At 70.1% G+C, this 53,683-nt stretch carries 58 protein-coding genes (2 of these 58 cut by a window edge); 11 read left to right on the top strand and 47 right to left on the bottom strand.

Translation table 11 applies throughout. The annotated features are described in order from the left end of the window. The 6 genes from D2K64_RS10365 to hisI all read right to left on the bottom strand — a co-directional run. Positions 1 to 637 carry the 5' portion of a carbon-nitrogen hydrolase family protein gene (locus D2K64_RS10365; RefSeq protein WP_120008276.1) on the bottom strand. 251 nt of this gene lie to the left of the window's left edge, so only the first 637 of its 888 coding nucleotides appear in the window; the start codon lies at positions 635 to 637; its stop codon lies beyond the left edge, outside the window. Further along, positions 634 to 1,248 (bottom strand): GNAT family N-acetyltransferase, encoded by a 615-nt coding sequence (locus D2K64_RS10360; RefSeq protein WP_120008275.1) that lies wholly within the window; start codon positions 1,246 to 1,248, stop codon positions 634 to 636. The genes D2K64_RS10365 and D2K64_RS10360 overlap by 4 nt, the downstream gene beginning before the upstream one ends. A gap of 132 nt (positions 1,249 to 1,380) precedes the next feature. After that, positions 1,381 to 2,082 (bottom strand): SDR family oxidoreductase, encoded by a 702-nt coding sequence (locus tag D2K64_RS10355; protein ID WP_120008274.1) that lies wholly within the window; start codon positions 2,080 to 2,082, stop codon positions 1,381 to 1,383. A 37-nt stretch (positions 2,083 to 2,119) separates the two neighbouring features. Next, on the bottom strand, positions 2,120 to 2,770 hold the full coding sequence (locus D2K64_RS10350; RefSeq protein ID WP_120008273.1) for a GOLPH3/VPS74 family protein: 651 nt from the start codon (positions 2,768 to 2,770) through the stop codon (positions 2,120 to 2,122). A gap of 52 nt (positions 2,771 to 2,822) precedes the next feature. Next, complete coding sequence (locus tag D2K64_RS10345; RefSeq protein ID WP_120008272.1) at positions 2,823 to 3,944, bottom strand: CobW family GTP-binding protein; 1,122 nt, start codon at positions 3,942 to 3,944, stop codon at positions 2,823 to 2,825. Continuing rightward, on the bottom strand, positions 3,934 to 4,341 hold the full coding sequence (gene hisI / locus D2K64_RS10340) for a phosphoribosyl-AMP cyclohydrolase (RefSeq protein ID WP_120008271.1): 408 nt from the start codon (positions 4,339 to 4,341) through the stop codon (positions 3,934 to 3,936). Before hisI ends, D2K64_RS10345 begins: the two co-directional genes overlap by 11 nt. Positions 4,342 to 4,407: 66 nt before the next feature. On the opposite strand from hisI, the gene D2K64_RS10335 reads away from it, so the two are divergent. Next, the gene (locus D2K64_RS10335) at positions 4,408 to 4,884 is read left to right on the top strand and encodes a transcriptional repressor (protein ID WP_120008270.1); all 477 of its coding nucleotides are present in this window, start codon (positions 4,408 to 4,410) and stop codon (positions 4,882 to 4,884) included. Between the two features lie 131 nt (positions 4,885 to 5,015). Here D2K64_RS10335 and glgX read toward each other — a convergent pair whose 3' ends face one another. The 8 genes from glgX to parA all read right to left on the bottom strand — a co-directional run bounded on the left by glgX (position 5,016) and on the right by parA (position 12,317). Next, on the bottom strand, positions 5,016 to 7,169 hold the full coding sequence (gene glgX, locus D2K64_RS10330; RefSeq protein ID WP_120008269.1) for a glycogen debranching protein GlgX: 2,154 nt from the start codon (positions 7,167 to 7,169) through the stop codon (positions 5,016 to 5,018). Positions 7,170 to 7,278: 109 nt separating this feature from the next. Further along, positions 7,279 to 8,505 carry a cystathionine beta-lyase gene (gene metC / locus D2K64_RS10325; RefSeq protein WP_238384117.1) on the bottom strand — a complete coding sequence of 409 codons (1,227 nt, stop codon included), beginning with the start codon at positions 8,503 to 8,505 and terminating at the stop codon, positions 7,279 to 7,281. Next, positions 8,505 to 9,353, bottom strand: coding sequence for a sulfurtransferase (locus D2K64_RS10320; RefSeq protein ID WP_120008267.1), 849 nt, complete (start codon positions 9,351 to 9,353; stop codon positions 8,505 to 8,507). The genes metC and D2K64_RS10320 overlap by 1 nt, the downstream gene beginning before the upstream one ends. A 5-nt stretch (positions 9,354 to 9,358) precedes the next feature. Beyond that, positions 9,359 to 10,075 (bottom strand): alanyl-tRNA editing protein, encoded by a 717-nt coding sequence (locus D2K64_RS10315; protein ID WP_120008266.1) that lies wholly within the window; start codon positions 10,073 to 10,075, stop codon positions 9,359 to 9,361. Next, positions 10,072 to 10,713, bottom strand: a complete 642-nt coding sequence (locus D2K64_RS10310; protein ID WP_120008265.1) for an NUDIX domain-containing protein — start codon at positions 10,711 to 10,713, stop codon at positions 10,072 to 10,074. The genes D2K64_RS10315 and D2K64_RS10310 overlap by 4 nt, the downstream gene beginning before the upstream one ends. A gap of 85 nt (positions 10,714 to 10,798) precedes the next feature. Then, entirely contained in the window at positions 10,799 to 11,221 is a 423-nt protein-coding gene (locus D2K64_RS10305; protein ID WP_120008264.1) for a GNAT family N-acetyltransferase, read from the bottom strand. Further along, positions 11,218 to 11,673, bottom strand: a complete 456-nt coding sequence (locus tag D2K64_RS10300; protein WP_120008263.1) for a CopD family protein — start codon at positions 11,671 to 11,673, stop codon at positions 11,218 to 11,220. The genes D2K64_RS10305 and D2K64_RS10300 overlap by 4 nt, the downstream gene beginning before the upstream one ends. Further along, positions 11,670 to 12,317, bottom strand: a complete 648-nt coding sequence (gene parA / locus D2K64_RS10295; RefSeq protein ID WP_120008262.1) for a ParA family partition ATPase — start codon at positions 12,315 to 12,317, stop codon at positions 11,670 to 11,672. The genes D2K64_RS10300 and parA overlap by 4 nt, the downstream gene beginning before the upstream one ends. Positions 12,318 to 12,461: 144 nt before the next feature. On the opposite strand from parA, the gene D2K64_RS10290 reads away from it, so the two are divergent. After that, the gene (locus tag D2K64_RS10290) at positions 12,462 to 12,875 is read left to right on the top strand and encodes a rhodanese-like domain-containing protein (protein WP_120008261.1); all 414 of its coding nucleotides are present in this window, start codon (positions 12,462 to 12,464) and stop codon (positions 12,873 to 12,875) included. A 21-nt stretch (positions 12,876 to 12,896) separates the two neighbouring features. On the opposite strand, the gene D2K64_RS10285 is transcribed toward D2K64_RS10290, so the two are convergent. The 5 genes from D2K64_RS10285 to D2K64_RS10265 all read right to left on the bottom strand — a co-directional run bounded on the left by D2K64_RS10285 (position 12,897) and on the right by D2K64_RS10265 (position 16,337). Continuing rightward, entirely contained in the window at positions 12,897 to 13,202 is a 306-nt protein-coding gene (locus D2K64_RS10285) for a plasmid stabilization protein (protein WP_120008260.1), read from the bottom strand. 58 nt (positions 13,203 to 13,260) lie between these two features. Continuing rightward, a complete protein-coding gene (locus tag D2K64_RS10280; protein WP_120008259.1) occupies positions 13,261 to 14,100 on the bottom strand; it encodes a transporter substrate-binding domain-containing protein in 840 nt (279 codons plus the stop codon). Between the two features lie 104 nt (positions 14,101 to 14,204). Continuing rightward, positions 14,205 to 15,317: an S-methyl-5-thioribose-1-phosphate isomerase gene (mtnA, locus tag D2K64_RS10275; protein ID WP_120008258.1), complete on the bottom strand. Its 1,113-nt coding sequence runs from the start codon at positions 15,315 to 15,317 to the stop codon at positions 14,205 to 14,207. 134 nt (positions 15,318 to 15,451) lie between these two features. Then, on the bottom strand, positions 15,452 to 15,922 hold the full coding sequence (locus tag D2K64_RS10270) for a UPF0262 family protein (RefSeq protein ID WP_120008336.1): 471 nt from the start codon (positions 15,920 to 15,922) through the stop codon (positions 15,452 to 15,454). After that, complete coding sequence (locus D2K64_RS10265) at positions 15,915 to 16,337, bottom strand: DUF983 domain-containing protein (protein ID WP_238384116.1); 423 nt, start codon at positions 16,335 to 16,337, stop codon at positions 15,915 to 15,917. Before D2K64_RS10265 ends, D2K64_RS10270 begins: the two co-directional genes overlap by 8 nt. A 220-nt stretch (positions 16,338 to 16,557) precedes the next feature. On the opposite strand from D2K64_RS10265, the gene D2K64_RS10260 reads away from it, so the two are divergent. Beyond that, positions 16,558 to 17,262, top strand: a complete 705-nt coding sequence (locus tag D2K64_RS10260; protein WP_238384115.1) for an aspartate/glutamate racemase family protein — start codon at positions 16,558 to 16,560, stop codon at positions 17,260 to 17,262. A gap of 42 nt (positions 17,263 to 17,304) precedes the next feature. Here the strand turns inward: D2K64_RS10260 and D2K64_RS10255 are convergent, their stop codons facing one another. The 7 genes from D2K64_RS10255 to D2K64_RS10225 form a co-directional block, all read right to left on the bottom strand. Beyond that, positions 17,305 to 17,619, bottom strand: a complete 315-nt coding sequence (locus tag D2K64_RS10255; RefSeq protein WP_120008256.1) for a hypothetical protein — start codon at positions 17,617 to 17,619, stop codon at positions 17,305 to 17,307. 114 nt (positions 17,620 to 17,733) lie between these two features. After that, complete coding sequence (locus D2K64_RS10250) at positions 17,734 to 18,744, bottom strand: N-carbamoyl-D-amino-acid hydrolase (protein WP_120008255.1); 1,011 nt, start codon at positions 18,742 to 18,744, stop codon at positions 17,734 to 17,736. 28 nt (positions 18,745 to 18,772) lie between these two features. Next, a complete protein-coding gene (locus tag D2K64_RS10245; protein ID WP_120008254.1) occupies positions 18,773 to 18,985 on the bottom strand; it encodes a hypothetical protein in 213 nt (70 codons plus the stop codon). 14 nt (positions 18,986 to 18,999) lie between these two features. Continuing rightward, positions 19,000 to 19,191, bottom strand: coding sequence for a hypothetical protein (locus D2K64_RS10240; RefSeq protein ID WP_120008253.1), 192 nt, complete (start codon positions 19,189 to 19,191; stop codon positions 19,000 to 19,002). Beyond that, on the bottom strand, positions 19,188 to 20,564 hold the full coding sequence (locus D2K64_RS10235) for a dihydroorotase (protein WP_120008252.1): 1,377 nt from the start codon (positions 20,562 to 20,564) through the stop codon (positions 19,188 to 19,190). Before D2K64_RS10235 ends, D2K64_RS10240 begins: the two co-directional genes overlap by 4 nt. A gap of 87 nt (positions 20,565 to 20,651) precedes the next feature. Beyond that, positions 20,652 to 21,914, bottom strand: coding sequence for a D-alanyl-D-alanine carboxypeptidase family protein (locus tag D2K64_RS10230; RefSeq protein ID WP_120008251.1), 1,263 nt, complete (start codon positions 21,912 to 21,914; stop codon positions 20,652 to 20,654). 1,346 nt (positions 21,915 to 23,260) lie between these two features. Then, positions 23,261 to 24,070: a hypothetical protein gene (locus tag D2K64_RS10225; RefSeq protein WP_157985798.1), complete on the bottom strand. Its 810-nt coding sequence runs from the start codon at positions 24,068 to 24,070 to the stop codon at positions 23,261 to 23,263. On the opposite strand from D2K64_RS10225, the gene D2K64_RS24350 reads away from it, so the two are divergent. From D2K64_RS24350 to D2K64_RS10215, 3 genes are all read left to right on the top strand, one after another. Then, positions 24,069 to 24,416: a hypothetical protein gene (locus D2K64_RS24350; protein WP_157985797.1), complete on the top strand. Its 348-nt coding sequence runs from the start codon at positions 24,069 to 24,071 to the stop codon at positions 24,414 to 24,416. The genes D2K64_RS10225 and D2K64_RS24350 overlap by 2 nt on opposite strands. A 134-nt stretch (positions 24,417 to 24,550) precedes the next feature. Continuing rightward, the gene (locus D2K64_RS10220) at positions 24,551 to 25,540 is read left to right on the top strand and encodes a 2-hydroxyacid dehydrogenase (protein ID WP_120008249.1); all 990 of its coding nucleotides are present in this window, start codon (positions 24,551 to 24,553) and stop codon (positions 25,538 to 25,540) included. 73 nt (positions 25,541 to 25,613) lie between these two features. Then, positions 25,614 to 26,516, top strand: coding sequence for a diacylglycerol/lipid kinase family protein (locus D2K64_RS10215; protein WP_120008248.1), 903 nt, complete (start codon positions 25,614 to 25,616; stop codon positions 26,514 to 26,516). A gap of 10 nt (positions 26,517 to 26,526) precedes the next feature. On the opposite strand, the gene otnK is transcribed toward D2K64_RS10215, so the two are convergent. The 13 genes from otnK to queA all read right to left on the bottom strand — a co-directional run bounded on the left by otnK (position 26,527) and on the right by queA (position 37,556). Further along, on the bottom strand, positions 26,527 to 27,774 hold the full coding sequence (gene otnK / locus D2K64_RS10210) for a 3-oxo-tetronate kinase (RefSeq protein ID WP_120008247.1): 1,248 nt from the start codon (positions 27,772 to 27,774) through the stop codon (positions 26,527 to 26,529). 80 nt (positions 27,775 to 27,854) lie between these two features. Further along, the gene (locus D2K64_RS10205; protein WP_120008246.1) at positions 27,855 to 28,718 is read right to left on the bottom strand and encodes a class I SAM-dependent methyltransferase; all 864 of its coding nucleotides are present in this window, start codon (positions 28,716 to 28,718) and stop codon (positions 27,855 to 27,857) included. Beyond that, positions 28,715 to 29,758 (bottom strand): glycosyltransferase family 4 protein, encoded by a 1,044-nt coding sequence (locus D2K64_RS10200; protein WP_120008245.1) that lies wholly within the window; start codon positions 29,756 to 29,758, stop codon positions 28,715 to 28,717. The genes D2K64_RS10205 and D2K64_RS10200 overlap by 4 nt, the downstream gene beginning before the upstream one ends. Further along, on the bottom strand, positions 29,755 to 30,156 hold the full coding sequence (locus D2K64_RS10195) for a 6-pyruvoyl trahydropterin synthase family protein (protein ID WP_120008244.1): 402 nt from the start codon (positions 30,154 to 30,156) through the stop codon (positions 29,755 to 29,757). The genes D2K64_RS10200 and D2K64_RS10195 overlap by 4 nt, the downstream gene beginning before the upstream one ends. A 3-nt stretch (positions 30,157 to 30,159) precedes the next feature. Then, positions 30,160 to 31,146, bottom strand: coding sequence for a zinc-dependent alcohol dehydrogenase (locus D2K64_RS10190; protein WP_120008243.1), 987 nt, complete (start codon positions 31,144 to 31,146; stop codon positions 30,160 to 30,162). Next, positions 31,143 to 31,943: a RibD family protein gene (locus D2K64_RS10185; RefSeq protein ID WP_120008242.1), complete on the bottom strand. Its 801-nt coding sequence runs from the start codon at positions 31,941 to 31,943 to the stop codon at positions 31,143 to 31,145. The genes D2K64_RS10190 and D2K64_RS10185 overlap by 4 nt, the downstream gene beginning before the upstream one ends. A gap of 84 nt (positions 31,944 to 32,027) precedes the next feature. Continuing rightward, positions 32,028 to 32,582, bottom strand: a complete 555-nt coding sequence (locus tag D2K64_RS10180) for a VUT family protein (protein WP_202910618.1) — start codon at positions 32,580 to 32,582, stop codon at positions 32,028 to 32,030. A 49-nt stretch (positions 32,583 to 32,631) separates the two neighbouring features. Next, entirely contained in the window at positions 32,632 to 33,321 is a 690-nt protein-coding gene (queC, locus tag D2K64_RS10175; protein WP_202910617.1) for a 7-cyano-7-deazaguanine synthase QueC, read from the bottom strand. Positions 33,322 to 33,388: 67 nt separating this feature from the next. Beyond that, positions 33,389 to 33,703 carry a hypothetical protein gene (locus D2K64_RS10170; RefSeq protein WP_120008239.1) on the bottom strand — a complete coding sequence of 105 codons (315 nt, stop codon included), beginning with the start codon at positions 33,701 to 33,703 and terminating at the stop codon, positions 33,389 to 33,391. A gap of 89 nt (positions 33,704 to 33,792) precedes the next feature. After that, the gene (gene queG / locus D2K64_RS10165) at positions 33,793 to 34,869 is read right to left on the bottom strand and encodes a tRNA epoxyqueuosine(34) reductase QueG (protein ID WP_370764682.1); all 1,077 of its coding nucleotides are present in this window, start codon (positions 34,867 to 34,869) and stop codon (positions 33,793 to 33,795) included. Next, a complete protein-coding gene (gene queF, locus D2K64_RS10160; RefSeq protein ID WP_120008237.1) occupies positions 34,856 to 35,335 on the bottom strand; it encodes a preQ(1) synthase in 480 nt (159 codons plus the stop codon). Before queF ends, queG begins: the two co-directional genes overlap by 14 nt. Further along, a complete protein-coding gene (tgt, locus tag D2K64_RS10155) occupies positions 35,332 to 36,483 on the bottom strand; it encodes a tRNA guanosine(34) transglycosylase Tgt (RefSeq protein WP_120008236.1) in 1,152 nt (383 codons plus the stop codon). Before tgt ends, queF begins: the two co-directional genes overlap by 4 nt. Continuing rightward, a complete protein-coding gene (gene queA / locus D2K64_RS10150; protein ID WP_120008235.1) occupies positions 36,480 to 37,556 on the bottom strand; it encodes a tRNA preQ1(34) S-adenosylmethionine ribosyltransferase-isomerase QueA in 1,077 nt (358 codons plus the stop codon). Before queA ends, tgt begins: the two co-directional genes overlap by 4 nt. 125 nt (positions 37,557 to 37,681) lie before the next feature. Here queA and D2K64_RS10145 point away from each other — a divergent pair, with 125 nt between their 5' ends. Further along, positions 37,682 to 38,452, top strand: coding sequence for an SDR family NAD(P)-dependent oxidoreductase (locus D2K64_RS10145; protein WP_120008234.1), 771 nt, complete (start codon positions 37,682 to 37,684; stop codon positions 38,450 to 38,452). Positions 38,453 to 38,513: 61 nt separating this feature from the next. Next, positions 38,514 to 39,722, top strand: a complete 1,209-nt coding sequence (locus tag D2K64_RS10140) for a Zn-dependent hydrolase (protein WP_202910616.1) — start codon at positions 38,514 to 38,516, stop codon at positions 39,720 to 39,722. A 10-nt stretch (positions 39,723 to 39,732) separates the two neighbouring features. Here D2K64_RS10140 and D2K64_RS10135 read toward each other — a convergent pair whose 3' ends face one another. From D2K64_RS10135 to D2K64_RS10110, 6 genes are all read right to left on the bottom strand, one after another. Next, on the bottom strand, positions 39,733 to 40,527 hold the full coding sequence (locus tag D2K64_RS10135) for an SGNH/GDSL hydrolase family protein (RefSeq protein ID WP_120008233.1): 795 nt from the start codon (positions 40,525 to 40,527) through the stop codon (positions 39,733 to 39,735). Next, the gene (locus tag D2K64_RS10130) at positions 40,527 to 41,684 is read right to left on the bottom strand and encodes an OpgC family protein (RefSeq protein WP_120008232.1); all 1,158 of its coding nucleotides are present in this window, start codon (positions 41,682 to 41,684) and stop codon (positions 40,527 to 40,529) included. Before D2K64_RS10130 ends, D2K64_RS10135 begins: the two co-directional genes overlap by 1 nt. 75 nt (positions 41,685 to 41,759) lie before the next feature. Beyond that, the gene (locus D2K64_RS10125) at positions 41,760 to 42,647 is read right to left on the bottom strand and encodes a transglutaminase family protein (protein WP_120008231.1); all 888 of its coding nucleotides are present in this window, start codon (positions 42,645 to 42,647) and stop codon (positions 41,760 to 41,762) included. Between the two features lie 10 nt (positions 42,648 to 42,657). After that, positions 42,658 to 45,180, bottom strand: coding sequence for a circularly permuted type 2 ATP-grasp protein (locus D2K64_RS10120; RefSeq protein ID WP_157985796.1), 2,523 nt, complete (start codon positions 45,178 to 45,180; stop codon positions 42,658 to 42,660). Between the two features lie 13 nt (positions 45,181 to 45,193). Beyond that, positions 45,194 to 48,610: a transglutaminase family protein gene (locus tag D2K64_RS10115; protein WP_120008229.1), complete on the bottom strand. Its 3,417-nt coding sequence runs from the start codon at positions 48,608 to 48,610 to the stop codon at positions 45,194 to 45,196. Between the two features lie 71 nt (positions 48,611 to 48,681). Next, positions 48,682 to 49,248 (bottom strand): hypothetical protein, encoded by a 567-nt coding sequence (locus tag D2K64_RS10110; protein ID WP_120008228.1) that lies wholly within the window; start codon positions 49,246 to 49,248, stop codon positions 48,682 to 48,684. A gap of 155 nt (positions 49,249 to 49,403) precedes the next feature. Between D2K64_RS10110 and D2K64_RS10105 the strand changes: the two genes are divergently transcribed. Both D2K64_RS10105 and D2K64_RS10100 read left to right on the top strand, forming a co-directional pair. Continuing rightward, positions 49,404 to 50,549 (top strand): ATP phosphoribosyltransferase regulatory subunit, encoded by a 1,146-nt coding sequence (locus tag D2K64_RS10105; RefSeq protein ID WP_120008227.1) that lies wholly within the window; start codon positions 49,404 to 49,406, stop codon positions 50,547 to 50,549. A gap of 1 nt (position 50,550) precedes the next feature. Continuing rightward, on the top strand, positions 50,551 to 51,840 hold the full coding sequence (locus tag D2K64_RS10100; protein WP_120008226.1) for an adenylosuccinate synthase: 1,290 nt from the start codon (positions 50,551 to 50,553) through the stop codon (positions 51,838 to 51,840). A 159-nt stretch (positions 51,841 to 51,999) separates the two neighbouring features. Here the strand turns inward: D2K64_RS10100 and D2K64_RS24930 are convergent, their stop codons facing one another. Next, a complete protein-coding gene (locus D2K64_RS24930) occupies positions 52,000 to 52,194 on the bottom strand; it encodes a hypothetical protein (RefSeq protein WP_162306174.1) in 195 nt (64 codons plus the stop codon). Between D2K64_RS24930 and D2K64_RS10095 the strand changes: the two genes are divergently transcribed. Beyond that, the gene (locus D2K64_RS10095) at positions 52,156 to 52,800 is read left to right on the top strand and encodes a calcium-binding protein (RefSeq protein ID WP_274379298.1); all 645 of its coding nucleotides are present in this window, start codon (positions 52,156 to 52,158) and stop codon (positions 52,798 to 52,800) included. The genes D2K64_RS24930 and D2K64_RS10095 overlap by 39 nt on opposite strands. Before the next feature lie 66 nt (positions 52,801 to 52,866). Here D2K64_RS10095 and rpoH read toward each other — a convergent pair whose 3' ends face one another. Beyond that, positions 52,867 to 53,683, bottom strand: partial view of an RNA polymerase sigma factor RpoH gene (gene rpoH / locus D2K64_RS10090; protein ID WP_202910615.1) — the 3' portion only. It continues 74 nt past the right edge of the window; only the last 817 of its 891 coding nucleotides appear in the window; its start codon lies off the right edge, out of view — the gene reads right to left on this strand; it ends in the stop codon at positions 52,867 to 52,869.

Below are 53,683 nucleotides of genomic sequence, written 5' to 3'. Positions count from 1 at the left end.
TCGGCACCACGGCGACGAAGCACTGGTTCTCCAGCGCGCGGGCGGCGGACGAGAGCCGCACGCGATTGAAGCCATGCAGCGTATCGGTGCAGGACGGCACCAGCACCAGCCAGGCACCGGCTTCCACCTGGGCACGCACATGGGCGGGAAACTCGCTGTCGTAGCAGACCGAGATGCCGATGCGCCCCCAGGGCGTCTCGAACACCGAGGGTGGTGCGCCGGACGAGACGCCCCAGCGTTCCGCCTCGAAGCGGGTCATGAAGTGCTTGTCCTGGAAGGCGCAGCGCCCGGACGGATCGATCAGCGGCGCGCGGTTCCGGATCAGCCCGTCCGGATCGCGCATCGGCAGGGTGCCCGGCAGCAACCAGAGGCCGGAGCGCCGCGCGGCGGCCCGCATGGCATCCAGGATCTGCGGCGCCGCTCCCACCATGGCCGTCAGCTCCTCCGCCTCGGTGGCGGGGGACTGGCCGACCAGGGCCGAACCCAGCTCGACGCAGGCATATTCCGGCAGCACGGCCAGCTGCGCGCCGTGCTGCCGGGCGACGGTGAGTTCCCGGTCCAGCCGCGCCGCCCAGGCGGCGACACTGGCGGGCCGCTCCACGCGATAGGGCAGAAGGCCAAGGCGCAGCGTCGTCATGGTGCCTCTCCGCCGGTCAGAGCCTTCCGCCAAAAGCCGAGCCGGTGCGGGATGTCCGCGGTGCCGCCGGGCTCGCGCCAGGACAGGGTGCAAGCCAGGCCGGGGCAGCTTTCATAGCCGCGGCGCCGCCAGAAGCCGTCCAGCGGCGTGTAGCCGGCCGGGCGGCGCGGGTCGTCGGCGGCGCGCTGCACGGCACAGAACGTGGCGAACCGCGCCCCGAGCAATCGGGCATGCGCTTCCCGCAGTTCAAAGAAGCGCACTCCGGCACCCTGACCACGGTAACCGGGCAGTAGAACGCTTTCACCGAAATAACAGTATTGCGCGGGATCGAGGCCGGCCGCGGTGAAGCTGCCGCGCACCTCCGCATGGGTCTCCGCCATCGGCTCGCAGGTGGCCGCGCCAACCGGCGTGTCGCCGTCGCGGCACAGGATCACCGCGGCACCTGGTGCCTCGGCATAGGCGCGCAGATATTCCGCCTCATGGGCCTCGTCGCCCTGGTAGAGGTAGGGCCATTCGCGGAACACCGCGATGCGCAGACGGGCCAGGGCCGGCAGCACCGGATGTACCGCCGGACCGCGCAGGGTTTCGAAATGGAGTGGGTCCTTCGCCATGCAGCCGGGATAGAACAGATGCCCGGGCGAGACGAGGGGTCTGTGCAGGCCCGCACCCCGCAGCGGCGCCGCTCGCCGCGCAACAGCGGCGGCGGGGAGGGGCCGACCGGTGATCCGCACAACCGGGTGCCGCTATTCCGCGTACATCATCTTCCGCGTCATGCCGCCATCGGAGACGAATTCGGCGCCAGTGATGAAGCCGGCCTCGCGGCCGACCAGCCAGGCGACCAGAGCGGCGATGTCTCCGGCCTGGCCAACGCGGCCGGCCGGGTGCTGCGCATGGTCCTCAGGGCGCAGCGGCTCGCCGGCCACGTCGATCCAGCCCGGGCTGACGCAATTGGCGCGGATCTCCGGCCCCAGGCTGACCGCCAGCGCGTGGGTCAATGCCAGGATGCCGCCCTTGCTGGCCGAGTAGGATTCGGTGTCCGGTTCCGACATGTGCGCGCGGGTGGAGGCGATGGTGACGATGCTGCCATGGGCCGCCCGCAGCAGCGGCGCCGCCGCTCGGGCCAGCAGGAAGGCGCTGGTGAGATTGGTGCCGAGCACCTTGTTCCATTCGCCAAGCGTCAGCTCGGTGACCGGCTTGCGCACCATGATGCCGGCATTGCAGACCAGGGCGTCCAAGCGGGCTTCCTGCGCGGCCACGCCGTCCACCAGGGCCGCCACGGCAGCCTCGTCTGCGACGTCGGCGATGGCATGCCGGGTGCCGGCCTCGCCTGGATTGAGGTCGGCGGTCACGACGCGCCAGCCATCCTGCCGGAGCCGGCGGGCGATGCCGGCGCCGATGCCATGCGCGCCACCGGAAACCAGCGCAACGGGGGATTGATCCTGCATGATCCCCCAACGTCCGGCGAGGTTCCGGGTTGAGGCGCTACATCACCGGGCCGGTGCGGGCGACATCGGTGAAGATGTCTCGAACTGCATCAGTCAGGCCACGATTCAGCGGCTCGCTGTCGGCCACGGCGTCGATGCGCGACTGCGCCCGCTCCAGCTCGCCCGTGGCGAGCAGCAGCGGCAGCAATCCGGCGGCCCGGGTCAGCCCGATCAGCAGCACGTCGTGCGGAACGGGGGGCGTGTCCTCGAAGATCACCGCCATGATGCGGGCCTTCACCTCCCGCTCCTCCTTGTCGGAGATCACCGGATAACGGCGCTCGGCGAAGAACCACAGGAAGCGGCCTTCCTCGAGCTTCAGGATGCCGCGCTCCACCAGCCTGTCGAAGTAATGGTCGCGCAGGCGGTCGGCCTCGCCGCCCAACGACTCGATCCACCAGCGCGTGCCCTGCGGCTCGGTTCCGGCACCGAGCCGGGCGAGCACGTTGTCCATGGCGGCGTCGCCGGTGGGGGACGAGTCCAGCACCGCGACGGTGTCACTGCCAGCCTGGATGCGGCCCTGCAGCTGCAGCTCCGCCAGGATGGCAGCCACCAGGGCGTAGTCGCCGGACGGCGCGGCGCGGTCGATCAGCCGCCCCGTCTCGTCGTCGAGCGTCAGGAGCAGCAGCTCCTCCGGCAGGGTCAGCGGCATCGGGCGGGTCCTTGTTCGATTCCGCCGAGGGAACGCGCGGTGGTGCGCCGCGTCAATCTCCGCCGGATGCTGCTCGCTCCGGCGTGAACACCGTGGGGACGGCGGCGGCGCAAAAGGCGGCGATGCCGTCCTCGATCACGGCGCGCGGCAGGTCGCGCAGGATGAACACCAGCACGGATTGCCGCGGCACCTCCGCGGGCCAGGCCGGCAACAGGGTAGGGGCGTGCCAGACGCTTTGCACGCCGTGGATCGCCACCGGCCGTTCCTGGCCTTGCAGGTCGAGGATACCCTTCACCCGCAGCACCGCGTCGCTCCGGGTCGCCGCCAGCATCTCGAGCCAGGTGGCGAGGCCATCCCAGGGCAACGGCGTGTCGAAGCGCAGCGCGAAGGCGTGGATGCGCGAATCATGCCGGTTGGGATCATGGCCGTGCCGGTGGCCCTGATCTCCGTGCGCGTGGCCATGGTGGTGATCGCCCTGATCATGTCCGACCGCCGCCTCCGCCAGCCAGTCGCGCAGCACCGCCGCCCGCTGCGGCACTGCCGCCGGGCCGAGACCGGTGATCGACACCGGCGCCGCATCCAGGATGCGCGGCACCACCGTCGGATTGATCCCGCGCAGCCGGGCTCGCAGAGCTTGCAGCGCCGCCGGATCGGCGAGGTCGGCCTTGCTGACCAGCAGCCGGTCGGCAACGGCCACCTGCCGCACCGCCTCGGGCTGCCGGTCCAGCGTCGCCTGGCCATTCACCGCGTCGATCACCGTCACCACCCCGTCGAGGATGAAGTGGCGGGCCGTGGCGGGATCAGCCATCAGCGTCTGCAGGATCGGCAGCGGATCGGCGAGGCCGGTGGTTTCGATCACGACGCGCCGCAGCGCCTGCCCGTCGCGCACGCGCCGGGCGATGCCTTCCAGCGCGCGCGCCAGGTCACCGCGGATGGTGCAGCACAGGCACCCGGCCTGCAGCAGCACCGCTTCCTCGTCGAGCGATTCCACCAGCAGGTGGTCGAGGCCGATCTCGCCGAATTCGTTGACCAGCACGGCGGTGCCTTCCATCCCCAGCTGCCGCAGCAGGCGGTTCAGCAGGGTGGTCTTGCCGGCACCGAGGAAGCCGGTCAGCAGGGTGACCGGCAGCGGCGCCTTTGGCCCGGCCCCGCTGTTGAGGCTGTCACCGGCCATAGAGCACCTCCAGATCGACCTCGGGGGCGATGATGGCGGTCACGGTGCCATCGCGCAGCGCCTGGAAGAAGCAGGAGCGGCGGCCCGTGTGGCAGGCCACCCCCTGCTGCTCCACCAGCGCCAGCAGGGTGTCCCCGTCGCAGTCGAGCCGCAGATCCGTCCAGTGCTGCACCTGGCCGGAGGTTTCGCCCTTGCGCCACAGGGCATTGCGCGACCGCGAGAAATACACCACCCGCCCGGTGGCGAGGGTTTCCTCCAGCGCCTCGGCGTTCATCCAGGCCATCATCAGCACCTCGCCGCCCGTGGCGGCCTGGGCAATGACGGGGAGCAGCCCGTGCTCGTTGAAACGCGCCGCGGCCAGGAAGCGGGCGCGGGCGGCGGAATCGGTGACCGGCATGGGGCGGCTCCTCAAGTCAGGGTTCTGTTACTATATAACCCGAACAGGATGGCAAGGAGAGCGGGCATGGCATCAGGGCAGGGCAGCGCGGCGGTGATGGAGCGGCGGCTCGCCGCCGCCGAAGGCCAATGCATCCGCGCCGGGGTGCAGCTGACGGAGCTGCGCCGTCAGGTGCTGGCACTGGTGCTGCAAGCCGAGCAGCCGCTCGGCGCCTATGCGTTGCTGGACCGGTTGAAGGAACAGCGGCCCGGCGCCGCGCCGCCCACGGTGTACCGGGCGCTGGATTTCCTGCTGGAACAGGGGCTGATCCACAAGGTCGAGCGGCTGAACGCCTTTGTCGGCTGCGTCGGTGCCGGCCATGACCACCATGCGGGGCACCAGCACGCGCACCAGTTCCTGATCTGCGGCCAATGCGGCCAGACCACCGAGATCAGCGATCCCGCCGTGACCCGTGCCCTGGCCGAGGCGGCGGCCCGTTCCGGCTTCCAGGCGGGCCATGCGGTGGTGGAGGTGGAAGGGCGCTGCGCCGCCTGTGCCGCCTGAGCTGCCGTCCCACCGCTTGACCTCGCTCGTTCCCGGAGCCGGGTCGGTGATCGTCTCCTGCCCCACCACTCAATCGTGGTCGTCGCAGCGGGGCCAGGGGAAGGACTCCGCTGCGGCGAGACGGTTGTGGTTCAGCCCCGCTTGCCGCGCTGCCGCTTGAGGGTGAACAGCAGCAGCGAGCGGCCCGTGACGGTGTAGCTGTCACCGATCCGGAATTCCGGCTCGTCCTCGTCCTCCTGCTCGGCGAGGTTGGTGTCGAGCAACCGGACCCAGCCACGCCCGTCCGGGCATTCCGGCAGGGTGAACTCCACCGCCTCGTGATAGGCGTTGAGGATCAGCAGCAGCGTGGCGTCATGGCCGGGGCGGCGGATACCGCTTTCCTGGGCCCGGCCATCCAGCATCCTGGCGAAGCAACGGGTGTTGGGGTCCTCCCAATCGGCGGCCTCCATCTCCTCACCGGACGGCTTGTACCAGGACAGGCCCTTGACCTCGCTCGCCTCATGGAACTCGCCGGACAGGAAACGGCCGCGGCGCAGTACGGGGAAGCGGTTGCGAAGGTCGGCCAGGCGCCGGGTGAAGGCGACCAGCCGGTCCCCCTTGTCCTGCCAGTCCCAGTTCAGCCAGGAGATCTCGTTGTCCTGGCAATAGGCGTTGTTGTTGCCGTCCTGGGAGCGCCCGAACTCGTCGCCCGCGAGCAGCATCGGCGTGCCCTGGCTCAGATACAGCGTGCCGAGCATGTTGCGGATCTGCCGCTCGCGCACTGCGTTGATCTCGGGATCGTCGGTCGGGCCCTCAACCCCGTAGTTGAAGGAAAGGTTGTGCGAATGCCCGTCCCGGTTCTCCTCGCCATTCGCCTCGTTGTGTTTCTCGTTGTACGAAACCAGGTCGTTCAGCGTGAAGCCGTCATGGGCGGCCAGGAAGTTCACGCTGGCCCAGGGCCTGCGGCCGTGATGGTTGAACAGGTCGGCCGAGCCGGACAGGCGATTGCCGAGATCGGCGGCCTTGCCTTCCTCGCCCACCCAGAAGCCGCGAACGGTGTCGCGGAACTTGTCGTTCCATTCCGCCCAGCCCGGCGCGAAATTGCCGACCTGGTAGCCCCCGGGGCCGATATCCCAGGGCTCGGCGATCAGCTTGACGTCGGCCAGGACGGGATCCTGGTTGCAGGCCTTCAGAAAGGCGGATTGCTCGTCGAAGCCATGCGGCTCGCGCGCCAGGATGGTGCCCAGGTCGAACCGGAAGCCATCCACATGCATCTCGTTGACCCAGTAGCGCAGGCTGTCGGTGACCATCTGCAGCACGCGCGGATGGGACAGGTTCACCGTGTTCCCGGTGCCAGTGTCGTTGATGTAGTACCGCTTCTGGTCCGGCAGCAGGCGGTAGTAGCTGGCATTGTCGATGCCCTTGAAGGACAGCGTGGCGCCCCGCTCATTGCCCTCGGCGGTGTGGTTGTACACCACGTCCATGATGACCTCGAGCCCGGCATCGTGCAGGCGGGCCACCATCTCCTTGAACTCGGCGAAGGCGAAATCCTGGTTGCGGGCGTAGCGCCGGGCCGGGCCGAAGAAGCCGATGGAATTGTAGCCCCAGTAGTTCACCAGGCCCTTGTCCAGCAGGTAGTCGTCATTGACGAAGAAGTGGATCGGCAGCAGCTCCACCGCGGTCACGCCAAGCGACTTGATGTGCTTGATCACCTCGTGGTTGGCGAGGCCGGCATAGGTGCCGCGGGCATCCTCGGGCACCAGCGGATGGCGCTTGGTGACGCCCTTCACATGCGTCTCGTAGACGATGGTGCGCTCCCAGGGGATGCGCGGGCGGCGGTCATTGCCCCAGGTGAAGGCCGGATCGACCACGCGGCATTTCGGCATGAAGGCGGCGCTGTCGCGCTCGTCAAAGGACAGATCCTCGTCCTTGTGGCCGATGGTGTAGCCGAACAGAGCGTGGTCCCACTTGAACTCGCCCACATGGCTCAGCGCGTAGGGGTCGAGCACCAGCTTGTTGGGATTGAAGCGGTGCCCCTGCTCCGGCTCGTAAGGGCCGTGGACGCGATAGGCATACACCGTGCCGGGGCGGGCATCCGGCAGGAAGCCGTGGAACACCTCATTGGTGTATTCCGGCAGCTCGATCCGCTCCAGCTCGGTTTCCCCGCTGTTATCGAATAGGCACAGCTCGACCTTGGTGGCATTGGCCGAGAACAGGGCGAAGTTGACCCCGAGGCCGGTCCAGGTGGCGCCGAGAGGGTTGGCACGACCTTCGGTGATGCGGGACTGGTTGATCGCTGGGGGCACGGGAGAGTCCTTGCAGGAGGGCGGCGTCGGCTAAGACGCGGCAGGGGGGGGACGAGTTGCCGTCCCCCGTGAGCTATTCCCATGCCGCCGCGTTTCCGCGGCCCTGTGCTCAGCGCGGCAGCGCGTCCAGTGCCGCTTCCAGGTCGGCGATCAGGTCGGCCGGATCTTCCAGGCCGACATGGAACCGCACCGTCGGGCCTTCCAGCACGTCGGCCCGCGTCGCGGTGCGGGTGATGTAGTTGGTGGTGGGCAGCGCCAGGCTCTCGAACCCACCCCAGGAGGCGCCGATGCCGAACAGCTTCAGCCCATCCACCATCGCGTCGATCTGCTTCACCGTGTAGCGCGGCTCGAACACCACGCCGAACAGCGAGCAGGCGCCGGTGTAGTCGCGCTTCCACAGCGCGTGCTGCGGGTGGCTGGCCATGGCGGGGTGCATCACCCGGCGGACCTCGGGCCGCCCCTCGAACCAGCGGGCGACGGCGAGCCCGGCTGCCTCCTGCGCCGTCAGCCGCACCGCAAGCGTCCGCAGGCCGCGCAGCGCCAGCCAGCAATCATCGGGAGAGGCGTAGTGGCCGATCTCCCGCGCCGCGCCGGCAATGATGGCCCAGTCTTCCGGCGTGTTCACCGTGACCGAGCCGAGCAGCACGTCGGAATGGCCGCCCACATACTTGGTCAGCGCCTGCACCGAAACATCGACGCCCTTGGTGAAGGGCTGGAAGTGGTGGATGCCCCAGGTGTTGTCCATGATCAGCTTGGCGCCATGCGCGTGCGCCACCTCCGCCAGGGCCGGGATGTCCTGCATCTCGAAGGTGTGGCTGCCCGGGCTCTCGGCGAACACCACGCGGGTGTTGGGGCGCATCAGCGCGTCCAGCCCGGCGCCGTCGATCATGGGATCGTAGTAGCTGGTCTCGATGCCGAAGCGCTTCAGCAGCCCGTCGGCGATCCGCCGGGAGGGGCCATAGACGCTATCCGGCATCAGGCAGTGCTCGCCCGATTTCAGATATGCCATCAAGGGCAGGGTGCAGGCGGCCAAGCCGGTGCCGACGATCAGCGCGCGCGAGCCGCCCTCGATCTCGGCGATCATGTTCTCCAGCGCGAAATGGGTGGGACCGCCGGCGGTGCCGTAGGTCATCACCTGCTCCAGGGAGCGCGCATTGATGGTGCCGCGCTCCTCGCAGGAGGGGTACAGCACCGTGGAACCGCGATGCACCGCAGGGTTGACGAAGCCATGCACGCGGCTGCCGGCGCGGCCGCCATGCGACATGCGGGTGGCGAAATGGGCGCCGGTGTTGGAATGCCCCGCCTTGGAAGGCTGGGGCGGCAGGTCGTCTGGCATCAGGCGTCGCTCTGCTTGGCGGTTTCGGGTCGGGCGGCCCATTCGGTCCAGGAGCCGTCATACACGGCGGGTTCCGGCAACCCGGCCTGCACCAGCCCCAGCGCCACGATGCAGGCGGTGACGCCGGTGCCGCAGGAGGCGATCAGGGGCGTGGCATTCTCCGCCGTCACGCCGGCGGCGGCGAAGCGCTCGCGCAGCTCCTGCGGCGACAGCATGGTGCCGTCGGGGCGGAGCAGGTCGGTGGCCGGCACGCTGGCCGCGCCCGGCATGTGGCCGGAGGGCAGTCCCGGCCGCGGCTCCGGCGCCGTGCCGTCGAAGCGGGCCTTGGGCCGGGCGTCGAGGATCAGGGCCGAGCGATCCTGCACCGCCCGCTTCACGTCGCCGATGCCGGCCAGGCGGCGGGCGATGAAATCGGCCCAGAAGGTTTCCGGCCCCGGCACGGCCAGTGGACCATGTTCGATGGACCGGTTCTCGGCGCGCCATTTCGGCAGGCCGCCATCCAGCACGGCGGCGTTCTCGTGGCCGAACAGCCGCATCAGCCACCAGCCCCGCGCCGCCGAGAACAATCCCTTCTGGTCATAGAACACCACACGGTGCCGGTTGGAGATGCCGAGTTGCCCCAGCAGCCGCATGGCGCGGCCAGGGGTGGGCGCCATGTGCGGCAGGTCGGTTTCCGGATCGGCCACCGCGTCGATATCGAAGAAGCCGGCGCCGGGGATATGCGCCTCGGCAAACTCGGCCTGGGCGTCGCGTGGCTCGTTCGGTAGGTATTTGGTGGTGTCGAACACCTTGAGGTCCGGGGCGCCGAGCTCGGCGGCCAGCCATTCGGTGGAAACCAGGTTCTGCATCGCTGTCAATCCTCCAGCACCAGGTAGACGCGCCGGTTCTGGCGGCCCTTGTTCTCGAGCTTGGTCACGGTGATCCGGCCGATCTCCCCTGTCCGGCGTACATGCGTTCCGCCACAGGGCTGCAGGTCGACCGGCGCGTCCTCCGCGCCGATGCGGACCAAGCGCACCTGGCCGGCGCCGCGCGGCGGCTGCACCGACAGGGTACGAACCAGCGTCGGCTCGGCATCCAGCTCCGCCTCGCTGATCCAGCGCTCGCCCACCGGGTGGTCGGCGGCCGCCAGGGCGGTGAGCTGCCCGCTCAGCCAGTCCCTGGCGGGTGGCTCGGCCAGGTCGAAATCCAGCCGCGAGCGCTCGGCGCCGATCTGCCCGCCGGTGACGCCGGCGCCCGGGATCAGCGAACACAGCAGGTGCAGGCTGGTGTGCATGCGCATCAGCCGGTGCCGGCGGTCCCAGTCGAGCACGGCAGACACCTCGGCGCCGACCGGGGGCAGGGAAGCGCCTTCGCCCGGCTGGTGCAGCACGCCGCCATCCGCGCCCTTCACCGTGTTGGCCACCGGCATCTCGGCATCGTTCCAACGCAGCAGGCCGGTGTCGCCCGGCTGGCCGCCGGCCTGGGCGTAGAACACCGTGCGGTCCAGCACCACGCCCTCCGGCCCGGCGGAGACCACGGTGGCGGTGCATTCGCGCGCATAGGCGTCCGCCCGGAACAGCAATTCGGTCATTCGCTCAACCATTCATCGTGAAGGCGGTCCGCATTCAGTTGCAGCCACATCAGCAGCAGGGCGGTGGGCGCGTTGCGGATCTCATTGCGGGCGAGCTGCGCGAAAGCCTCCTGGGCCGGCAGCAGGATCAGGCGGGTTTCCTCGTTCTCGTCCGGCAGGCCGCCGGTGGCGCCCGCGCTGTCCGGCAGCCGTACCCGGCCGCAGAAGAAGTGCAGCACCTCGTCCGATCCGCCCTGCATGGTCATGAACCGGCCGATTGTCTCCACGCGGTCGGCGGTGAGGCCGGCTTCTTCCTGCAATTCGCGGCGCACCGTGGTCTCGGCCTCTTCCGCGGCCTCCAGCAGGCCGGCCGGGCATTCGCGCATCAGTGGCGCTTCTCCCGCGGCCAGGGCGGGCAGGCGGAACTGCTCGATCAGCGCGATGCGGCGGCTCCAGGGATCGTAGGGCAGGATCACCGCCCCGGCGCCGCGGCGCCACATCTCCCAGGTCAACGCGCCGGAGGGCGAGCCATCGGTGCGGCGATAGCGGAAGCGGACGCGCTGCAACGGAAAGCGGCCATTCCAGACCACCTCGTCGGCCTCCGGCAGGTAGAGCGGGTGCGGCGGGATGGCGGGGGCCTTGGGTGGTCTGGCCTTCATGCAGGAAACAGCCTGAACCTTGGACGGGGTAACACGGCCCGCATCATGGGGTTCCCTGCCCGGATCGTCCATGCCCCGCCGCCGATCAGAAGCGCTTGGCCATCCAGAAGCGGTCATGCCCGGGCGGGCGGCCCTCCAGCCGGCCGATCTCGGCGAAGCCGTGCCGGCGGTAGAAGGCCGGGGCCTGGAAGCTGCTGGTGTTCAGGTGCACGCCCACGGAGCCCAGCCGCCGGGCCTCCGCCTCGGCCGCCGCCAGCAGGGCGCCGCCGATCCCCTGGCCCCGCAGCGTTTCGTCCACCCAGAACTTGTCCACCTGCAGCCATTGCAAGACCACCTCGCCGACGAGGCCGCCGCGCACGGTGCCGCCGGCGTCCCGGTGCACGAGGCAGAGCGGATGCACCGAATGCTCGTGGTCCGGCAGCATGGCGTGGCGGTGCGCCAGCAATCCGGCCCGCACCGCCCGAGCCTCGGGGCCGGCGGTATCGCGCAGCAACTCGATCCCGCTCATCCGCCAAACCGCCCCCAGCCGGCCACTGCCACCGTCACCAATCCGAGCACGAGGTTGGCGGTGATCATCCATCGCAGCCGCTCCGCCGCGGCGCCGGCCGAAGCGGTGTCGCCGGCCGCGAGGGCCCCGCGCATCCGCCGCCATGGACCCAGGAACAGCAGCACAAAGATCGCCGCCATGATCAGCCCGGTAAGGTGCATCACATGCACGTGCCAGCCGGCCCCGGCGAAGCCGCCGAACCACCAGAACACCAGGATATAGCCAGTGATCAGCATGGCCGGCATGGCGTGCCAGACCACCAGGAAGAAGCGGCGATAGGCGGCTTCCAGCACCGCCAGCCGCTGCGGTCCGGCCAGCCCGGCGAGGGCGGGCCGCAGCGCCAGCAGACCGAACGCCATGCCGCCCACCCAGAGCACGGCGCCCAGCAGGTGGATCACGTAAGCCAGTGTCATCGGGTCATTCCATGTTGTCGCAGAAGGGTCTCCACCGCCTCGGCCAAGGCCCGCGCCTCCGCAGCGGCGGCGCCGCGCGGTGCCGCCTCGGCCACGCCCAGCCCCTCGGCGAAGGCGGCCGCGAAGGCGGTGCGGTTGCCGAGCGCCGGCAACAACAGGGGCAACTCCCGGCGCGCGATCTCGGCCACGACCCGGTCGCGCAGCTTGCCACTGGCGGAGGCGCGGTTCAGCAGCAACATGACGCGCCGCCGCTCGGCCCTGGCCTGTTCCAGCGTTGCTTCCAGTGCCCAAAGATCGGCCAGGGATGGCTGCAGCGGCACCAGCACCAGATCGGCGGCGCGGATTGCGATGCGCGAGTCGGTATCGGCATGCGGCGGGGTGTCGAGCAGCAACAGGTCATGCGATGGCTTCAGCCGGTCCAGCGTGGCCGGGATGCGCCAGCCGGCAGGGGACTCGAAGGTCAGCGGCGTGGCCTTGGCCTGGCCTTCACGCAGGGTGTTCCACCGCCCCAGGCTTTGCTGCGGATCGGTGTCCAGCAGGGCGACGCGCCGTCCGGCGGCGGCCAGGGTCGTCGCCAGCGTGGCCGCCACGGTGGACTTGCCGGCCCCGCCTTTTCGCTGGGCCACCGCCACCACAAACGCCATCACCTATCTCCTGCTATCCCCGGCAGCCCATTGCCGCCCCTGCCATCCTGCCCGCGCGGCGGGCCGAGAACCAGGGGGGTGGCATGGACGCGGCGGCCCGGCGACCCCACACTCAGCCTGAGCAGGATTTCCGGAGCCACCGTCATGAGCGTCGAAGACATCACTCCCCGCACCACCTGGGACACGCTGCGCAAGGAAGCGGACGCCGTTCTGGTCGATGTCCGCACCGATGCCGAGTGGAATTTCGTCGGTCTGCCCGACCTGTCGGATGCCGGCAAGCAGCCGGTGCTGATCCCATGGCAGGTTTATCCGTCGATGCAGGTTAACGGCGCCTTCGCCGATCACCTGCGCAAGGCCGGGCTGACGCCGCTCAACAAGCTGTATTTCCTGTGCCGCTCCGGCGCGCGAAGCCTGGCCGCCGCCCAAGCGGCGCAGGCGGCCGGCTTTCCGCACGCCTTCAACGTAGCGGACGGCTTCGAAGGGCCGCCCGATGCCGAGGGGCATCGCGGCCAGATCGCCGGCTGGAAGGCGGAAGGGCTGCCCTGGCGCCAGCGCTAGGAAGCGCGCCGCTCCAGGCCATCAGTGCTGCGCGTGCGCCTGGCGGGTGCGCGCCGGCTTGCTGGCCGAGGCGGCTCGGGCGGCCGCCGGCCGGTGCGCCGAGGCCTCACCACCTTTCGTCGCCCCCTTGCGGGACGCTGCGTTGCCATCCGGATGGCCGCGCCCGGAGCCGCTTTTGTTGCCGCCGCCGGAATCCTTGTTCACGGTGGCCCAGGCCCGGCGTTCCGCTTCCCCTTCCGGAACGCCGCGCGCCTCGTAGCTTTCCTCGATATGCTCGGCCTTGCGCTTCTGCTTGTCGGAATAGGCCGATTTGTCGCCGCGCGGCATGGATGTCTCCTGTGCTGGCTTGCACGGGAGAAACGCCGCGGGCGAGTCGTGGTTTACGTCAGCCGCAGCGCGGCTCGTGCGGCGCCGGATCGTAGCCCGGCATGTCCGGCACGCCATAACCGGGGAACACCGTGTTCTCGGCATCATCGGCGGCCGGCTTCACGCCGAACCACTTCTCTGACAGGGCGGCCAGGGCGCCGTCCTTCTTCATGCATTCCAGCACCGCCTCGACGGCATCGCGGCCAGCCTTGTCGTCCTTGCGGAACGGCGCGGCCCAGTGGGCGCGGGTGTCCGCCATTACATAATCCGGCACGAAGAGGGGGACCCGGGTGGCGGCGTAGCGCACCGCGGTGTTGCCTCCCAGATTGGCGAAAACCCGTCCGGAGACCACCGCCTGCACCGCATCCGGCTGGCTGTCGAAGGTCTGTACGGTGAAGCCGTATTTCGCCGCATTGTTCTGGGCCCAGGCATCATAGGCCGAGCCCTTGTTCACCGAGATCGCCTTGCCCTTGAGGTCGTCCATCGAGCGGATCGGCGCACCGCCCTTGCGGATGCCGAACTGGAAGGCGGTATAGAGATAGCCCTCGGTGAACAGCAGGTTCTCGGCCCGCTCGCGCGTCACCGTGACCGGGGCCGCAAGGAAATCGTACCGGCCGGCGTTCAGCGCCGGCACCAGACCGGAGAAGGAGGCGCTGTCGATGGTGATGGGGCGGCCCATGCGCTTGGCCACCTCGGTGAACAGGTCGACGTTGAAGCCCTGCACCCCGCCATCCAGCTTGGGAAAGGCATGCGGCGCGAAGGTGCCGTCCACCGCGGTGCGGATCGGCTGTTGCGCCTGGGCGGCGCCGCCAAAGGCCAGCGGCGCGGCGAGCAGAAGGGCAAGGGCAAGAGAACGCATAGGCTGTTTGAACTCCCTGCGGCCGGGGCTCGGCCGGAATGACCGCCCCGGTTCAGCAAGAAGCGTGCAACACCCGGCCGGATCGCGCCAGCCGGGCTCATAGGTCATTCCGCGGCGGCAGGTACCCCGAACTCGGGATAAAGGCCGAGCAGCCCGGCCTCGGACGCGTCGCAGCGGCCGCGCTCGGTGATGAGCCCGGTGACCAGCCGCGCCGGCGTGACGTCGAAGGCGGGGTTGAGCCCGGCGCTGCCGGGCGCAGCCAGCCGCACCGTCTCGATCCGCCCATCCCAGGTCTGGCCCACGGCCTCCAGCACTTCGCGCGGGTCGCGCTCCTCGATCGGGATCTCCTTGACCCCGTCGCGCACGCTCATGTCGAGCGTGGAATGCGGCAGCGCCACCCAGAACGGCACGCCATTGTCGTGGGCGGCCAAGGCCTTCAGGTAGGTGCCGATCTTGTTGGCGACGTCGCCCTGGCGGGTCACGCGGTCGGTGCCCACCAGCACGATGTCGACCTCGCCATGCTGCATCAGGTGGCCGCCGGCATTGTCGGCGATCACCGTGTGCGGCACGCCGTGCCGGCCCAACTCCCACGCCGTCAGCGCGGCGCCCTGGTTGCGCGGGCGGGTCTCGTCGACCCAGACATGCACCGGCAGGCCGGCATCATGCGCCTGGTACACCACCGACAGCGCGGTGCCGAAATCCACCGTGGCGATCCAGCCGGTGTTGCAATGGGTCAGCACGTTGATCGGCTTGCCCGGCCTGCGGGCAGCGATCGCCTGCAACAGCGGCAGGCCGTGTTGGCCGATGCGGCGGCAGGTGTCCACATCGTCCTCGGCGATGGCGGCGGCCGCGGCATAGGCGGCGTCGGCCCGCCCGGCGGGCGCCACCGGACGCAGCGCCTCCAGCATGCGGGCCAGCGCCCAGCGCAGGTTGATCGCGGTGGGCCGCGTCCTGCCCAGCATGGCGGTCACGCCCTCCAGCGCCGCATCCGAGGCGTCCTTGCGCAGCGCCAGCGCCAGGCCGTAGGCGGCCACGGCACCGATCAGCGGCGCGCCGCGCACCTGCATGGACTTGATGGCATGGGCCACCTGCTTCTCATCCGTCAGGCGCAGGATGTCGACCGTCCAGGGCAGGCGCGTCTGGTCGAAGATGCGGACGGACCAGCCATCCTCGGGGTCGACCCAGACGCTGCGATAAGGAACGCCGTCGATCTTCATGGGGGCAAGCTCCGTCCGTGGAAGCCGCGCGCGGGCGGGATGAATGGGGCTGGCGGCATATAGGATCCCCCTGGCCGCAAGTCATGTGAAGCCTGCATGCGTCCAGCGCATGGTCGGCCCGTGGTCTGCTACCCTCAGATCCGCTGGTGCAGGGCGCAAACCAGAGTGAACAGGCGCCGCGCGGTCTCGAAATCCACCGAGATGCGGCCCGACAGCCGCTCCACCAGCAACTCGGCACCCTCGTTGTGCAGACCCCGCCGGCCCATGTCGATGGCCTGGATGCGGGCCTCGGAGCCACCCTCGGTCACCGCCTGCTCATGGCTCGCCACCACCATGTGGTAGTCCTTGATCAACCTGCGGAACGGCCCCAGCGCCAAGGCGATGATGCGCAGCGGGGCCTCGGCGGCGTCGCGGATGTCGAGCACCAGCCGGCCATCCCGCACTTCCAGGTGCAGGGCATAGGGTCCGTGCGGCAGGCCGGCCGGGTCGAAGGTGTTGTCGGCCAGCAGGTCGGCCACTGCCTGGGCGCGGTCTGCCTCGGCATAGGGATTGGGCAGTGGAGCCTCGTCCGGCAGCAGGATCCGCTCCAACCGCTGCTCAGCCATCACGGCGAGCGGGCAGCGGAGACTTCGCCGCCGGCGTCTGCTCCGGCTCAAGCGGATTCTCGACCTCGTCCGACAGGATGCCGACGCGCAGCATCCAGCCCACCACCGCGCCCTTCACCGGCCGCAGCAGCAGAATGCAGATCGCGGTGAACAAGGGCAGCCAGACCGCCATGTGCAGCCACATAGGAGGCTGATAGGCCTTCTCGATCCAGAAGATCGGCGGCACCAGCAGGTGGCCCACGATGAAGATGGTGAAATAAGGCGGCGCATCATCGGCCCGCAGCCGGCCCAGCGGGGCATGGCAATGCGTGCATTCCCGGGCCACGCGCAGGTAGCCGGCGAACACCTTGCCCTCGCCGCAAACCGGGCAGCGATTGCGGGCGCCACGCCACAGCATGGTCGTGAAAGGCGGCATCGGAGCCGCTTCCGCGGCATCCCGCGCGGGCTCCCAGCGTGTCGAGGGGCGATCCATCGGAATGATGATCCTGGCTGCTGCTTCCGTTTCCGGCGGCCTTGTGCCGTCCGGATGATGCTGGCCCTTCTTGACGAGGCCGCGCCGCCGGTTCCTGGAGCCGATGGCGTCTGTTGCACCGCCATATCGGCATGATGCCCCCGCCGGATCAAGGGGAAGCCGGATGGATGGCTGCCAGGCGGGACTTGCCGCCGCGAGCGTGGCCGCCCATCCTGGCCCGATGTCCCGCCGCATCCTGGTGATCAATCCCAACAGCTCGGCCAGCTGCACGCGCGGCATCGCCGACAGCCTCCGTCCCTTCGCCACGCCCGCCGCACCGCCCTTCGAGGTGGTGTCGATGCCGGGCGGGCCACCCGCCATCGCCTCCTGGCGCGACTGGTATGGCGTTGCCGAACCGCTCTGCCGTCTGGTCGAGGCCGAGCCGGCCGCGGCCTACATCATCGCCTGCGTGTCCGATCCGGGGTTGGAAGCGGTTCGCACCGCCACGACGCGGCCGGTGATCGGGCCGTTCCGCAGCGCCGTGGCCGCGGCCCTGACCCGGGCCGAACGGTTCGGCGTGATCGCCTTCGTGGATGCCTCTAAGGCCCGGCAGCGACGCGTTTTGCAAAGCATGGGAGTGGAGGCACGGCTGGCGGCCACGGTGGCGCTGAACCTGCCGATGGAAACGCTGACCGATCCGCTGGCGGCCCGCGATGCCCTGTGCGACGCGGCCCGCCAGCTGGTGGCGCAAGGCTCGGACGCCGTGATCCTGGGCTGCGCCGGCATGGCCGCGCACCGCGCGGCAGTCGAGGACGCGGCCGGCGTGCCGGTGATCGAACCCTGCCAAGCTGCGGCGGTGCAGGCGATCCTGGCCACGGCTGCCGGCTGAGGCGACAGCCGGGAGGCCGAAGCGCCTCCGGGCCCCGGCGCCTCAGTCATCGTCCCGCCGCTGGTGCCGGCGGCGCCGATCATCATCATCGTCATCGTGATCATTGTCGCGGCGGTGGCGCACCCGGATGCGGCGCCGTTCCATCTCATGCGCTTCGCGCCAGGATTCGTAGCGGGCGTCATAGCGCGGATCGTACCAGGGACCACGGCCATAGCCGGGCGGATTGCGGCCCCAGCGACGCCCTTCGTCGTCATCATCGGCCCGGACAGCGCTGGGCGCCAGAGCCACGGGAATCAGGGACAGGGCACCGAGCAGGCCGAAGCCCAGGGCGCGCCGCGTGGTCGGCTTATCGGTCATGCTGTACCTCCAGACCGCAATCTGGAGGGAGGGTGCGGCAGGGGTTTGTTGCGTCCCGCCGCCTTTCCGCCGCCTTGTGGCAGCGTGGCCGCGGTCATGGCCACGGCCGGCACGTCACTGCGCCTGGCTGCTGGCCGTCCCGCCCGGCATCCACTCGGCCGGTGCCACGCTGCCGACTTGTTCCAGGATGCGGCCATAGGCTTCCGGCCGGCGGTGGGCGGCGAAGTTGAAGATCGAGCTGCGGCCCAGCGTGCACTGGTCCAGGTCGCAATCGGCGACGATCAGCTCGTCATCCCAGCTGGTGGCCTGCGCCACGATCTCGCCTTGCGGGTTGACGATGATCGAGTGGCCGAACAGCTCGCAGCCATCCTCCACGCCGGCCTTGGCGACGCCGGCAGCGAAACAGGCATTTTGATAGCAGCCCGCCTGGATCGACAGATGGGAATGCAGCACCCGCAGGTGGTGCGCCTCGAACCCCTTGGCATCCTGATTGATGGAGGGGGTGTTGTAGCCGAGCATGACCAGCTCAACCTGCTGCAGGCCCAGCACGCGCCAGGCCTCGGGCCAGCGGCGGTCGTTGCAGATTAGCATGCCGATGTTGACCGGCCCGGCCTCGCCGATCGGCGCGCGCACCACCGGGAAGCCGAGGTTGCCGACCTCGAAATAGCGCTTCTCCAGGTGCTGCACCTTGCGCTTCGGCTCGAATTCGCGGTGTCCGGGCAGGTGGACCTTGCGGTACTTCAGCACGACCTCGCCGGTGGGATGGACATAAACGGCGGTGTTGAAGTGGCGCTTGCGCAGCGTGCCGGTCTCATCCGGCTCATGCGCGATCTCGGCATAGCCCAGGTGAAAGCCGATGTTGAACTTGCGCGCCGCCTCGAACAGCGGAGCCGTCGCGTTGGACGGCAGCGCCTGCTCGTACCAATGATCGGCGTTGTTGATGTCCTCCTCGTACCAGCGCGGGAAGAAGGTGGTCAGCGCCAGCTCGGGAAACACAACAACCTCGGCGCCCCGCCTGTGCGCGGTTTCCATCAGCCGGAGCATGCGGCCGACCACCACGTCGCGGCCCTCCGCTTTCTGAATGGGGCCGAGCTGCGCCGCGGCCAGGGTCAATCGTCGGGTCATTCCGGTTGCTCTTTCAGCGGAAGCGGCATCAATGGGCGGCGGGCGGCAGCGGGTCGATGAAATCCGCGCCGTGCTCTTCCTGCACGTCGGAGACCGCCTGCAGGAAGGCGTCGTCCCAGGCATCCTCCAGCGCGTCCACCAGGGCCTCGGCGGCTTGCTGAGTCTTCAGCAGGGCAACCCGCTCACGACCGGCGATCCAGACGGAGAAGCTGCCATCCTTTTCCTGGCGCAGTTCGAACATGCGGCTATCACTCCTTACTGGCGTGGGGGTGCGGTGTCGTGATCATCGCTTCGCGGCGTCAGCGCCCAATAGGCGATGCGCCCGGCCAGCACGGCCACCAGCCCGCCACCCAGCGCCAGCAGCAGGCTGGTGCCGGGTCCGGTCAGCACGATCCAGAGAAAGAAGGCCAGGACCGCGGAGGCCGCCACCAGCACCGGCCGGATCATCCGAGAAAGCTTTCGCGGTGTTGCCGGGGGACGAAGCGGCCCTGGCCCGGCTTTGCCCGCACCTCCGCCCCGTCCCACACCGGCGTTCCGCGCAGAAAGGTCGCGGCGACGCGCGCCTTCATCGCCCGGCCGTGATAGGGCGACCAGCGTGCGTCGGGCCGGTCCTGGATGGCAGTCTCGTCAAACACGAAGTCGCCGCGCTCGAGCACCGCGAAATCGGCATCGGCACCGATGCGGATGGCGCCCTTCTTCGGATAAAGCCCATGGAACCGCGCGCTGCGCTCGGCGCAGAGACGGGCCATCCAGGTGACGTCGAGGCCGCGCTCGGCCAGCAGGGTGAACATCAGCGGCGCGAAGCTCTGCATGCCGGTGAGACCCGCACCGCAGGCGAAGATATCATCGCCGAGCTTTTTCTCCCGCTGCCAGGGCGCGTGGTCGGTCGAGACATAGGCGATCTTGCCGGCCTGCAGCGCCACCCACATGAGCTCCACCTCCTGCTGGGTGCGGAAGGGCGGGTTGCACTTGCCGAAACCCTTGAGGCGGACCAGGTCCTCCTCGGTCATGCAGAGATACTGGATGCAGGCCTCGCCCGTCGCCTTGCCACCCATGCGGCGGAAGCTCTCGGCGATATCGAAGCCCCGCGCCACCGAGGAATGGGCGATGTGGACATGCGCGCCGGTTTCCATGCCGATCTCGAAGATCTCGAGGTCCGCCATCGTCTCGGCGAGCGGCGGCCGGGTTCGGGCGTGCATGATCGGGTCCACCCGGCCCGAGGCCCTGGCCTCCGCCGTCATGCGCTCCACCAGCTCCTGATCCTCGTTGTGGACCGCGACCATCAGGCCGGTCTTGCTGATCTCGCGGAACGCCTCGACCATGGTGGGGTGGTCGATGCGCGGAAAGCGCACCGCGTCGTACTCATAGGTGGACAGCTTGAAGGCCGAGGCGCCGGCCTCGGCCAGCCCGGCGATGGCATCAACGCCGCCCGTCTTCCTGATGGTGCCGTACAGCGCCACGTCCACATGGGCGAACTGATGCACGGCCTCGACCTTCTCGCGGAAGATGTCGGCCGAGGTGACGGCGCGCGGCACGTCATAGGGCATGTCGCAGACGGTGGTGACGCCACCCGCCGCGGCGGTGGCCGTGGCGCCCTCGATGCCCGGCCAGCCAATGGCGGACCCGGTGTGCATGTGCCCGTCCACCAGGCCCGGCAGGATCAGCTTGCCGGAGAAGTCATCGACCTGCTTCGCCGGCGGCAGCTCGCCTTGGCCAATCGCCGCGATGGCCTCGCCGCGCACCGCGACGTAGCCATCCCGCAGCACCGCATCGGGAAGCACGAGGTCGCCGCGCAGCACGCGGTCATAGGGAAGCTGCATCGCGGAATATCCAGTGGCTTGGGATCGGGAGCGCGAGACTAGGCCCGCCTGCCGGCATCCTCAAGCCACGGGGATGAGCCATCGGGATCAGGGCTGCAGCACCATGCAGGGACCGCGCCGCGCATCGCAGATCTGGCGCGCCGAGGTGGCGGACAGCCCCGTGACCTGCGCCCGGTAGAACCAGCTTCCCTTCACCCGAACCCGCTCCACGCGCGCCGCGCCAAGCCGGCGCGCCGCGGCGGCCGCGGCGCGGGTCGCATCCTGACGCTCACTGAAGGCACCGACCTGCACCGCCCACTTGCCAGGCTTCGGCGGCGGCGCCTTCACCACCGGCCGCGCCGCCGCGCGGGCCGGCCGCAACGCCGGCGCGGCAACCGCCGCCGCATTCGCGGTGCCGACAAGGCGCGGCGCGGCGGAGGCCACCATCATGTCGGTGCCGCGTCCGGGACGCGTGGCAAAGCCGCGGTCGAGCAGCGCCATGACGTGGTCGTCACGCTCGCGGCTGCTGGCACCCCCGAACACCACCGCGATCATGCGGCGCCCGTTGCGCTCGGCGCTGGCAGCCAGGTTGAACCCGCTGGCGCGGATAAAGCCGGTCTTCAGCCCGTCGGCGCCGTCATACTCGTCGAGCACCCGGTTGTGCCCCTGGATCAGCTGGCCATTCCAGGTGAACTGCCGGATCCGGAAATAGGCATAACGCTGGGGAAAATCACGATACAGCGCGCGGCTGAGGATCGCGATGTCGCGCGCCGTGGTCACCTGGTTAGCATCCGGCAGGCCGGAAGCGTTGCGGAAGCTGGTGTCCCGCATACCGAGCTGGCGCGCCTTGCGCGTCATCAGCCGGCCGAATTGCACCTCGCTGCCGCCCAGCCTCTCGCCCAGGGCGGCCGCCGCGTCATTGGCGGATTTGGTGATCAGGGCCAGCACCGCGTCACGTACGGTGATGCTGCTGCCGGCCCGCAGCCCGAGCTTGGAAGGTTCCTGGCCGGCCGCATGACGCGACACGCGGATGCGCGTGTTCATGCTCAGCTGGCCGCGCTCCAGCGCGTCGAAGGCCAGGTACAGGGTCATCATCTTGGTCAGGGAGGCCGGATAGCGCGGCTCATCGGCGTTGATCGCCAGGATTTCCTCGCCGGATGCGGCGTCCATCACCACCGCCGCGTAGCGGCTGCCGCCGATCTGCGCCGCCGCCTCACGCGCTGGAAGAGCCATGGCCAGCGTCGCGGCCAGGGCCAGCAGCCCCGTTCTGGCACGGGCCAGCGCCTCCGGCAGGGCGACGCCGCACCGCCCGAGCAGGCGAGGCACGACGCCCGACGCGCGGCGCCTCACGAAAAGGCCGGTGTGCAGCATGCGGGTCTTCCCCCTAGGCGCGACCGGCCCAACGCCCCCCGCAGGCAAGCCGCGCATCCCCTTCCTGCCCGGAAGCATTCCGCTCTCCGGACCACGACCAACTGCAACCCGGCTTTCGCATAAACAAAAGCCCGGCTTCCCCTGCAGAAGCGGCGCAAGCAAAACAATGCCGATAATTGGAATGAGAGAGAAGCGCTTATCACCTGATCGGCAAAGAAAATCCGCCTTTGCATCGATTTGCCGCCATGCTTCGGCGATCCAGCACTCGCCGTCCTTCGCCTGTTGCGAAGTGCGGCGCAGAGACCAGCGCACTCCCACTCAGGGCTCATGGTGCGGATGTGGCCCGGCAACGATGTGCGGAGCCGTACACCATCCGCATGGTACGCGGCCGGATAGCAGCCGCGTCGCTCAACGGCACTTCGATGGTGTTGTCCGGCCAGGAAGCTGGCGCCGGCCAACATCGACTGACACGACGGGACTGATGCTGCGCCGCAGGACGTCAGGCGGTGTGTCGTTTCCAGGATCCGCGGCGTGGCATGCGGCCAGCCAGATCGCGGCGTGACGAGTTTGGCTTGATCCGCGTCCCATCCGCCAGCACGGAAGCGCACCATCTCGAGCGCCTGGAGTGACCAGGAGCCACCATAACCCCGCGCCGCCCGCAGATGCCGCACCCCACGATGAATGTTCTGCCTTCCTCAGAGGCGTCGGGCCGCATTGCATCGGAAGCGAACCCTGGCGTTACGGGCCGCCGGCACCAGGGCGACGCCGGCGATTTAGACGTCGAGCAAAGCACCGCAGCCGAGGACGGAACGGCTCAGGCATCGCAAGTCAGGCAGCATCCTTGGCGGCATGAGGTGGGGTTCGCAGTTTGTCATGCCCGAACTCCGGCGATCCAACGGCCGCAACCTGTGTTTTCCGCGTCGGCCTGGTCCGCCGTCGCCGGCGGTCCGTGGATGTGCGGCGGATCTGAGGGATGTGAGAAACTTTGCCGTGGTTCACGGCGAAGGGTCCGATTGGAACGCAGGAGAAGGGCGGCCTTCAACAGGGCAGGCAACGGGTCCGGCCGCTTCATCGCGCGTTTGCGTCGTGATTTTGCAACGGCGGCAAGCGGATTTCGTTGACAAGCAGATTGTGCCTGAAGATAGCGTGTTCGCGCGCGTCCCGGTTGAACGCGATTCGTGCGGAACGCTGTCAAGCCGAACAGCCCGCGTCGAGCCAGGGCGAGCAGTGGAGCCAGGAGCGGACGTTGCCTGCGATCGTGCCGATTTCGGCAAAGCGACGCGACGTTCGGCAGGGGGGGCAAGAGCCGTGACCCTTCCTGCCATTCATCACGGCAGGAAATTGGGTTAGGAGATCCAGCACATGTCCGACAGCGACACAAGCCCGCCCCGGGCACAAGCCATGGCGATGAGCACCACGCGGCGCAGCGCCGCGACGCGCAAGGCGAGCACGGCCGGGCGCAAGCCGGCTGCCAAGCCCGCCGCCACCAAGAAGGCGGCGGCGCCCCAGAAGGCCGCTCCCAAGAAGCCGGCGACGACGCGCACGGCCAAGGCGGCGACCACGAGCCGCACGGCCAAGAGCAGCACGGCGCGCACGGCCCAGGCGGCGACCACGAGCCGCACGGCCAAGAGCAGCACGGCGCGCACGGCGAGCGCCAAATCGGCCGGCGCCAAGTCGACCGGCACGCGCAAGGCGGCGGCGCCGAAGAAGGCGGCGAGCACGGCCCGCAAGCCGGCGACGACGCGCACGGCCAAGGCGGCGACCACGAGCCGCACGGCCAAGAGCAGCACGGCGCGCACGGCGAGCGCCAAATCGGCCGGCACCAAGGCGGCCGGCACGCGCAAGGCGGCGGCGCCGAAGAAGGCGGCGAGCACGGCCCGCAAGCCGGCGACGACGCGCACGGCCAAGGCGGCGACCACGAGCCGCACGGCCAAGAGCAGCACGGCGCGCACGGCGAGCACCCGGTCGGCCAGCACCAAGGCGGCCGGCACGCGCAAGGCGGCGGCGCCGAAGAAGACGGCGAGCACGGCGCGCAAGCCGGCGACGACGCGCACGGCCAAGGCGGCGAGCACGGCCCGCAAGCCGGCGGCGCCGAAGAAGACGGCGAGCACGGCGCGCAAGCCGGCGACGACGCGCACGGCCAAGGCGGCGACCATGAGCCGCACGTCCAAGAGCAGCACGGCGCGCACGGCGAGCACCAAGTCGGCCGACACCAAGTCGACCGGCACGCGCAAGGCGGCGGCGCCGAAGCCCGCCAGCCCCCGCGCGGCCAAGCCCAGCGCCGTGAAGAAGCCAGCGGTCCGCAAGGTCGCGGCGCCGGCCGCGGAAAAGCCGAGCAACAACACCCGCATCGAGGCGGCGCGCAAGGGCGCAGCAACCCGCGCCCGCCGCAAGGCCGAGAGGGCGGAGCAGCCGGCGGAGACTCCGGAGGTGACATCGCCCCCGGAGCCGACGCCGGAGCCCGTGCCCGACGCCACGGCGGACACCGCCATCGGCAACTAAGCAGCCGCGAGCCGCTCGTCGGCTTGCTGTATTGAACAGACCGGCCCGACGAAGATCCCTGTGGATTTTCGTCGGGCCGGTTCTGCTTTAGCCTGCCTGTCCGCCGCCCTGTTCGGCTGCCGGAGAGGAAAACGATGACCGAGAACATTTGCCGCGTCCTGTATCTCAGCCACGCGCCCCAGGCCGTTTATGACATGTGGCAGGCGCGGATGCCGGAAGGCTGCGAGCTGATCACCTTGTCGGGCAATGATGACGCGGAGCGGCTGGAGAAGCTGCCGCTGGCCGATGTGGTCATCGTCGCCCCGGCCGTGCTGCGTCCCGAATGGGTGACTCGGGCCACCCGGCTGAAGCTGGTGCAGCACCAGGGCGTCGGCTGGGAGGGTGAGACCCCGATCGCGGAGATGCGCGCCCGTGGCATCCGTCTGGCCATCAACCCGTCCGGCACCGCCGACGTAGTGAGTGAACACGCCCTGGCGCTGATGTTCGCGGCGCTGCGGCAGATCCCGCGGGTCGACGCCGCGATGCGTGCCGGGAACTGGATGGGCACCACCCTGCGCACCGTGACGCGCAACCTGCGCGGGCGAACGGTGGGCATCGTCGGAATGGGGCGGATCGGCTCGGCCGTGGCGGCGCTGCTGCAGCCCTTCAAGGTCCGTGGCCTGTACGTCGATCCCTACAACAAGCTGCCGGAAGGGCTGGAACTGGCATTGAACTTCCGCCGGGTGGAGATGCCGGAACTGTTGCGGGAAGCGGAGGTCATCACCCTGCATCTGCCGGCCACCCCGGCCACGCATCACCTGTTCGGCGCGGACGCCTTCCGCCAGATGCGCCGCGACGCGGTGCTGGTGAACTGCGCCCGGGGCGCGGTGGTGGACGAGGCCGCGCTGGCGCAGGCGCTGCGCGACGGATCGATCCGCGCGGCCGCCATCGACGTGTTCGAGCCGGAGCCGCCGCGGCCCGACAATCCGCTCTTCGCCTTGCCGAACGTGGTGCTGACGCCGCATGTCGCCGCCGGCACCATGGATGCGATGCAGGCCAAGGTGGAAGGAGCAACCGCCAATATCGGCCGCTTCGCGCGCGGCGAGCCGCTGCAGGATGAGATCGACCTCAGCGCCCTGCGCTGACCGGAAGCGCCGGCGTGGTGGAAACTCCACTCCCGCTGGCGCTTTGCCCCGGCATGAAGCGGGATGCACGCCCATGCGGCTGAAGGTGATCGTCAATGCCGGCGGCGGCTCCGTGGGCGGCGAGGACGTGACGGAGCGGCTGGTGCGAGGCTTCGCCGTCCATGGCATCGAGGCGTCGGTGTCCGCGGTGCAGGGCGGCGATCTGCAGGACGCGGTGCGCGCCGCCCTGGCGCAGAACTGGGACGGCATCATTGCCGGCGGGGGCGATGGCACGCTTGGCACCGTGGCCGGGCTGGTGGCGGGCAGCGGCAAGCTTTTCGGGGTGCTGCCCCTCGGAACCCGGAACCATTTCTGCCGCGACCTTCGCGTGCCGCTGGAGGAAGAGGGCGCCATCGCGGTGATCGCCGCGCGCAACCTCCAGCGGATCGACCTAGCTGAGGTGAATGGCCGCATCTTTCTGAACAATTCCACCGTCGGCCTGTACCCGGAGATGGTGGCGGAGCGGGAACGGCAGCAGAAGCGGCATCGCTGGAGCAAGATGCCGGCCATGCTGGTGGCCAGCCTCCGCATCCTTTCGCGGTTCTCCCGGCACCGCTTGGTGGTCCGCGCGGAGGGCTGGGGCGAGCGGCTGATGACGCCGCTCGTGTTCATCGGCAACAACATGTACCAGACGACCTATCCACGCGCCGGCCGTCGCCCGCGCCTCGATCAGGGCGAACTGTGCCTGTGCATCACCCGCCACGGCAGCCGCCTCGCCCTCCTGCGCATGCTGTTGCGCGCCGTGCTGGGCCGGCTGAAGGAGGAGAGGGAATTCGAGATGCGTGCGGTCTGCGAAGCGGAGATCCGCTCACGGCGCCGGCGCTTGCGGGTCTCGATGGATGGCGAGGTGACGGTGATGGAGACGCCTCTGCGCTACCGCACCCTGCCAAAGGCGCTGACGGTGTTCGCGCCATTGCCGGAGGCCGGGGAGGGCTGAGGCGGCCGCCTTAGTCGAACGCGCGGAGAAAGAAGTCGCGCGCGCCGAAATTGCCCGATTTCAGAGCCAGGTGCAGCCCGCGGGGCTCGGCAAAGGTCCAGGGGATGCCGGGATCGATCTGCGGCCCGATGCGCAGCGTGCGCAGGCCCAGCCGCCGCACAACGGCGCCCGAGGTTTCGCCGCCCGCCACCACCAGGCGGCCCACTCCGCGCGCTACCAGCATCTCCCCGATGGCGGCCAGCGCCTCCTCCACCAGCAGGCTTGCGGCGTTCCGTCCGAGGCGGTTCTGCAAGGCCAGAACGCGCTCCGGCGGCGCGGAAGCGGCGATCACCACCGGGCGCTCGGACGACAATCGGCCCTCCACCCACTCCGTCGCCTCGGCGAGCAGGGCGGCGACGTCGGGCGTTGTCAGCACATCCAGCTCCAGCGTCGGCAGATGGCCGCGTGCCAATCCGATCTGCGCCAGCGTCGCGCGCGAGCAGGAGCCGGCCAGCACCGCCATGTTGCCCGCTGCCGGCGGCAGCGCGTCGGCGTCGCCGCGATCGGGCAACACCCCCTTGCGTCGGAAATTCTCCGGGAGGCCCATGGCCAGGCCGGAGCCGCCGGTGACCAGCGCATGTTCGGCGCAGGCCTCTCCCAGGACCAGCAGGTGCGCATCGGTGACCGCATCGGCGATGGCATAGCTGCGGCCACGTTCCGCCAACTGCGTCACCGCGGCGCGGATGGCGGCGGCGCCTTGCTCCACCACGGCGAAGGGAACGAGGCCGACGCCGCCCCCGGTTTGCCGAGTCAGGACCCGCACCAGATTGGCGTCCCGCATCGGCGTCAGCGGGTGGTCTTGCATGCCGCTTTCGCTCAGCAGGGCGGTGCCGACGAACAGGTGCCCCTGGAAGACGAAACGGTTGTTGGCGGGAAAGGCGGGACAGGCGATGGCGAAACCCGCCTGCAGCCGCCGCAGCAGCGCATCGGCGACGGGGCCGATGTTGCCGGCATCGGTGCTGTCGAAGGTGGAGCAATACTTGAAGAAGATCTGCTGGGCACCGCCGCCCAGCAGCGCCTCGCATGCCGCCAGGCTGTCGCGCACCGCATCGGCCGGCGGCGCGTTGCGCGACTTCAGCGCGATCACCACGGCATCGGCCTCGGGTATCGGGCCGTCCGGCAGGCCGATCACCTGCACGGTGCGCATGCCCTGTGCCACGAGCATGGCGGCCAGGTCGGTGGCGCCGGTGAAATCGTCTGCGATGCAGCCCAGCAGCATGGTGGTGTGGCCCTTGATGACCGGCTGCAGCCGGCCGGCGCTGATCGGGAAGAAGCGTAGCAGCGGCTCGCGGCGAAGGTCTAACCCGGCACCGCCAGCAAATCGGTGTGTCCGATGCGAACGCCCAGCCTGGCGCGCATCGCCTGCGCCCGGCGCACCTCCATCCACTGGCGGATGCGTGGCGCCATGCCGCGCGGCAGGGCGGCGAGGGCGGCATGGCCATGGCCCTCCGCCAGGGTGTCGGCCATCACGGGCGTGTTGGCGCCGACCAGCCAGGGGCTGGGCGCGGTGCCGACGCGAAAGCCGGCGGCGCGGAAGGCCTGCGCCATGGTGCGCGGCGCCAGCGGCCCCAGGGCGCGGCCGCCGAAGCCCTTGTCGCGCCACTGGTCGCGCGCGAAGCCGCGCGCGACCAGCCGGTCGGCCGGATGCAGCGGAAAGAAGCGTTCTCGCCCATCGACGTTGAGCGCGGCGTAGAACGGCACGCGCAGCGCGCCGGCCATGCGCTTCACCCACCGATGCGAGACAAGGTCGCAGAGCGCCGTGCTGACCACGGCATCGGCACCCTCCAGTGGCAGGGCTTCCGGACCGGCGGCGAGATCGGCCGTGCGCGCCTCGACCCGCCAGACGCCCTGCGGCGTGTGCACCAGCAGCGTATCGCGCCGCGGCCAAGTGGTGGTCCAGCCGGCCAGAACGGCGCGCTCCTCGATCGTGGCGAAGGCTCGCGACAGCAATTCCGCATCTGCATCCACCAGCGTCCAGCGCTGCGAGCGGTTCAGGATCGGCGCCAGCCAGCGCAGCAGCGCGCCGGTGCCGGCGCCGAGATCCACCAGATGCGGACGCGGCGGCAGCACCGCCGCCAGGTCCAGGGCCAGGCCGATGTTGCGGGCCCGCGCATCGAAGGGCTCCCGCAGCGCCAGCCAATCCCCGTCGAAGGCCTCGCTCATGCGCCCGCCTGCACGATCTCGGCGATGAAGGCCTCGGCGCGATCGGTCCAGCGCGGCAGCTTCTGCCCGGCCTCCCAGGCGGCCTTCGCCATCTCGGTCCGCAACCCGGCATCGTAGATCGGGCGCCGCATGGCGCGCGACAGCGAGGCGATGTCGCCCGGCGCGGCGATCACGCCGGCCTGCAACGGGACCACATCGGCGATAGCGCCGCCGGCGGTGATGGCGAGCGGCAGGCCGTGCGCCAGGGCTTCCGCCGCCGCCATGCCATAGCCTTCCCAATAGGTGGCCAGCGCGAACAGGTCAGCTTGGTTGTACAGCGCTTCCAGCTCGTCCTGCACCACCTCGCCGGCAAAGGTGACGCGTGCGGCGATGTTCAGTTCCTCCGCCAGTGCGACGAGGCTCCGGGCATGCACCGGATCGCGCGGGCCGCCGGCGATCGTGAGGTTCCAGTTGAGGTCGGTCAGCTTGCCAAGCGCACGCAGCAGCACGTCATGCCCCTTGCGCGGCACCAGCACCGCGACCGACAGGATGGCGCAGCCGGGCCCGCCGGATCCCTGGCTGCGCGGCGCCGGATCGGTGCCGGGCTCCACCACGCCGATGCGCGCCGCATCGGCGCCGAACTCGCCCGCCAGCCGGTCGGCCGTGAGCCGCGAGGTGGCGACGAGGCGCGCCATGCGGGGAAACAGCGAGGTTTCGCGCTGGCGCAGATCGTCGCGCTCGTCCTCGGCGAAGCCGGGTTCGATGGCGGTGGGATGATGGATCAGGCCGACGGCATTGCGCGTTTCCAGCTCATCGGCGAAGGGGGCGAAGGCGGGCAGGCCGAGGCCGTCGATGATCAGCGTGGTGTCGCCGGGCACCGCATCCAGCGCTGCGCGGGCGGAGGCCTGCGCGACGGAGTCGGGCAGCGGATGCCGCCCCTGCAGCTCGATCACCTCGACATTGTGGCCCGCGTCACGGAAGCCCCGCACCAGCCTCCGGTCGTAGCCGTAGCCGCCCGAGACGGTGCTGAACGGCCCCGGAACAAGCAGCGCGAGCTTCATGCGAGATCCGCCTCGTAGCTCGCCCAGGCCAGCGGGCTTTCGCGCAGCAGCACCTTGATCGACCGCACCGCCTTTCCGCCCGCGCCGAGCCGGCCGTGCCGCACCGCCTCGGCCAGGGCGCCATGGATGTGGTGGCACAGGAACTCGGTGCTGGTGTTCTGCCCCGTGAAGCGCGGCTCGTCATCCAGGTTGCGGTAGTCGATGGCGTCAAGGATGCGGCGAAGCTCGACGCGAGCGGCGGCGATGTCCACCAGCAGGTTGGCATCGTCCAGCTTCGGCGCGCGGAACTCTGCCTCCACCACGAAGGTGGCGCCGTGAACGCGCTGGGCGGGGCCGAACTCCTCGCCCCGGAAGCTGTGCGCGACCATGATGTGGTCGGCGACGGTGAGGCTGAACATCGCTTATCCTTGGTAGGTAACAATGGGGCAGAGCGGTGCCGCGACGCCCGGGGGCGGCGGATCGAGCAGGCCGGCCATGCAGGCGGGCAGATCCTCGAAGCGCAGCATGGGACCGCACAATGCGTCCAGCACCGGATCCTCCAGCAGGTCGAGCGCCAGCGCCAGGCGTTCGGCATGGCTGCGCCGCCCGCGCATCGCTGGCGCGACGGCGCCGACCTGGGTGGAGCGCAGCGTCAGCCGCCGGGCGTGAAACGCTTCGCCCAGCGGCAGCGGAACCGGCTTGTTGCCGTACCAGGAGGCTTCCAGGATGCGTGCCTCGAGGGCGGCATGGCGCAGCGCGTGCTGCAATCCATTCGGGTCGGCGGATGCGTGGATGATCAGTTCCTGCTCGCCCGGGCTGCTGTCCGGCGCGGCGAAGCGGGCGCCGAGCCGCTCCGCCACGAGGCGGCGCGACGGATCGGTGTCGATCACCGTGACCGTGGTGGCGGGGATCCGCGCCAGCAGGAACGCCGCCAGCAATCCGACCACCCCGGCGCCGATCACCAGGACTCGCTCGCCCAGAGCGGGCGCCGCGTCCCACACGATGTTCAGCGCGGTTTCCATGTTGGCGCCGAGCACGGCGCGATGATCGGGCACCGCATCCGGCACGGGGATGCACATGGCGGCCGGGGCGAGGAAGCGGTCGGCATGCGGGTGCAGGCAGAAGACGCGGCGGCCGAGCAATGCCGGCGGCGCCTCCTCCGCGATGCCGACGGCGGCGTAGCCATAGGCCACCGGGAAGGGGAAGTCGCCGGCCTGCAGCGGCGCGCGCATCACATCCCACTGGCTCTGCGGCACCTGGCCGCGAAACACCAGCCGTTCCGTTCCGCGCGAGATGCCGCTGGCCAGGCTGCGCACCAGCACCTGCTCCCCGGTGCGGGGCGGCAGCACGCTGTCGCGGATCTCGCCCGTTTCCGGCGCGGTGATCCAGAAGCCGCGCGCCCGCGTCATCCGCACACCGCCGGCCGGGCGCGGTGCAGCGCGATGTCGAACAGCACGTCCTGGCCCAGTGTGTGCACCTGCCATTCGAAGCGGAGCCCATCGGCGATGCGGGCCGCCTCCGGCAGGGTGAAGGCGGGAATGCCGCTGCCCAGCAGCACCGGCGCCACGGTGACGTGCAGCCGGTCCAGGCAGCCTGCCGCCAGGAAGCGCGACACGGTCAGCCCGCCGCCTTCCACGAACAGCCGGCACAGGCCGCGCCTGGCCAGGATCGGCAGCAGCGCGGCGATGTCGAGCCCGCCAATGCCGGAGCGCGGGGCGCGGATCACCTCGGCCGCACCGTGCCGGTTCGCGCCGCCGGCGTCGTTGGCGCAGACCAGCAGCGTCGGCGGGCCATTGCCCGAGAACAGGCCGTAGCCGGTGCCGAGGCGCCGATCGGTGTCGAGCACCACCCGCACCGGGGACGGCCCCGGCACCTCCCGTGTGGTCAGCCGGGGATCGTCGTGCCGCACCGTGCCGGCGCCCACCACCACGGCGTCGCTTAGCGCCCGCAGGCGGTGCGTGTGCAGGATGTCGCCACGGCCGCCGATCCACTGGCTGGAACCGGAGGCGGTGGCGATCCGGCCATCCAGCGTCTGCGCCAGGCGCCCCAGCACCGTGCAGCCATCCGGTCGCCCGGAGGGAGCCAGAACCGGCCCGAACAGGGCCGCCAGCGACGGGCTGGCCAGCGGCCATCCCTCAGGCGAGGGCCCGCCATCGCGCCAGCGCAGCAGCGCAGTCCAGGCGGGGTCGTCGACAGGGGCGTTCATCGATGCACTCTATGCCCGACGGCGCCCGGGGTGGCCAGCCTGTCGGCGCCACGACCCTTCTCCGCAGGCCGCGGCGGCCGGCGGTCAGGCCGGCAACAGGCCGCGCCGCGCATCGGCCCGGCGCAGACACGCGGCCAGCGGCAGGGCGAGCAGCACCATCCATAGCTTGCCCAGCACCTGCCCCGGCAGATAGCCGAGGTCACCGAAGGCGATCAGCAGAAAGAACACGCTGTCCACCACCAGCCCAACGATGCCGGAGGCCAGCACCGCCAGCACCAGGTTGCGCCGTTGCAGCGGGGTGTAGACCAGCAGGTCGGCGGTTTCGCTCAACAGAAAGGCCGCCGACGAGGCCAGCACCAGCGAGGGCGGCGCCAGCAAGGCGGAAAGTGCCGTGCCCGCCGCCACTGCGAGCCAGGCCCAGCCCAGGCCGAGGCGCCGCTGCACCAGATCGCGCAGCACCAGGGCGAGGCCGATCATCAGCACGCCGGATGGCGCCATCACGCCGGGCGCCACCGGGATCAGGCAGGGGCCCTGCGGCACGCACACCGTGCCGGCATTACCGATCAGCCAGTTGGCGGCGGGAATGGTAAGTCCGAAAGCGGTCAGGGCCAGCAGGCCCTCAAGACGAGGTCTGGTCATGCTTGCGAGTTTTCCCAAGGGGTGGGGCGGGAGCATCCGCGCTGGTCGTTCAGCGGGCGGAGCGATACGCCATCCATCCCCTGGCGCGCAAGACACAGGCGGGACAGGTGCCGCAGCCATAGCCCCATTCATGCCGGGCGCCGCGCTCGCCCAGGTAGCAGGTATGGGTCTTCTCGACGATGTCGCTGACCAGCGAGGTGCCGCCGAGTTGTTCCGCCAGCTGCCAGGTCTGCGCCTTGTCCCGCCACATCAGCGGCGTGTGCAGCACGAAGCGTCGGTTCATACCGAGGTTCAGCGCCACCTGCAGCGCCTTGATGGTATCGTCCCGGCAATCGGGATAGCCGGAGAAATCCGTCTCGCACATGCCGCCGACGATGTGGCGCAGGCCGCGCCGGTAGGCGAGCGCCGCGGCAAAGGTCAGAAACACGATGTTGCGCCCGGGCACGAACGTGTTGGGCAGGCCGCCCTCGGTCATGGCGATCTCGGTGTCGCGCGTCAGCGCGGTGTCGGACACCGCGCCGAGCGCATCGAGAGAGAGGGTATGATCCGGGCCGAGCTTTGAGCGCCACCCCGGCTCCAGCCCGTCGCGGAACACGGCGCGGCATTGCAGCTCGACCCGGTGGCGCTGGCCGTAATCGAAGCCCAGCGTTTCCACCCGCCCGAAGCGATCCAGCGCCCAGGCCAGGCAGGTGGCGGAATCCTGCCCGCCGCTGAACAGAACCAGCGCGCCGTCATCCATCGCCTTGCCCCTCCACCTGCATCGGCCCGGCATCGCGCCGGGGTGGGGGCGGCGTCAAGCGTCGCGATCAGAAGAAGGAAAAGGATTTCCGGTTCAGCCGCTCCGCCTTGACCACGAGCTGCGCCCGGTCGCGCGCGAAGGCGCGGCGGGTTTCGAGGTCCATGTAGGTGAGGCCGTGCTGTCTGCACCAGGCGATGAACTCGTCCGGCCGCACCGCGATCCGGATGACGCGGTAGCCCGCCTCCTCGGCCCGCTTCACGTCGCGCACGGCGGCGTGGCGCCACTCATGGTAGCGCTCGCTCATGTCGGGCATCACCTCGCGCAGCCGGTCGAAACTGGCCTCGTCGTACCAAGCATAACCCATGACCGGCTTGTCGCTCATTCCCACACTCTCCAGCTCAGGCGGGTCGGGCGATTCAGTCCCGGCCTGTGCCGCAGTGTCGCCGCGCAAGGTAAAGCGATGACTAAGCGTCACGCGGCCTTGTTCAGGCGATCGCTGGCCCAGCAGGCGGCCTCCGCCACCACCGGGTCGGGATCGGCGCGCAGCCGCTCGGCCACCGCGCACAGCGCGGGATCGGCCGAGTTGCCGATGGCGATCAGCACGTTGCGCACGAAGCGGTCGCGGCCGATGCGCTTGATCGGAGAGCCGCTGAACAACGCGCGGAAGCCGGCATCGTCCAGCGCCGCCAGCTCGGCCAGGCGCGGCGCCGCCAGATCCGCGCGCGGCATCAGCCCGGGCTCCCGCGCGATCCGGGCGAATTTGTTCCAGGGGCAGACCGCGAGGCAATCGTCGCAGCCATAAATCCGGTTGCCCATCGCGGCGCGGAACTCGTGCGGGATCGGACCCTTGTGCTCGATGGTCAGGTAGGAGATGCAGCGCCGCGCATCGAGGCGATAGGGGCCAACAAAGGCGTCCGTCGGGCAGGCGGAAAGACAGCGCCGGCAATTGCCGCAATGATCCACCTCGGGTGCCGAGGGCGCGAGGTCAAGCGTAGTGTAAACCTCGCCCAGGAACAGCCAGGAGCCGTGCGTTCGGCTGACCAGGTTGCTGTGCTTGCCCTGCCAGCCGAGTCCGGCCTGTTGCGCCAGCGGCTTCTCGGCCACCGGCGCGGTGTCCACGAACACCTTCAGCTCGCTGTCGCGCCAGCGATCCACCATCCAGCGCGCCAGCGCCTTCAGCCGCTTCTTGACGATGTCGTGGTAATCCCGGTTGCGGGCATAGACGCTGATCGCGGCACGGTCGCGCCGGCCGAGGATCGAGAGCGGATCTTCCTCTGGCCCGTAATTCATGCCGAGCGCGATCACCGACACGGCCTCCGGCCACAGCGCCCGCGGATGCGCGCGCTGTCCGGCACGATCGGCCAGCCAGCCCATCTCGCCCTGCATGCCGGCGGCGAGGAAGGCATCGAGACGCTGGCGCACCTCCGGGCCGAGATGCGCCGGCGCGAAGCCCACGGCATCGAAGCCGAGGCGCAGAGCCTCGTCCCGGATCTCCGCAGCGCGGGCATCCGGTGTCGCGGCGGGAAGGGGTTGCTTACCCGCGCCCACGGTAGTTCGGCACGTCCTGGGCCGGGATCCAGGCTCCGGCGGGGGCATCGCCCGTTTGCCAGAACACGTCGATCGGGATGCCGCCGCGCGGATACCAATAGCCGCCGATGCGCAGCCATTCCGGCGCCAGCAACTCCGCAAGCCGCAGACCGATGCCCACGGTGCAGGCCTCGTGGAAGGCGCCATGGTTGCGGAAGGAGGTCAGGTACAGCTTCAGGCTCTTGCTTTCCACCAGCCAGTCGCCGGGGATGTAGTCGATCATGAGATGCGCGAAATCGGGCTGGCCGGTGATCGGGCAGAGCGAGGTGAACTCCGGCGCGGTGAAGCGCACGCAATAGCGCTGGCCGGGATGCGGGTTGGGCACGCGCTCCAGCACCGCTTCTTCCGGCGAGGCCGGCTGCTGCGTGTTCCGGCCCAGCATGGTCAGGCCGGACACGTCGTGCCCAAGGGTGGGGGACTGGGTCATGCGGCGATCTCCTCGGCGCCTTTCTGCCGGCTGGCGCTCCAGCCGGCCGCGATCACGGCGGCCTCGGCCTCGAAGCGGCCGGCCAGGATGGCCTCGCGCAGCCGCTGCATCAGGCACTGGTAGTAACGGATGTTGTGCCAGGTGAGCAGGATGGGACCCAGCATCTCGCCGGCCTTGAACAGGTGCTGCAGGTAGCCGCGCGAGTGGCGCGTGCAGGCCGGGCAGTCGCAATCCGGGTCAAGCGGCGCGGTGTTGTCGCCGTGGCGGGCGTTGCGCATGTTCAGCACGCCGCCGCTGGTATAGGCGCGGCCGGTGCGACCCGAGCGCGTCGGGATCACGCAGTCGAACATGTCCACGCCGCGCCGCACCGCGCCGATGATGTCGCCCGGCGTGCCGACGCCCATCAGATAGCGCGGATGCGTCTCCGGCAGCATCGGCACCGAGAAATCCAGGGTGCGGAACATCTCCTCCTGGCCCTCGCCGACGGCCAGACCGCCGATGGCGTAGCCTTCGAAGCCGATCCCGCGCAGGGCGCGCGCGCTTTCGGCGCGGAGGTCCTCGAACACGCTGCCCTGCTGGATGCCGAACAACCCGTAGCCTGGGCGCTCGGTGAACGCGGCGCGGGAGCGCGCGGCCCAGGCCATGGACAGGCGCATGGACTGCGCCGCCACCTCATGCGTGGCGGGGAAGGGCGTGCATTCGTCGAAGCACATGGTGACGTCGGCATCCAGCAGGTGCTGGATCTCGATCGAGCGTTCCGGCGTCAGGCGGAACTTCTGGCCGTTGATATGGCTCTGAAAGGTGACGCCGTCCTGATCCAGCTTGCGCAGCTGCGACAGCGACATGACCTGGAACCCGCCGGAATCGGTCAGGATCGGGCCATGCCAGTCCATCATGGTGTGCAGCCCGCCGAGCGCCGCGACGCGCTCCGCTCCCGGCCGCAGCATCAGGTGGTAGGTGTTGCCGAGCACGATCCGCGCGCCCGTGGCGCGCACGCCATCCGCCGTCATGCCCTTCACCGTGCCGGCGGTGCCCACCGGCATGAACACCGGCGTCGGCACCTCCCCATGCGCGGTGTGCAGCGTACCGGCCCGGGCGCGGCCATCCGTGCACTGGCAGCTCCAGCCGAGGGGGGCGCGGCTCGTCATGGGTGAGCATCCTCGCGAAACAGCAGGCTGGCATCGCCGTAGGAATAGAAGCGGTAGTTCCGCGCGATGGCGTGGGCGTAGGCGTCCCGCATCCGCGCCAGGCCGGCAAAGGCCGAGACCAGCATGAACAGGCTCGATCTCGGCAGATGGAAATTGGTCAGCAGCAGGTCGGCCGAACGGAACGGGTGCCCCGGCAGCAGGAAGATGTCCGTGAGGCCGCGGAAAGGATGCACGGTGCCGGCACCATCCACCGCGCTTTCCAGCAGCCGCAGCGCCGTGGTGCCGATGGCGACGATGCGGCCGCCGCGGGCCCGGGCGGCGTTGATCGCCGCGGCCGCCTCCGGCGTGATCTCGCCCCATTCGGCGTGCAGCTTGTGCTCGCGCGGATTGTCGGCGCGGATCGGCAGAAAGGTGCCGGCGCCGACATGCAGCGTCAGCGACACCTGCGCCACGTCCCGGGCCGAGATCGCCTCCAGCAGCGCCGGCGTGAAGTGCAGGCTGGCGGTGGGCGCGGCAACGGCGCCCGGTTGTTGCGCGAAGATGGGCTGGTAATCCTCCCGGTCCTCGGGGCGGGGGCCGTCCGGGCGGGCGATGTAGGGCGGCAGCGGGATCTCGCCCGCGCGTTCCAGTGCCGCGGCCAGCAAGCCCTGGTCGGAGCCGAAATCGATCAGCGCGGCGCCGCCATCCTGGCGCTCCACCACGCGCGGGGCCAGTTCCGGCGCGCCTTCCACGGCCAGGATGTCGCCGGGACGCAGCTTTCGGGCATTGCGCACCAGCGCATGCCAGATGCCGCCGGCTTCCGCTCGGTTCAGCATGATCTCGACCCGCGCCTCGCCGCGCCGGGCGCGCAGCCGGGCGGGAATGACGCGGGTGTTGTTCACCACCAGGAGGTCGCCGGGGCGCAGCCAGTCCGGCAGGTCGCGCACGCCCGCATCCCGAAGATCTCCGGGCGCGGCGACCAGCATGCGCGCCGCGTCGCGCGGGCGGGCGGGCGATTGGGCGATCAGCGCCTCGGGCAGGGCGAAGTCGAAATCCTCGGCCCGCAGATCGGGAAGGGCGGTGCTGTTGCTCATGGGATCGCGGCGGGCGGTAGCGGAGGGGGGCGGCAAAGGCAAGCGTCGCAGTCCTGCCCGGCACGGCTTGCGGGGCTCCGGCGCCGCGGGCAGGCTCCGGGACCTGTTATGGGAAGGACAACGGCATGATCCGCTATGAATTGTCGGGCCGCACGGCGCTGGTGACCGGCGCGGCATCGGGCATCGGTCTCGCCACAGCGACCGCTCTGGCCGAGGCCGGCTGCCGCGTCGCGCTGAACCACTTGGCGGACGACCCGCGCGGACCGGAGGCGGTGGCGCGGCTGCGCGGGGCCGGGCACGAGGTGATCGCCGCCCCAGGCAATGTTGGCGACCCGGCGGACGGCCCGCGCATGGTGGAACAGGCGGTCGCCGGCCTCGGCCGGCTCGACTTCCTGGTGAACAATGCCGGCACGCCGGGCACCACGAAGCTGATACCGTCCGGCGCGCTGGAGATGATCACCGAGGAACTCTGGCAAACCGTGATCCAGGTGAACCTGCTCGGCTTGTTCCGGTGCAGCAAGGCGGCGGCGCCGGCCCTGAAGGCGGCGCGCGGCGCGGTGGTGAACGTGGCCTCCGTCGCGGGCCTCGACAGCCCCGGCAGCTCCATGGCCTACGGCGCCACCAAGGCCGGCGTGATCAGCCTGACCAAGAATCTGGCCCGTGGCTTGGCGCCGGAGGTGCGGGTCAACGCCGTGGCGCCGGGTGCGGTGGACAGCCCCTGGATGGTGGAATGGACTGAGGAACGGCGTGCCAAATCGGCGGAAAAGGCGCTGCTGAAGCGTCGTTGCCAGCCGGAGGATCTGGCCGAGGTGATCCTGTTCCTGCTGGCCGGCGCCGGCATGGTGACGGGGCAGACTGTGGTGGTGGATGGCGGCATGACGCTGGAAGCGCGCTGACCCCGCCGCCGCGGCACGGCGATTGCTGGCCCCTTGCGGCACCTTTCGGAGCCCAGAGCTGATGATCAACATCGACACCGACCGCTTCCTCCAGGATCTGCACGAGCTGCGCCGCATCGGCACGTTCAGGACGGGCGTGCACCGCCCGACCTATTCCCCGCAGGACATGGAGTCCCGCCGCTGGCTGATGCGGAAGATGCAGGAGGCGGGGCTGGAGGCCAGCATCGACGGCATCGGCAATGTGTTCGGCCGCCACGCCGGCGAAGGGCCGCATCTGCTCGCCGGCAGCCACATCGAGACGCAGAACGAGGCGGGCTGGCTGGATGGCGCGCTGGGCGTCGTGGCGGCGCTGCATCTGGCACGGGCCGGGCTGCCGGTTGATGTGTGCGCCTTCGCCGATGAGGAAGGCCATTTCGAGGGCGGCTTCATCGGCAGCCGCTCGATCATCGGCGACTTGTCCGAGGAGGAAATGGACCGTTCGCGCAATCGCTACGACGGCACCCCCCTGCGTGACGCGCTGCGGGACGCCGGGCTGGCCGGGTTGCCGCGCATGCGGATCGATCCCGCCCGCTATAAGGGCTTCTTCGAGATGCATATCGAGCAGGGCACGCAGCTGGAGAGTGCCGGGCTGCAGGTGGGGGTGGTCACCGGCATCGTCGCGATCTGGCAGTGGCAGCTGCGAATCACCGGACAGCAGGACCATGCCGGCGGCACCACCATGGCCGAGCGCCGCGACGCGGGCCTCACCGCGGTGCGCCTGCTGGCGGCCATCGATGCCGAGTTTCCCCGCGTCTGCGGCGAGCGCTCCACCTGGACCACCGGCCGAATCGCGCTCGACCCCGGGGCCGCCAGCATCATCCCTGGCACGGCAGACGTGCTGTTCCAGTTCCGCGACGTGTCGATGGCCAGGCTGGAGGCGATGGAGGCCGCGCTGCGCCGCCTGGTGCAGGAGAGCAACCGGCGCGAGCGCTGCCACACCGAGCTGGTCGAGGTGCACAAGGCCACGCCTGCCCTGTGCGATCCGGGCACCATGCGGGCGCTGCGCGGCGCCGCCGAGGCGCTGGCACCCGGCAAATGGCAGGACATGCCGAGCGGCGCCGGCCACGACGCGCAGAACATCGCGCGGGTTCTGCCGGTGTCGATGCTGTTCGTGCCATCGATCGGCGGCATCAGCCACCATTGGGCGGAGAACACCAGCGACGAGGACCTGGCCATGGGCATGCGCGTGCTGGCCGAGGGCGCGCGGCGCTATCTTTCCGGCTCCAACTGAGCGGCGCGGATCACCGGCGGGCGGAGTCCCTGCGCGATACCTGCCGCACCATGCCGCCCGCCAGCACTTCGGCCATGCATTGGTAGCCGAGGTCGTTCATGTGGAAGCCGTCCTCCGACAGCATGATCGCCGGGCGCGGCAAGCTGTCCCAGAACCGCATGATGTCGTAGCGGCGCATCAGCGGCAGGTGGCGCTCCTCCGCCACCTGCTCGATGGCGGCGATAAAGGACAGGTAGAGGCTCTGGTCGGGGATGCGCGGGTAGAATTGCGGGTTGATCAGCAGCAGGTCGCTGCCCCTGGCCCGCACCTCGTCGGCCCCCTCGCGGAGGATGCCGGCGAAGGCCTGCGGGGTGACGCCGCGCAGCGCATCATTGGTGCCGATCTGCCAGAGCACCACATCCGGCGACCATTCGGCGAGCAGCTGCTCCAGCCGGGCCAGGGTGGTGGACGCCACCTCCCCGCCGACACCCTCGTTGCGCACCTGGAGGTCGGCTCCCGGCAGCAGCCGTTCCAGGGCCGCTTCCAGCCGCGGCGGATAAGCCCGCGCCGGGTTGGAGGCGCCGACCCCGGCGGTGGAGGACGAACCGATCGCCAGGATGCGCACCGTCTGTCGGCCGCGCAGCAGCGACGCCAGGCGAGGCAGGGCGCCGTTCAGCTCCCGCAGCGCATCGGGCACGGTGCAGGCGGCGGGCACGTTGTCGGTGTTCGATGCCGGCGGCACCCCGTCCTGGGCACGGGCCGGCAACGCGGCCAGTGCGCCGTAGAGGGCCGGCACGCCGCAGAGAGCCAGGGTGACGTGCCGCATCAGGAAGGCTGCACCACGGCAGGCAACGGCCCGGCGCCGTTCCGCCGCTTCTCTGTCAGGGTCAGCAACGCCGCGACGCCGAGCTGCACCCCGACGCCTCCGGCCACGTAGGTGACATCGAACAAAGCGCCGTCGAAACCGGTCTGCTTCAGGGCCACGCCGGTGATCGAGACCACGAGTCCGGTGCAGAACACCGGCAGCGAGTGCCGGCCCAGCATGGCCAGCGGGTTCCGGCTGGCAAGTCCGCGGGCCCAACCCTGCAGCGGCGAATGCGCCACCACATAGCAAAGCGCCAGAACATGCAGCAGGCGCGGAACCGACAGGAACTGCTTCTCCGGCAGGGCGAGGAAATCGGGCAGGGGAAGCCAGCCGGAGGGCGGCAGCCCCGTGCCACGCATCACCAGCAGCGCCAATGCCAGATAGGCCACGGCCGCCCACCAGGCGCCGCGGCGATAGGGAATGGCCTGTCCGGCACGCTGGCGCCGCGCGCCCAGGGCGAAGCCGATCACGAACAGGAATTGCCATGACAGGGGATTGAAGAACCATCCGCCTGGCAGCGGAAAGGTCTGGAAGTTGAGCCCGGTCAGCCCGGCCGCCAGATAGACCGAGCCGGAGAGACCCACGGCCAACGCCATGTTGCGCGCCGCGAGGGCGAGCAGCAGCGGCAGCGCGCCGATCAGCACGAAATACAGCGGCAGGATGTTGAGGAAGCCGGGCTGGTAGCGCAGCGTGGCGGCCGAGACCAGCGCCTCCGCCGGGTCCATCATCAGCGGCTCCAGCGCGATCACCGAGAAGAGGCCAAGGTCGCCAGTGCGGATCACGCCCATCGAGAACACCGCGCCGCCCAGAACCACCAGCGCTAGATGCGTGATGTAGAGGCTGACGGCACGGCTGGTCACCTTCATGGTGATGGCCAGCTTCTGGCCCCAGACATAGCGGCTGAAATACGCCGCGGCGGCGGCATATCCGGCAAAGAAGACGAACAGCTCAGCGGCGTCAGAGAAGCCGAAATTCCTGTGCGTCAGGTTCTCCAGCACGTTTCCCGAGACGTGGTTGATGAAAATGGTGATCAACGCCACGCCGCGCCACACATCGAGCGCAGTGTCGCGGCCGGGCGCGACGACCGGTGCTGCTGCTGATCCAACCGCTGAACGCAAGGCGAGCTTTCCTTTGCCGCGCGGTGGAGTCCGGCGGGTTGCTGAACACAACGGCGGCACGGGCCAAGCGTTGCCTCAGCTTGGCGGATCGTCCACCGCGTCGGCGGCGGGACGCAGGTCGACGCCGACATGCAGGCTGTGCCGGCCGCCGCCCAGGATGATCCCGCGCAGCGGCGAAACATCGCCGAAATCACGCCCCCAGCCCAGCGCGACGTGCTCCGTGGACACGAGCAGGTCGTTGGTAGGATCAAGATCAACCCAGCCATGCTCCCCCCCGAGCCAGGCCGCGACCCAGGCATGCGACTGGTCGGCTCCGATGCGCCGCGCCTCGCCCGGAGGCGGGCGGGTGCGGATGTAGCCGGACATGTAGCGGGCCGGCAGGCCGAGGCCGCGCAGCCCGCACACCATCAGGTGGGTGAAGTCCTGGCAAACGCCCTCCCGCCGCGCCAGCACCTCCGACACCGGCGTCGAGATGCTGGTGACGCCGCCGCGGAACAGGAAGTCGCGATGCACACGGCCGTTCAGCGCCAGCAGGCCGGCCAGCACCGGCTGGCCCGGCGGAAAACACGCGGCCGCATAGGCGGTGGCGCCGGGCGTTTCCGGCAGCAGCGGGGAGGGGAAGGTGAACTCGGCCGCCGCGGGATCGCGCCGCGCCGCCTGCACCACCGCTTCCCAGCGCAGGGTATCGGCCGCGCGTGGGAGCGGCTGCGGCACCACCTCCACCTCGGCTTCGGTGACCACCTCGAAGGTATCGTGCGGCTGCTCCATGAACAGCCAGGTGACCGGATTGCCGAAGTGATCCCGGCTGTGGCTGATCCGCGCCGGCTCCGGCGTGCAGCGCAGCCGGTGCCAGAGGACGCGCTGCCAAGCGAGGTCGCGTGGCGTCAGGTGCAGCATGTGGCTGGCGAGGTCCACCGGCCTCGCATAGCGGTAGCCGGTGGTGTGGCGCACGCGCCAGATCATCGCGCGCTCCTCATTCGCTGCTGCCGCCCGGGACCGGCTGCGCCCATTCCCCGCCGAGCGACTGCACCGCCGGCAGCAGCGCGAAGTAGCGCCGCGACATGGCACCCGACAGCGCGGCGATCTCCCGCTCCAGCGCCGCCAGCTCCGGGGCGAGCGCCACCGCCGCAGCATCCGGATCGGCGGCGGCCTGCACGGCGGCAGGCATGTCTGCTACGCGGTGCTCCAGCGCCGCGACCAGAGGCAGCAATGCCTGTTCCGGTCCGCCGCCGACGTCGCGCAGCAGCCGGGAGATGGCTTGGAACTGGAACACCAGGCCGCGCGGATTGCCCGGATCGGCCAGCACCAGATCCAGCGCCGGCGCCGCCTGCAGCACGCCGAGGTATCGGCTGCGATAGGTGATCACCGAGTCGCACAATTCCAGCGCCAAACGCAGCCCACCCTCGGCGCGGCTGGCCGGCTGGTCCAGCGCAAAGCCCAGCTGCGAAGCGATGGTTTGCGCCCGTTCCATGCGGCGCCCGAGGTCCAGAAAGGCGTAACCGCCGGCGCGCACCATGTTCTCGGCCGCGGCGCCGGCCACCCCGGCGGAATAGCGCAGCAACCCTGCCAGCACGTCCTCCAGCCCCTGCAGGCCGCGATGGCGCGCTTCCGCCTGGATGCGCACGGCCCGCAGCGGCAGAAGGAACAGGGCGTGCATGTCATCCGTCATGCGGTCGCGCAGCCGTTCCACCAGTCGCGCCACCTCGTCGAGGTCGAAGCCGATCGGGCCCTTGTCCCTCAATGCCCGCCACAGCGCCGCCTGCAGCGCGGCACTGGTGGTGCCGGTCGGCACGTCTTCCGCCGCCACCAGCCCGGCATGGCGCAGCGCGGCGGACAGCGCGGCCAGCTCCGCCATCTCCCGTGGCAGCAGCGAGCCGCGCTCCATGCGGTTCAAAGCCGCACGCATCAGCCGGGCCGCGCCTTCCACGCGCTCGACGTAGCGGCCGAGCCAGAACAGGTTGTCGGCGACGCGGCTGGGCAGTTCGCCGGCGGCGCGGCGGATCACCAGCGGCGGGCGCGGCATGGCCGCCGGGCCCTGGATTCGGCTGCCTTCCTCGCTCAGCACCCACACATCCTTGGCCAGGCCGCCCTGCGGCAGCGGCCCCAGCGGCACGGCGCCAATGGCCGGCACACGCGCCAGGCCACCAGGCATCACGTGCCAGTCGCCGCCGTCCTGCAGCAGAAACATCCGCAGCAGCACCGGCCGGGGCGCCAGATGGTCGCCCTGGGCCGCCGGGGCGACGGAGGATATCGGCTCGCGCAGCGCCACGAAGTCCCGCGGCCGTTCCTCCAGTTGCAGCAGCCAGCGGTGCCGCTGGGCTTCCGACAGATGGCCCAGCGGCCCAACCGGTTCCGCGCCGCCATGGATTGCGCGGAGCAGCCAGGATGCCGGATCCCGCCGCAAGGCCGCCAGCGCAGCCGGATCGGCGAGCCAGTGGCTGCCAGCCGCCGGCAACCGAAGCGGCTCGCCGAGCAGATACTGGCTGAGCGCCGGCAGCAACGGACCGAGCAGGGGCGATTCCGCCAGCTCGCAGCCGGGCGGATTGACTATGGCGACGCCGCCCTGCCGCCACGCATCCATCAGCCCCGGAATTCCCTCGCTGCCACCAAATTCCAGCGGATCGAGGCGCAGCGCCTCGATCCGGCGCAACAGCACATCCACCGGCTGCAGGCCGCGCAGCGTCTTGAGAAACACCAGCCCGCCGCGTGCCGTCAAATCTCCCGGCTCCACCAGGGCGCAGGACAGCTCACGGGCCAGCAGAACATGTTCCGACCACAGCGGATGGCGGGCGCCGGAGGTCAGCAGCGCCGTGGCCGCATGCTCCCGCGTCGCCGGCGCCAGGCGCTGCAGCGTGTCCTGCCAGCGGTCCAGAAACGGCCGCAGCGGCCGCACCGCCTGTCCTGCGAACAGGCCGGGCAGGGTGCGTGCCAGCATCAGCCGGTTCTCCTGCGCCATGCCGACGCCGGCGGCGCGGCTGGTGCGGTCGGCCAGCACGCACCAGCTCCCATCCGGACGGCGCAGCAGATCGGCAGCGTACAGGTTAAGCATCGGACCGAGGGAGGGGCGACCCTCGCTGCGCACCGGACGCAGAAAGGCGGCGTTGGCGAACACCAGGTCCGGCGGCACCAGCCCCGCAGCCAGGGTGGATTGTGGGCCGTACAGGTCACGCAGCACCGCTTCCAGCAGCCGGGCGCGCTGGCGCAGCCCGTCCGCGAGCAGCGCGAACTCCCATGCCGGCAGCGGCAGCGGCACCGGGTCCAGCCGCCAATGGCCGGCGCCATCGGCGGGCGGCGCGGCGAGAAGGGCGGAGGCTTCGTCCTCGAACAGCCGGTCCAGGCGGCGGCACGCCTCGGCCAGCCCGCCCGCATGATCCCTTACGTCCGACAACGCGCCGAGCAGGCTGCGCCAATGCGGCCGCACCCGTCCCTGGCCGTCCACCATCTCGTCGAACGCGGCGAAGGCGCCGGAATCGGGCGGCGGCAGGAGGGGGTTCAACGGCGCGCCGCCATCAGGCCAGCCGGCGCAGGTCAAGCGTGCGCCGCAGCTCCGCGCCCTGCACCACGACCGGCGCCGGCCGGGCACCCTGGCTGTGGCCGAAAGCGAAGAATCGGGAGCGCCGCCGCGCCTCGGCCTCGTTGGCGTTGACCGGAAAGCGCTCGTAATTGCGGCCGCCCGGATGCACCACATGGTGGGTGAAGCCGCCGAGCGAACGGCCCGTCCAGCTGTCCCACAGGTCGAAGGTGAGCGGCGCCTGCGCACCGATACCGGGATGCAGGGCGGAAGGCGGCGCCCAGGCCTTGAAACGCACGCCGGCCACGTATTCGCCGGCGCGGCCGGTGGACGCCATCGGCAGGGCGCGGCCGTTGACCCCGAGCACAAAGCGCTCCGGCACGAAGCCCGTGGCGCGCAGCTGCAGCCGCTCGGTGGAGCTGTCCACGTAGCGCGCGGTCCCGGAGGCGGTGCTTTCCTCGCCCAGCACGTGCCAGGGCTCCAGCGCGTGGCGCAGCTCCAGCCCGACATCGCGCACCGTGGTTTCGCCCAGCACCGGGAAGCGAAAGGCGAGGTGCGGGTCGAACCAGGATTTTTCCAATGGCGCACCCAGGGACCGCAATTCCTCGATGACGTCGGCGAAATCCTGCTCGGCGTAGTGGGGGAGCATGAAGTCATCGTGGAGGCGCGAGCCCCAGCGCACCAGCCGCCGCTCATACGGCGTCTTCCAGAAGGCGGCCACGGCGGCGCGCATCAGCAGCATTTGCGCCACCGACATCTGCGGCGAGGGCGGCATTTCGAAGGCGCGGAATTCCACCAGGCCACGGCGGCCGCCCGGCCCGTCCGGCGAATACATCTTGTCGATGCAGAACTCGGTGCGGTGGGTGTTGCCGGTCATGTCCGCCAGGACGTTGCGGAACAGGCGGTCGGTCTTCCAGGGCGGCGCCGGCTCGAACGGCTTCACCTGGGCAAAGGCGATCTCCAGGTCGTTCAGGATGTCCTGCCGCGCCTCGTCGATGCGCGGATGCTGGCTGGTGGGGCCAATGAACAGCCCGGCGAACAGGAAGCTGAGGCTCGGATGGTTGTGCCAGAAGCCGACCAGGGATTTCAGCAGGTCGGGCCGCCGCAGAAAGGGGCTCTCCGCCGTGGTGTCGCCGCCCATCACCACGTGGTTGCCGCCCCCGGTGCCGACGTGGCGGCCATCCAGCATGAACTTCTCGGCCGCCAACCCTTCTTCCCGCGCCAGGGCGTAGAGCCGCTCGGTGCGCGCCACGTCGACGGACCAGGAACGTGAAGGATGGATGTTGACCTCGATCACGCCGGGGTCGGGGGTGACGGAGAAGCTCTCGATGCGCGGGTCGGAGGGTGGGCCGTAGCCTTCCAGCACCACGCGCCGCCCGGTTGCGGCAGCGGTGTCCTCCACCGCGGCGCAGAGCTCCAGCCAGTCTTCGATGGCGTAGAGCGGCGGAAAGAAGACGTGCAGCCGGCCGCCACGCGCTTCCACAGCGAGGGCGGTGCGCACCGGGTCCGGCTCGGGCCGGTTGTGCTGCGGCCTGGCCGCAGGGGGTGGCTGGATCTTGGCGGCGGGCGCGGCGCTGCGCCGGAAGCTGGCGGCGGCCGGCAGCAATCCTTCGGTGCCAGCGGAAACGGAATCGGCCACGGTCTGGTGCCGCAGTGGGAAGCCCGGCGAACCGTCCTGCGGGCCCGCCCGGCCGGGCAGGCTGGCCTGTCGGAAGGCAGGGGCCGGCGGCAGCGAGGGATGCGGCGCGAAGGGATCGCGCTCGAACTGCGCCGGGATCGCCGCCGGGTCCGCCCAGGGCAGGCTTTCCAGCGGCAACCGGAAGCCGATCGGGCTGTCGCCCGGAATCAGAAAGATCGGGTTGCCTTCGCGGAACAGCCACCAACCGGTTTCCCAGCATGCGCCGTCGGCGGAGCGGCGCAGCGGCAGAACCGAGCCCACGCTGCTGCCCAGCCCCTGGCCGAACACCCTGGCCAGCCGCGCCCGCTCCAGCGGATCGCGCAGCTTTGCGCCTTCGGCCACGACGTTGGCGGGGAGGCGGTTCTCCTTCCACAGGTAATAGTGAATGTCCTCATGCGCCGGCTGCACGAAATGCGGCGCCAGGCCGAGGCGTTCGGTCAGGCTGCGGGCGAATGCGGCGGCGTCCGCGGCGTCGGCGTGGTCCGCGTGGTCGTCATCGGACAGCAGGGCAGGGTTCATCCAGACCGGCTCGCCATCCTTGCGCCAGAAGGCATTCAGCGCCCAGCGCGGCAGCTGCTCGCCGGGGTAGTGCTTGCCGGTGGCGTATTGCACCACGCCGCCCGGCGCCCATTCCGGCACCAGTCGCTTCAGCAGCCGGCCGGCCATGCGCCGCTTGGTGGGGCCGAGCGCGGTGGTGTTCCATTCATCGGCTTCCAGATCCGTGGCGGACACGAAGGTGGGCTCGCCCCCCATGGTCAGGCGGACGCCGCCCTCCTTCAACTGTCCGTCCACGGCCTCCCCGGCGGCGAGGATCGCCGCCCAGGCCTGTTCGGAATAGGGCTTGGTGACGCGGGGCGTTTCGCGCACGCGGGACACGCCCATGCCGAAATCGAACGCCACCTCGGCCTTGCTCATCAGGCCGGAGATCGGCGCGGCGGATTGCGGCTCCGGCGTCGCGGCCAGCGGGATGTGGCCCTCGCCGGTCAGCAGGCCCGACGTGGCGTCGAGTCCCACCCAGCCGGCGCCGGGCAGGTAGACCTCGGCCCAGGCATGCAGGTCGGTGAAGTCGGTGCTCGGGCCTTCCGGTCCCTCCAGCGGCTTCTGGTCCGCCACCAGCTGGATCAGGTAGCCGGAGACGAAGCGGGCGGCGTAGCCGAGGTGACGCATCAACTGCACCAGCAGCCAGGTGCTGTCGCGGCAGGAGCCGCGCCCTTCCGCCAGCGTTTCCTCCGGTGTCCAGACACCCGGCTCCAGCCGCACGATGTAGGAGACCTTGCGGTTCACCAGCGCGTTGATCTGCGTCAGCATGGTGACGGTGCCCTGCTGGTCCTGCGGCACCTCGGCCAGCAGGGCTGTCAGCAGCGGCCCGGGCGCGACGGCGCGGCGGAACGGCGCCAGCTCCTGCTCCAGCACCGGATCGTAGGTGAAGGGCCAGGTCTCGGCCTCGGGTTCCAGGAAGAAGTCGAACGGGTTGATGGTGGCCATGTCGGCCACGAGGTCCACCGTCACCTCGAACCGCGTCACCGGTTCGGGAAACACCACCCGGGCCAGGAAATTGCCCTGCGGGTCCTGCTGCCAGTTGATGAAGTGGTTCTTCGGCTGGATCTGCAGCGCGTAGGACAGCACGGGCGTTCGCGCATGCGGCGCCGGGCGCAGCCGGATGGTCTGCGGCCCCAGCGTCACCGGCCGGTCATAGCGATAGGAGGTGCGGTGGATCAGCGCGACGTGGATCGACATGCAAGGTCCCGGGCTTCGTTCCTGCAACGCAGCATAGCCCGCGGTTTCTGCCGGGGGATACGGGCAGCAACTCAGCTGTTGCGCTCGTTGTCCAGCCGCCGGATTTCGGCGTTGGCGGCGCCGGAGGCCTCGGCGGCGCGCCGCAGCCATGGCAGGCTGGACAATGCGCGCAGCGTGCCGGCGGGACCGAAGCTGAAGAACGGACTGGCCAAGGCCGCTTCGGCACTGCCGCGCTGGCCGTTCTGCAGGCTGTAGGCGGCCTGGCGCAGCAGGTTCATCACGGCCTCGGGCGGTGCGTCCCCGGCGATGCCGAGCGTCCGCCGCACCTCGCCGCGCGCCTGCTGGAGCTGCATGGTCACTAGGGGCGACACCCGGTAGCTCCAGTAGCCGCTGTTGGAGAATTCATCCGCCAGGTATTCCAGTTGCACCACCGCCAGTGCCGCCCGGTCCGGCTGGCCGTTCCAGCGCGACAGATCGCCGAACTGGAAGGGCGCGTTCAGTGCTGCCCCGCGCACCGACACGCCCCAGCCCCCCAGGTAAAGGCGGGCCGGATCGGTGGCGCAGCCGGCCAGCAGCGCGAAGGGCAGGGCGAAAGCCAGGCGGCGACGGTTCAGGCGGGTGGGACGGAGGTCGCTCATGCCGGTGCAACGTTTTCCGCTGCATTCCGCTTCACGCCGGACTTCATGCCGCCGCGGACGATCAAACCCTTGCCGGGATCGCGTCGCGCTGCCACACAGCCGCCGTTTGCCCGTACCACGCTCACCGGAGCGTTTCGGCCCTCGGCACTGGAACCATGACCGAAGACCTGCCCAGCCCCGCTCTGCTGCCTTCCGGCCTCGCCGACCTGCTGCCGCCCGAGGCGGCGCGGGAAGCCGCGCTGGTGGAGGGCATGCTGGCGGTGTTCGCGGCCCATGGCTACGAGCGGGTGAAGCCGCCGCTGCTGGAGTTCGAGGACAGCCTGCTCGCTGGCTCCGGCGCCGCCGTGGCCGACCAGACCTTTCGCCTGATCGATCCGGACAGCCACCGCATGATGGGGGTGCGCGCCGACACCACGCCGCAGGTGGCCCGCATCGCCGCGACCCGGCTGGCCGACGTGCCGCGCCCGCTGCGGCTGTCCTATTCCGGCCAGGTGCTGCGCATGCGCGGCAGCCAGCTTGCCCCTGAGCGGCAGATCGCCCAGGCCGGCATCGAGCTGATCGGCGTGGACTGCCCGGAGGCGGATGCCGAGGTGGCGCTGCTCGGCGTCGAGGCACTGGCGGCGGTCGGCGTCACCGATCCGAGCCTCGACATCACCCTGCCACGCATGGCGCCGGCGCTGCTGGACGCGGCGGGGGTGGATGGCGAGCTGCGCCGCCGGCTGGCCCGTGCGCTGGACCGCAAGGATGCGGCCGCCGTGCGGGAACTGGCCGCCATGGCCGGCCCGCCCGCCATCGGCCTGACCGCGTTGCTGACCGCGGCCGGACCCGCCGATCGGGCGTTGCAGGCGCTGCGCGAGGCGGAGCTGCCGCCCGACGCCCGCGCCATCGCCGACAATGCCGCCGCCATCGTCGCCGCGATCCGCGAGCGCGCCGTGGGCCTGCGCATCACCCTCGATCCGGTGGAATTCCGCGGCCTGCAGTACCACGTCGGCGTCGCCTTCACCTTGTATGGTCCCGGCACCACCGGCGAGCTGGCCCGTGGCGGCCGCTACCGGTCGGGCGAGGAAGCGGCCACGGGCATGACCCTGTACCCGGATGCGGTGCGTCGCGCCGCGCCGGTGCCGCCGGTGCCGCTGCGGGTGTTTCTGCCGCTCGGCGCGGACAATGCCGCGGCGGCCGGGCTGCGCGCACAAGGTTTCATCACGGTGGCGGCCCTTTCGCCCGCCGACACGCCGCAACGCCTGCGCTGCGGCCACATCCTGCGCGGCACCGCCGCCGCGCCGATCGAGGAGACCGCATAGCATGGCCAATGTTGCCATCATCGGCGCCCAGTGGGGCGACGAAGGCAAGGGCAAGGTCGTCGACTGGCTCGCCAGCCGCGCCGATATCGTGGTCCGCTTCCAGGGGGGGCACAATGCCGGCCACACCCTGGTGGTCGGCAACCAGACCTACAAGCTGAGCCTGCTGCCCTCGGGCGTGGTGCGGGGCAAGCTCGGCGTCATCGGCAATGGCGTGGTGCTCGACCCGGACGCGCTGCTGGGCGAGATCTCCCGCGTGCGGGGCCAGGGCCTGGATGTCGGCCCGCACAATTTGCGCATCGCGGAGAACGTGCCGCTAATCCTGCCGCTGCACCCGGCGATCGACAAGGCCCGCGAGGAAGCCCGCGGCGAGGCTAAGATCGGCACCACCGGGCGCGGCATCGGCCCGGCTTACGAAGACAAGGTCGCGCGCCGCGCCATCCGCCTGTGCGACCTGGCCGAGCCGGAGACGCTCTCGGCCAAGCTCGACGAGCTTCTGCTGCACCACAATACCCTGCTGCGCGGCCTCGGCGCCGCGACCTTCGAGAAGCAGGAGCTGCTGGATAAGCTAGTGGCGCTGGCGCCCAAGCTGCTGCCCTATGCCGAGGCGGTGTGGGAGCGCCTGGACGAGGCGCGCGGCGCCAACAAGCGCGTGCTGTTCGAGGGTGCCCAGGCGGTGATGCTGGATGTCGACCACGGCACCTATCCGTTCGTCACCTCCTCCAACACGGTGGCGGGTAATGCGGCGGCGGGTGCGGGCATCGGGCCGCACGGCATCGGCACCGTGCTGGGCATCGCCAAGGCCTACACCACTCGCGTCGGCTCCGGGCCTTTCCCGACCGAACTGTTCGACGATGTCGGCAAGCGCCTGGGCGAGCGGGGCCGCGAATTCGGCACCGTCACCGGCCGGCCACGCCGCTGCGGCTGGTTTGATGCCTGCCTGGTGCGTCAGGCCGTCAAGGTCGGTGGTGTGCAGGGCCTCGCGCTGACCAAGCTCGACGTGCTGGATGGGCTGACGGAGCTGAAGATCTGCACCGGCTACCGGATCGACGGCGAGGTGGTGAAGCGCCTGCCGGCGGCGCCCGGTGCCCAGGCCAAGGCCGAGCCGATCTACGAGGTGCTGGAAGGCTGGTCGCAATCCACCATGGGCGCCCGCTCCTGGGCGCAGCTGCCGGCCACCGCGATCAAATACGTCAAGCGAATCGAGGAACTGGTGGAGGCGCCGGTGACGCTGCTGTCCACCAGCCCGGAGCGCGACGACACCATCCTGGTGAGTGACCCTTTCGCGGGCTGAGCCTCCGTCTCAGCTCGTCCCGCACAGCCCCGGCACCTTTGGTCCGGGGCTTCTTCATGGCTTTGCTCCACAACCGCCAAGCCTGCGATGATTTCAACCCTGGATCGCCTTCGTTGCAGGAATTTTAGCCGATTCCGCACGGAAACGTTACTCTTCTTTTCACGCCGAAACGGGCTTGATGCTCGGGTCTTCTAAACGAGGAAGCGCTTCACCGGCTTCCGGAGACAATGGAAAGAAGAGGCCAAAATGGCGACCTATAATGGAACGCTCAAAAATGACCGGTTTTTCTTTGCGGATCATCGCAGCGGAGACACCATTTACGGTGATGGCCTCACGGAGAACTATCCCGGTCACGGCAACAACTTCGTTGTGGCAGGACGCGGCGCCGATGTGATCTATGCCGGCTATGGCCGGGACATCGTCATGGCGGGCGCTGGAGATGACCGGATCTTCGGCTACGGACCGTCGGGCCCGACACCCGGCGCGGTGGATGCCTATGCCGCCCGCGACCTCGCCGACTATCTCGATGGCGGGGCGGGCAATGACGTGATTTTGGGCGGCGGCGGTAACGACACGCTGGTGGGCGGCTCCGGCAACGACGTGCTGCAAGGCGGCTCCGGCAACGACTACCTGTCCGGCGGCTATGGCAACGACATTCTCGCCGGCGGGCGCGGTGCGGACGTGCTGCGCGGCGGCGCCGGCAGTGACACCTTCGTGTTCGCCTACAACACGTTCTCCGAGTCGGGCAGCGACGCCAATGGCGGGTTCGACGTGATCCGGGACTTCCAGTCCGGCACGGACCGCATCGATCTTAGCGGCTATGCCCTGGGCGAGGGCAACGTGCAGCAGGTAATGGGCGCCAGCGGGCTGGAACTGCACTTCATGGCAGTGTGGGAAGAAGCCCGCATCACGCTGAACGGCGTACGAGCGCTGCAGGACGGCGACATCATCTTCGCCTGAGGCCCAGCAAAAAGGGCGCAGCCTCCGCAGAGGCCGCGCCCTGATGTATTCCAGACGCGGTGGCCGTCAGTCGACGGCCAGCCGGCGCTCCATGATCTGCGTCTTCATGCTCTTCTGCAGCTTCTCGAAGGCACGGACCTCGATCTGCCGGACCCGCTCGCGCGAGATGTTGTACTGCTGGGACAACTCCTCCAGCGTGGTGGGCTCGTCCTTCAGCCGGCGCTCGATCAGGATGTGGCGCTCACGCTCGTTCAGCGTCTTCAGCGCTTCGCCCAGCAATTGCCGGCGGTTCGACATGTCCTGCCGCTCGGCGATCTCGGTTTCCTGGCTCTCGCCCTCGTCGACCAGCCAATCCTGCCACTCGCCCTCGCTGTCGGCGCGAACCGGCGCATTCAGCGAATTGTCGGGCGAGGCAAGGCGACGGTTCATCGACACCACGTCCTGCTCCGGTACCTGCAGCACGTGGGCGATCTTCTCGACCTGCTCCGGCTTCAGGTCGCCTTCCTCAAGCGCGGCCATCTGGCCCTTCAGCCGGCGCAGGTTGAAGAACAGCTTCTTCTGCGCGGCGGTGGTGCCCATCTTCACCAGCGACCAGGAATGCAGGATGTACTCTTGGATCGCGGCGCGGATCCACCACATGGCGTAGGTAGCCAGGCGGAAGCCACGGTCGGGATCAAAGCGACGGACGGCCTGCATCATGCCGACATTGCCCTCGCTGATCAGCTCGCCCACCGGCAGGCCGTAGCCGCGGTAGCCCATGGCGATCTTCGCCACGAGGCGCAGATGGGAGGTGACGAGCTTGTGGGCCGCCTGCTGGTTGCCGTTGTCTTTCCATTCCTTCGCCAGGCGGAATTCCTCCTCCGGCGAAAGCATGGGGAATTTG

The sequence above is a fragment of the Teichococcus vastitatis genome (assembly GCF_003604215.1).
GTDB lineage: Bacteria > Pseudomonadota > Alphaproteobacteria > Acetobacterales > Acetobacteraceae > Pseudoroseomonas > Pseudoroseomonas vastitatis.
The sequence above is the reverse complement of the archived record's forward strand: the minus strand, read 5'-3'. Positions and strand labels throughout refer to the sequence as shown.

What these genes read in the sequence shown, in the direction of transcription:
- D2K64_RS10360 (WP_120008275.1), bottom strand. Translation starts at nt 1,248, where the DNA reads ATGGCGAAGGACCCACTCCATTTCGAAACCCTGCGCGGTCCGGCGGTA.
- D2K64_RS10355 (WP_120008274.1), bottom strand. Translation starts at nt 2,082, where the DNA reads ATGCAGGATCAATCCCCCGTTGCGCTGGTTTCCGGTGGCGCGCATGGC.
- D2K64_RS10350 (WP_120008273.1), bottom strand. Translation starts at nt 2,770, where the DNA reads ATGCCGCTGACCCTGCCGGAGGAGCTGCTGCTCCTGACGCTCGACGAC.
- D2K64_RS10345 (WP_120008272.1), bottom strand. Translation starts at nt 3,944, where the DNA reads ATGGCCGGTGACAGCCTCAACAGCGGGGCCGGGCCAAAGGCGCCGCTG.
- hisI (WP_120008271.1), bottom strand. Translation starts at nt 4,341, where the DNA reads ATGCCGGTCACCGATTCCGCCGCCCGCGCCCGCTTCCTGGCCGCGGCG.
- D2K64_RS10335 (WP_120008270.1), top strand. Translation starts at nt 4,408, where the DNA reads ATGGCATCAGGGCAGGGCAGCGCGGCGGTGATGGAGCGGCGGCTCGCC.
- metC (WP_238384117.1), bottom strand. Translation starts at nt 8,505, where the DNA reads ATGCCAGACGACCTGCCGCCCCAGCCTTCCAAGGCGGGGCATTCCAAC.
- D2K64_RS10320 (WP_120008267.1), bottom strand. Translation starts at nt 9,353, where the DNA reads ATGCAGAACCTGGTTTCCACCGAATGGCTGGCCGCCGAGCTCGGCGCC.
- D2K64_RS10315 (WP_120008266.1), bottom strand. Translation starts at nt 10,075, where the DNA reads ATGACCGAATTGCTGTTCCGGGCGGACGCCTATGCGCGCGAATGCACC.
- D2K64_RS10310 (WP_120008265.1), bottom strand. Translation starts at nt 10,713, where the DNA reads ATGAAGGCCAGACCACCCAAGGCCCCCGCCATCCCGCCGCACCCGCTC.
- D2K64_RS10305 (WP_120008264.1), bottom strand. Translation starts at nt 11,221, where the DNA reads ATGAGCGGGATCGAGTTGCTGCGCGATACCGCCGGCCCCGAGGCTCGG.
- D2K64_RS10300 (WP_120008263.1), bottom strand. Translation starts at nt 11,673, where the DNA reads ATGACACTGGCTTACGTGATCCACCTGCTGGGCGCCGTGCTCTGGGTG.
- parA (WP_120008262.1), bottom strand. Translation starts at nt 12,317, where the DNA reads ATGGCGTTTGTGGTGGCGGTGGCCCAGCGAAAAGGCGGGGCCGGCAAG.
- D2K64_RS10290 (WP_120008261.1), top strand. Translation starts at nt 12,462, where the DNA reads ATGAGCGTCGAAGACATCACTCCCCGCACCACCTGGGACACGCTGCGC.
- D2K64_RS10285 (WP_120008260.1), bottom strand. Translation starts at nt 13,202, where the DNA reads ATGCCGCGCGGCGACAAATCGGCCTATTCCGACAAGCAGAAGCGCAAG.
- D2K64_RS10280 (WP_120008259.1), bottom strand. Translation starts at nt 14,100, where the DNA reads ATGCGTTCTCTTGCCCTTGCCCTTCTGCTCGCCGCGCCGCTGGCCTTT.
- mtnA (WP_120008258.1), bottom strand. Translation starts at nt 15,317, where the DNA reads ATGAAGATCGACGGCGTTCCTTATCGCAGCGTCTGGGTCGACCCCGAG.
- D2K64_RS10270 (WP_120008336.1), bottom strand. Translation starts at nt 15,922, where the DNA reads ATGGCTGAGCAGCGGTTGGAGCGGATCCTGCTGCCGGACGAGGCTCCA.
- D2K64_RS10265 (WP_238384116.1), bottom strand. Translation starts at nt 16,337, where the DNA reads ATGCCGCCTTTCACGACCATGCTGTGGCGTGGCGCCCGCAATCGCTGC.
- D2K64_RS10260 (WP_238384115.1), top strand. Translation starts at nt 16,558, where the DNA reads ATGGATGGCTGCCAGGCGGGACTTGCCGCCGCGAGCGTGGCCGCCCAT.
- D2K64_RS10255 (WP_120008256.1), bottom strand. Translation starts at nt 17,619, where the DNA reads ATGACCGATAAGCCGACCACGCGGCGCGCCCTGGGCTTCGGCCTGCTC.
- D2K64_RS10250 (WP_120008255.1), bottom strand. Translation starts at nt 18,744, where the DNA reads ATGACCCGACGATTGACCCTGGCCGCGGCGCAGCTCGGCCCCATTCAG.
- D2K64_RS10245 (WP_120008254.1), bottom strand. Translation starts at nt 18,985, where the DNA reads ATGTTCGAACTGCGCCAGGAAAAGGATGGCAGCTTCTCCGTCTGGATC.
- D2K64_RS10240 (WP_120008253.1), bottom strand. Translation starts at nt 19,191, where the DNA reads ATGATCCGGCCGGTGCTGGTGGCGGCCTCCGCGGTCCTGGCCTTCTTT.
- D2K64_RS10235 (WP_120008252.1), bottom strand. Translation starts at nt 20,564, where the DNA reads ATGCAGCTTCCCTATGACCGCGTGCTGCGCGGCGACCTCGTGCTTCCC.
- D2K64_RS10230 (WP_120008251.1), bottom strand. Translation starts at nt 21,914, where the DNA reads ATGCTGCACACCGGCCTTTTCGTGAGGCGCCGCGCGTCGGGCGTCGTG.
- D2K64_RS24350 (WP_157985797.1), top strand. Translation starts at nt 24,069, where the DNA reads ATGAGCCGCACGTCCAAGAGCAGCACGGCGCGCACGGCGAGCACCAAG.
- D2K64_RS10225 (WP_157985798.1), bottom strand. Translation starts at nt 24,070, where the DNA reads ATGGTCGCCGCCTTGGCCGTGCGCGTCGTCGCCGGCTTGCGCGCCGTG.
- D2K64_RS10220 (WP_120008249.1), top strand. Translation starts at nt 24,551, where the DNA reads ATGACCGAGAACATTTGCCGCGTCCTGTATCTCAGCCACGCGCCCCAG.
- D2K64_RS10215 (WP_120008248.1), top strand. Translation starts at nt 25,614, where the DNA reads ATGCGGCTGAAGGTGATCGTCAATGCCGGCGGCGGCTCCGTGGGCGGC.
- otnK (WP_120008247.1), bottom strand. Translation starts at nt 27,774, where the DNA reads ATGCTGCTGGGCTGCATCGCAGACGATTTCACCGGCGCCACCGACCTG.
- D2K64_RS10205 (WP_120008246.1), bottom strand. Translation starts at nt 28,718, where the DNA reads ATGAGCGAGGCCTTCGACGGGGATTGGCTGGCGCTGCGGGAGCCCTTC.
- D2K64_RS10200 (WP_120008245.1), bottom strand. Translation starts at nt 29,758, where the DNA reads ATGAAGCTCGCGCTGCTTGTTCCGGGGCCGTTCAGCACCGTCTCGGGC.
- D2K64_RS10195 (WP_120008244.1), bottom strand. Translation starts at nt 30,156, where the DNA reads ATGTTCAGCCTCACCGTCGCCGACCACATCATGGTCGCGCACAGCTTC.
- D2K64_RS10190 (WP_120008243.1), bottom strand. Translation starts at nt 31,146, where the DNA reads ATGACGCGGGCGCGCGGCTTCTGGATCACCGCGCCGGAAACGGGCGAG.
- D2K64_RS10185 (WP_120008242.1), bottom strand. Translation starts at nt 31,943, where the DNA reads ATGAACGCCCCTGTCGACGACCCCGCCTGGACTGCGCTGCTGCGCTGG.
- D2K64_RS10180 (WP_202910618.1), bottom strand. Translation starts at nt 32,582, where the DNA reads ATGACCAGACCTCGTCTTGAGGGCCTGCTGGCCCTGACCGCTTTCGGA.
- queC (WP_202910617.1), bottom strand. Translation starts at nt 33,321, where the DNA reads ATGGATGACGGCGCGCTGGTTCTGTTCAGCGGCGGGCAGGATTCCGCC.
- D2K64_RS10170 (WP_120008239.1), bottom strand. Translation starts at nt 33,703, where the DNA reads ATGAGCGACAAGCCGGTCATGGGTTATGCTTGGTACGACGAGGCCAGT.
- queF (WP_120008237.1), bottom strand. Translation starts at nt 35,335, where the DNA reads ATGACCCAGTCCCCCACCCTTGGGCACGACGTGTCCGGCCTGACCATG.
- tgt (WP_120008236.1), bottom strand. Translation starts at nt 36,483, where the DNA reads ATGACGAGCCGCGCCCCCCTCGGCTGGAGCTGCCAGTGCACGGATGGC.
- queA (WP_120008235.1), bottom strand. Translation starts at nt 37,556, where the DNA reads ATGAGCAACAGCACCGCCCTTCCCGATCTGCGGGCCGAGGATTTCGAC.
- D2K64_RS10145 (WP_120008234.1), top strand. Translation starts at nt 37,682, where the DNA reads ATGATCCGCTATGAATTGTCGGGCCGCACGGCGCTGGTGACCGGCGCG.
- D2K64_RS10140 (WP_202910616.1), top strand. Translation starts at nt 38,514, where the DNA reads ATGATCAACATCGACACCGACCGCTTCCTCCAGGATCTGCACGAGCTG.
- D2K64_RS10135 (WP_120008233.1), bottom strand. Translation starts at nt 40,527, where the DNA reads ATGCGGCACGTCACCCTGGCTCTCTGCGGCGTGCCGGCCCTCTACGGC.
- D2K64_RS10125 (WP_120008231.1), bottom strand. Translation starts at nt 42,647, where the DNA reads ATGATCTGGCGCGTGCGCCACACCACCGGCTACCGCTATGCGAGGCCG.
- D2K64_RS10115 (WP_120008229.1), bottom strand. Translation starts at nt 48,610, where the DNA reads ATGTCGATCCACGTCGCGCTGATCCACCGCACCTCCTATCGCTATGAC.
- D2K64_RS10110 (WP_120008228.1), bottom strand. Translation starts at nt 49,248, where the DNA reads ATGAGCGACCTCCGTCCCACCCGCCTGAACCGTCGCCGCCTGGCTTTC.
- D2K64_RS10105 (WP_120008227.1), top strand. Translation starts at nt 49,404, where the DNA reads ATGACCGAAGACCTGCCCAGCCCCGCTCTGCTGCCTTCCGGCCTCGCC.
- D2K64_RS10100 (WP_120008226.1), top strand. Translation starts at nt 50,551, where the DNA reads ATGGCCAATGTTGCCATCATCGGCGCCCAGTGGGGCGACGAAGGCAAG.